This is a genomic window from Levilactobacillus andaensis, assembly GCF_016861695.1.
Lineage (GTDB): Bacteria > Bacillota > Bacilli > Lactobacillales > Lactobacillaceae > Levilactobacillus > Levilactobacillus andaensis.
This window is the reverse complement of record NZ_BOLP01000006.1, coordinates 57672-115342: the sequence shown is the minus strand read 5'-3', so window position 1 is coordinate 115342 and position 57671 is coordinate 57672. Positions and strand designations below refer to the sequence as shown.

Here is a 57671-nt window from a genome sequence, read left to right as displayed (position 1 = left end):
GTGAAGATTTTTAAGATCAACCAATTGGGGACATTCCTAGGCGTTAAGACGGTAGCGAAACCGATGACGGCTCAAGGATTTGGGTCCATCGTGAACATTTCTTCGCTAAATGGGTTGGTCGGGGGTGCCGTGGGGTACACCGACACCAAGTTTGCCGTGCGGGGGATGACTAAGGCGGCCTCGCTAGAATTAGCACCGGCCGGGGTTCGTGTGAACTCAGTCCATCCAGGGGTCATCGAAACGCCAATGATCTCACAACCAGGAACGGAAGCGGCCGTTAAGCAATTTGCCAAGACCATTCCGCTACGCCGGATTGCCAAGCCAGAGGAAGTTTCCAAGCTGGTCTTATATCTGGCTTCGGATGATTCTAGCTACTCAACGGGGTCTGAATTTGTCGTGGATGGTGGTATTTCGGCACAATAGGTGAGGATCGTTTATTTAGAAAAAGGGGCCGTCGCGGAATTTCTTCTGCGACGGCCCCTTTGCGTGGTGTCGGTTTAGTGGCGGAAATGACGATTGCCGGTGAAGACCAGGGCCACGCCATACTTTTCGGCCATGGCGATGGAATCTTTGTCGCGGATACTACCGCCGGGTTCGGCGATCACCTTGATGCCATGTTTGGCAGCAAATTCGACACAGTCGTCCATTGGGAAGAAGGCATCGGAAACTAAAACGCCTTGGTCGTAGTGGTCTTTGACCTCGGCCTTACCGACGGCAATCTTAACGGCGTCGATCCGGTTCATTTGACCGGGGCCAACGCCTAGCGTTTGGTCCGGTGTGTTGATGACGATGGCATTACTCTTGATGAACTTAATCGCCTTGAGGCCAAAGGTAATGGCCGATAGTTGTTCGGCGGTTGGTTGGGCGGTCGTCACCACCTGAAATTCTTCTGGGTCATCGGCGATGTTGTCGCGTTCTTGACGAAGTAGGCCGCCCCGGACACTGATCAATTCGTCGTCTTCTGGTGCCTTTGCGTTGGAGAAATCGACCGTTAGGAGGCGCAAGTTTTTCTTCTTGGCGAGTACCGCGTAGGCATCGTCATCGAAAGCGGGGGCAATAATAATCTCCAGGAAGAGTTGGTGCATCTTGGTTGCGGTTGCCAGGTCGACACGGCGGTTGAGGACAATAATGCCACCGAAGATGGACATGGAATCGGCCGCGTAACATTTGTCCCAAGCAGCTTCAAGTGTGGTTGCTGAACCGATACCGCAGGGATTCATGTGCTTTAAGGCCACCACGGTTGGGTCGTCAAATTCGCGAATTAGCCCCAGCGCGGCATCGGCATCTTTGATGTTGTTAAAGGAAAGCGGCTTGCCATGGAGTTGTTTAGCCGCCGCAATTGAGAAGGGGGCTGGCTGGCAGTCCTGGTAGAAGGTCGCGGTTTGTTGCGGATTCTCGCCGTAGCGCAGGGATTGCTTCCGTTTGTAGGTCAACGTTAACGTTTCCGGCTTGGCATCATCGGTCAGGTAGTTGGCGATGACGGCATCGTAGTGGGCCGTATGATGAAAGACCTTGGCGGCTAAATGCTTCCGCAGACGGGTGTCGTCGGTATGGTCGGCTAGGGCATGACTGACCTGGTCGTAGTCATCGGGATCACAGACCACGAGCACATCATCGTAGTTTTTCGCAGCCGCCCGAATCAAGGAGGGCCCGCCGATATCGATCTGCTCAACGGCCGCAGCGAGGGTGACGTTAGGCTCTTGAATCGTTTGCGCAAAGGGATAGAGGTTGACACAGACTAAGTCGATGGGTGTGATATTGTGTTCGATCAAGGTTTGACGATGAACGAGGTTCCCTCGTTTGGCAAGAATCCCGCCAAAAACCAATGGATTTAACGTTTTGACGCGGCCATCTAGCATTTCTGGAAAGTGCGTGACGTCTTCAATCGGAATGACGGGGACGTCGGCAGCGGCTAAAAAGGCTTGGGTCCCGCCAGTGGAGACAATTTCGAAGTTTTGAGCAATCAGATTTTGGGCAAATTCAACCAGACCAGTTTTATCAGAAACGCTAAGCAATGCACGGCGCATGAGAGAACCTCCTAAGTTAAGTCGTTCTAAGATATGTCTATCATACGTGTTCTAGTCCGAACAATCAACGGGAACAAAATATAAATATTCGTATAAATGGCAACTAATGCTCATGGATTGGTCACTTAACTATTTGAATGATTATGAGAACTGAACATTCTGGACAAAAATTATTATAGCCAGGCCTTTCCCAATTTAAAACAGCGGCAATGGCTGGCAAACTATAGCTTAGTCGGTTCAAACTGCCAACCATTTTCCAAACGGATTGTCACGACTATCGTTGGTTTAACGGCGTTTCTGTAATAAATATAATTGTAAAAGCCAGTAACTGAACTGCAATCCCGTTGACACGTAATCTACATTTTAGTGGCTTAAAGTAGAACGTGGTTGAGAGATGAGGTGGTGAAAGATTCCAAGACGACTTACAGAATGCAAACGAACTCACCAAATCTAAATAGGGAAGTGTCAAGCATGTCAACACATCTATGGGCCAAGCGGTTGGCGCAAGCAGCCGTCGCCGCTAGTGCCCTTGTCGGTATCGCGTGGGGCGGTCAAACCACTGCCAACGCAAGCACCTTAGCCATTCCGGATATTTCTGAGTGGCAGGGAAAGTTAACGGCTAGTCAGGTGTCTAATCTGAAGAGCCAAGTGTCCTTTGTGATCAACCGGCGGCAGTACGGATCGTCCTATCAAGACCTGTATGCGGCCAACAACACCGCGCTTTACGTGAAGTATGGGATTCCATTTGGCGAATACGACTACGCCCGGTTCACCAGCGCGGCCAGTGCCAAGCAAGAGGCTAAGGACTTTTACAATCGGTCGAACAAGAGCGCACAATTTTACGTGCTAGATTTTGAGGAAAATGACGTGACATCGGGGACGACCAACGCCGCCGTTAAGGCCTGGTACGATGAAATGAGTGCCTTGACCAACAAGAAATTAGTCTTCTACTCTTACCAGTCGTTTGCGACTAATTATGCCAATACGGCGCGTCAGAACTTCGATGCGCAGTGGATCGCCAACTATTCCTATACGCCAACGATTGCCCATGCGTTGTGGCAGTATACGGATCACAATTACTTAGCGGCGTTGGGTGAATACACCGACAACAGTAAGGCCGTCACGTCGGTTCACCCCGTTTCATGGTGGACGGATGGCGTGACGACGGCGTTAACCCACACCACGACCACCTATGCTTATAGTAGTTATAAAAAGGGTCAGCACGTCTATCTACATAAGGGTGCGGCGAAGGATGCGGACGGCAATACCATTGCAGCGGCTGACCGGCAGAAATTTTACAAGGTGACGCAGGTCAAGGCGGTGACGCAATCGAAGTCGCAACAAGCGCTCTATCTGGATGGCCTGAACAAGTGGGTCTTGTCTGAGGATGCGACCGGCTACTGGGTCGGTCAACACGGTTCCTTTAACCTGAAAAAGAAGTTGTACGTCTACTCGAATTCGAGCCTGAGCAAGAAGACGGGGAGCTACTATGTCGCTGGTGACACGGTCGCCGGAAAGGTCGTTAAGGCTCCCAGCGGTAAGTCTTACCGAATCAAGACGAAATTGGGCTACCTGTCAGCCAATACGAAATATTCCGACCATGCCTACTACGAATCACTAGGGACCAACCGGGTCATTACGACCAAAAAGCCGGTCTACGAATACACCAGCAGTTCCTTTAAGAAGGCTAACCGGACAACTAAGGTAGCCAAGGGGACGACACTTACGGTGACTGGCATTAAGAAACGGTCGACCGGGTCACGGTACTTCGTGTTAAGCAATGGTAAATATGTCACCGCTCAGATGGCATACGTCACTGAATAATTGTGAAAAGAGGTTGGATAAATATGCAACGAAAGACGAAAATTGTGACGGCGGTCACGGCCGCTTTAGCCGTGCTCACGTTAGGTTCGGGTACCGTGGTTCAGATGCATGCGGCTAATGATGTGAGCTCGGTCGGCCAGACAGTGGCCCCTAAATCGGCTAGTACGGATGGCGCCAAGCTAACGGCCACAAGTACCAGTGGCACTAAACAGAATTACACGGTCAAGTATGACGGTAATAGCGACCAGTCGGCGACCTTCCAGAAGAAGACATATGGCACTGATTCGACAGCGGAAAAACAAGTGGATTATGTCGGTAACAATACGGAAGGAGCAACGGTCAAATTGAATAAAAATACGACAGCGGTCGTCCAGGGAACCATGGGGCATACCTACGTTCATTGGAATAAAGGGGACTGGTCAGTCACGGCCGTTACCAGCAATGCTGATGCGGCTGGAACGCCGAAGCAGTTTGCTAAACAGGTCAACCAGCAGATTACCGAGGCAAGTCTGCCTAAGCGTGCCGATACCGGAGCCATCACCGTGTACAGTCAAACCGACGATGACGAAGCTAATTCGGTCACTTGGCAGAATGGAAAGCAGGTCTACAAGGTCAGCGGTACCACGGCCGATACGACGGTTAAGGTGGCGCAGGACGCTGAGTAGGAGTGAAGAAAAGGATCAAAAGGCGGTTATCCGGGTTAAGCGGATAACCGCCTTTTGGCGCACATTTAGGCAATGTAAGTTTAGAGACGCAAAAGGTCTGGGGATGTTTTGTTTGGAGAAATGTTGGGGCCAAACTGCTGTACCGCTGCCGGTGATTGTGGTCAACACATACCGATGCGAAACAGAATTTTATGTTCCTCCAAAGGCAGTGTTAATCCTAGTGGCACATGGTTTTAGTGAGTTTGATTGGTAGATTGGATTGCTAACTTAATTTCACCGACTGTCTTCATGATTTTATTTATAATTGGTGATACGATAGTGACTGCAACACTCATAGCCCATGTGCTATGAGTGCCATTCTCAGAGCGATAATTCCGCTAGTTGGGATGACAACATCGCGGACTGGTTTGATTGTTGCCTTTGAGATGAACTTAGTTGTCAAATTTTAATTGCCATCGTGCTGAGTTTAGCAGTACGATTGGGCTTATATTGGTTTGTGGGTCCTCAGAAATTTCAAGAGTCACACCGTCTCCGAAATTGGTGAGGGCGATGTGCTCGAAGGAGCCAAGATTGCCGAAACCTAATTAGCGATTATGGATTAACATTTGGAATGGGAGGACTTTAAAATGACCGTCAACTACAAGAGTGTTTTTGATATTATCGGCCCCATCATGATTGGGCCGTCTAGTTCACATACTGCTGGTGCCTGCGCCATTGGTCGGGCCGCAAACAGTATTTTTAAGGATAAGCCAACCGACATTGTTATTCACTACTATGAATCATTTGCCCAAACACATAAGGGCCACGGAACTGACTACGCTATCATTAGTGGAATATTAGGATTCGCCCCTGACGACAGTCGGTTACCTTATGCAATTGGCTTGGCACAAGAACAAGGTATCAACATTACCTTTATCGAAGAGCCTGAAAATAGTCCCATCAATCACCCAAATACGGCCATCGTTGATTTGAAGAACGACTCTAAGCAGATTACGGTTGCTGGTTGTTCCGTCGGTGGGGGGACTATCGAAATCCGTGAAATTAAAATGGATGGGTTTGACATCAAACCCAAAGGTCCCCTGCCTATTCTCCTAGTTCAGGGTGAGGAAGACGAACAGCAGAACGTAACCGCTCAGCTGGCTAACTTGACGAAAATAAATGCTCAACAAAAATATCAATCTAGTAAAGGGAATCTTTATGAATATGACCTGGACAGTCGTTTAAAGGCTCATGAGATTGACGAACTAGTCAGAAATAATGACAAAATAGTTTACTTATAGGGGGCAGCAATCGTGTATATGAGTGTAGCGGAATTGGTCGATGCAGCGAAAACTGCTAAGAAACCAATCTATGAATTAATGATTGAACAGGAAATCAAAATCTCCAAGACCAGTCGTGAGGAGATTGTCAAAACGATGAGCCGGAACCTAGATGTCATGGAAATTGCGGTTAAGAAAGGCGCTGAGGGAGACGGGGTCTTTTCTCCAACCGGCTTAACCGGTGGGGAAGCGGTCAAAATCAAAAAATACCGAGCAACTGGCAAGACGCTTTCCGGAGATATCATGATGCAAGCCGTTCAGAATGCCATTTCAACTAATGAAGTTAACTCTTCAATGGGAGTGGTATGTGCCACACCAACTGCTGGATCCGCCGGTACTTTACCAGGTGTGATTTTCACATTGCGTGACCGGTTGAACCTGACCCGCGAACAAATGGTTAACTGTCTGTTCACGGCGGGGGCATTCGGGATGATAATTGCTAATAACGCTGAAATTGCTGGAGCCACGGGTGGTTGTCAAGCCGAGGTTGGGAGTGCCTCAGCCATGGGCGCTGCCGCCGCGGTAGAGGTGGCTGGTGGGACCCCTGATCAATGTTCCGAGGCTTTGGCCATGGCAATTAGTAACTTGATGGGATTGGTTTGTGACCCCGTTGCTGGTTTGGTTGAGTTACCTTGTGTTAAACGGAACGCAATCGGTGTAGGGAACGCCATGATTGCCGCCGATATGGCCTTGGCGGGTCTAACCAACAAGATTCCGGCAGATGAAGTCATCGCCGCCATGCATAAAGTGGGTAAGGGCCTGCCTAAGGCCTTACGTGAGACCGGTTTAGGTGGCTTGGCCGCAACACCAACTGGCATCCGGATGAAGGAAAAAATTTTTGGTAAATCAAGAGATAGAGACTAATTGAAACGAAAACGGTCATGGTGTTTCGCTGTACCTATCTTTTAGATAGAATTGATTAAGATGGCTGGTCTCGATAGTGCAGCTTGTCATTGGGACGTTCACGGATTGAACGCCAAGTTCCGTACAAAGCAGGACGCTTCAGCTAGAAATAAGGCCAGCCGGTATGGTTGCTTTTTACATAAAGGGGAACTTTTATGATGAATTTTGTAAGTAAACATTTCGGCGTTAAACATATTTTGAAAATTTACTAATGTTTTTAAACGCTTGGGGGATGACAACGATGGATAAAAAGGATTTATCAGCCGAAGAGCTGCAAGTGGTGGCAGCTTTGGAAAAAGTAATCGACCCAGAACTTGACGTTGACCTGGTCGATCTTGGCTTAATCTATGATGTGACCGTCACGGATAAGCACTGCGATGTGACCATGACGTTGACCACGATGGGCTGTCCCATTGGCAACGTGCTGGCCAGTCAGATCAGTCAAGCCGTCATGTCCGTTCCCGTTGTCGAAACCTGTGATTTGAATCTCGTTTGGGAACCTGCTTGGAATATCGATATGATGAGTCGTTATGCTAAGGTTGCACTTGGCGTTCATGGTTAGAAATAGTGACAGATTAGTTAGCCCCTAAGGTGGGAGCACTGTGGAACGCTGTGGATGGTCGACTGACTGTAACTAATCATCAGATAAAGAATGAAACGGTCGACAGAAAGTGTATCGACCGTTTTTGTGTCCACCGCTGACTTCGAATGCACGTGGAACCAGTCAATCATCAAGTTAGTAAGTCACTTAGTCCCTGCGCATGAAAAGTCACCGTGATTTTCAAAAAAAGCTAGTCACAGGTGCTTAGCAGACTTACACTAAAGCTATGCTCAGATTAGAAGCGGCAGTGAAAAATAGCCAAATTGTTGCTATACCGGGTTATTGGCTCCTGATTCAAAAGAAATTAGCCTGCGTGATCGACCATTACAAACAAGGAGGGATCGTTGTGAAAAATTTGCGCCAACCGGATTCGGGTTTTTCCTGGTTCTACCAACGATTTTTAAATAATCACATTACGATTCTATTATTAAATATTTTTCTGCTATTATTGGTGCTCAACGAACTCATGCAAAACGCCTGGTTGTTGACGCCCATCTGGAAGTTCATCGGTATCGCCATGCCAGCCGTCGTGGTCGCGGGGATTCTGTTCTACGTCCTGGATCCATTCGTCCACTTAATGGAACGGCGACTACATATTCGGACTGGGTTAGCGATTGCCATTGCCATGATCGTTACAGTCACGGTTATCGTGTTAATTTTTCTCAATCTGATTCCATTTTTAGCGCGGCAAACGACCGGGGCCATTTCAGCGCTCCCGCAATTTTCTAACGACATGCTGCGGAATTTGAATCGCCTGAATCAGCAGCACCACTGGCTGTCGAGTGACAACTTAGACGACATCAACCAGCGCGTCACGACTTACTTCTCCAAGCGGGGGCTGAACCTCCTGACGGGAACACTGAGCTCATTGGGCAACGTCGTCACGACCGTGAGTGACTGGATCATCACGCTGATCACCGCGCCCCTGGTCCTGTTCTTCATGTTAAAGGACGGTTCACGGTTTCCCCATTACGTCAGTCAGGTCGTTCCCACGGCTTATCGCGACCGTTTTGTCATCATGCTTGACCAGATGAACGTGAAGGTCAGTTCCTACGTGCGTGGTCAGCTGACCGTGGCGCTGTGCGTCCTGATCATCTTCACCACCGGTTATTCGATCATCGGGTTGCGTTACGCCATTTTGATTGGACTGCTGGCCGGCCCACTAAACTTGATTCCATACTTCGGCTCGGCCATCGCGCTGGTCCCCGCACTGATTATCGGGGTCGTCACCAGTCCCTCCATGTTGCTGGGCGTGGTCATTGTCTACCTGATCGAATGGGTCTTGGAAACGCAAGTCCTGTCGCCACTGATCATGGGTAACAGCCTCGCCATGCATCCCATCACCATCGTCTTCGTGCTGCTGGCTGGGGGCAAAATGTTTGGCCTGGTCGGCGTCATCTTCGGCGTGCCAGGGTTCGCTGTCCTCAAGGTTCTGGCCACCACCGGTTTTCAATGGTACCAGGAATACTCGGCGCTCTACCCGGACGTTTTGCCGCCGGACGAGCTTGAACCTTAAGCGTTTATTAACACCATGATACAATTTAAATTCACACAGAAACGGCGGTGCCATAACGGTTACCGCCGTTTTTTAGTCGGCTCGTTTTGGACCAGTTAAGTCGGCTAAGCCACCAACTTTAAGTTTCCGACAAGTCCCGTTTGCCATAATCGTCCCATGTTATGAAATGGAGGCGACTCGAATGAATTTTTTCAAACGGGCCTGGTTAAACGTGTGGGCGAAGAAGGGCCGGTCAGTTCTGCTGATCCTGGTCTCATCCGCCATCCTCATGTTTGTTTTGGCTGGTTTATTGATTAGAAGTGCCGCGGTCAAGGCGACCGACCAAGCGAAAGCGGACGTCGGGGCAACGGTGACGTTGTCGGCGAACCGGCAGGCAGCATTTAAGAAGATGCAAAGTAGCAGTAGTTCCAGCAGCAAGTCCAGTCGGCCGAAGATGACGCTGACGCCGGTCAAGTTGAGTGATGCGACGAAGATTGCTAAATTGAGCAATATCAGCAGCTACAATGTGACCAGTTCAACATCGGTCAACGCCAAGTCCTACGATACGGTCTCGACCAGTTCGGGCCTGAGCGGTGGTAATAGCGGCGGCCCCGGTGGGATGAAATCATCGACGAGCACGGGTGATACCCAGATCGATGGGGTCACGAGCACCAGTCTCGCCACCGATTTCAGTAGCAAGCAGAGCAAGATTACCAAGGGTCGCGGCATCACCACGGCCGACAAGAACACGAACCACGTGGTGATTGAAAAGGACCTGGCGAGCCAAAACAACTTGACGGTCGGCGATACCATTACGGTCAAGGAAGCTACCGGTAGCAAGGATAAGGTCAAATTAAAGATCGTCGGTATCTACAAGGCCAGCTCAACGAGTTCTAGCTCGGCTGGTCCCATGAGTACCGACCCAGCCAACACCATGTATACCTCATATACACTGGCCAACACTTTTAAGGGTAGCAAGTATGCGGGCACGGCGGATTCTGTGACGTTTAACGTCAGCAATCCGGCCAAGGTCAGCAGCGTGAAGACGGCTGGTAAGAAATTGATCAACACCAGCAAGTACGCGCTGAGCACGGACGATTCCAGTTACCAAACGGTCAAGGCGTCCATGAGCAACGTGAAGAGCTTTGCCAACAAGATTGTTTGGCTGGTCGCGATTGCCGGGACGATTATCCTGGCGCTGATCGTCATCTTGATGATTCGCGAACGGCGGTTTGAAATCGGCGTGCTCCTTTCCCTAGGAGAAGCACGGTGGAAGATCGTCGCCCAGTTCTTTACGGAAATGTTGATGGTCATTGTGGTGGCCGTCGCGATTGCGGGTGCTGGCGGTAAATTTGTCGGTAATCAACTCGGATCGCAGCTGGTCTCTCAGAGCGCAACCACGACACAGACGACTAGTACGACCGGTCAACCCGGTGGTAGCGGGACGCCTGGTGGCAGTGGCATGAAGGGTGGCAATGGCGGTCCTGGTAACATGGGCCAGAGTACCAACACTAAGGCGGCCAAGACCGAACTAGACGTTTCCGTCAGCGCTGTTAATTTGGCGGAACTCGGTGGCTTCGGCTTAGCCATCACGTTCCTGTCGATCATGATTGCTTCCGGCGGGATTCTACGACTGGAGCCGAAGAAAGTACTGATTTCCTAAGGAGGGACGTCAATTGCTGAAAACACAAGGCCTGGGGTACTGGTACCAGGATAAAGATCAACCGTTGTTTCAAGACATCAATCTCGAATTTGAAGTGGGGCAATCCTGCGCGATTCTCGGCCATTCCGGGACGGGGAAAACGACGTTTCTGTCCCTGATTGCGGGGTTGGACAAGCCTAAAGAAGGCGACATTCTGTTGGATGACCGCTCGTTGAAGAAGATTGGTCTAACTAATTACCGGCGCCATGACGTGTCCATCGTCTTTCAGGCCTATAACCTGTTTACCTACATGTCACCACTGAATAATCTGTTAACGGCCATGGCCATTACAGGGGCGGAACATGCGGGTGACAAGGACTTTGCCCTGAAGACGCTAAATGACCTAGGAATCAGCGCCGACCTCGCTACGAGAAATGTTCAACACCTCTCCGGTGGCCAGCAACAGCGGGTCGCTATCGCCCGAACCATGGCATGTGATGCGCAACTAGTCGTGGCCGATGAGCCGACTGGAAATTTGGACGAGGACAACACTAAAGAGGTCATCGAACAGTTCCAGCGCATCGCGCACGATCGGCAGAAGTGCGTGATCATCGTGACGCATGAGCCAGACGTGGCCGATCAATGCGACCACCAATACCGCCTCGAAAACAAGCAGTTCACGAAGTTGGCTTAAATGGTTCGCCTGCGGCAGCCAGCCACGTCGTCCTGTGGGGACCGACCGAAGCCGCGAAACCCACGCGTCTTCAAGTACGTCTCGTGCTGTAAGCCAGCTGAAGGACGCTGACTAACACCACCGACACGGGACTCTGTGACTGGCTGCCTCCGGCTGTTTAAGCCAGTCTGATGAGTTGAACTGGTCTATCAGGTTTCGCGTCGCTAATGTGTCATGAACTTCAATTGTGTGGGCATGCTTATCTATCAATCAACTAAATAAATTGGTGCGTCACGTTTTGTCCATCAGGGACTAGAACGTGACGCACTTTTTATTGGTCTGGTCATTATCAGTGAGGTATCTGGGGATACTGAGCCGTTTAGAAGGGATTATCAGACCAAGCTACAGCACGGAATTGATCAGAAGATGTTATCAGCTGACAACTAAGCCTGTACTTTCAAAAAGTACGTGTTAAAATGATCAACGATAGACTTGGTATTAGCTTAGTCGTAGGATGACAGGTACGGAACCCTGTGTCGGTGTTCTTAGGCCGAGAGAACTTCTCGGTCTTAGAACACGGGTCGGGCTTGGAAACTCGCTGATTTTTGCGAGGTTTCAAGCCGCCCTGAAGACTCGGTCTTTGAGGCTTCAGGTCTACCCCACAGGGTGGAGTACCTGGCAGCCGGAGACGAACTGCGAATGCCAAGGAGCGTTTAAAAATAATTGAAGAGGGTCTTCAGTATGACAGTTTTTAGTGCCTATTCGGATGAAGATATTTTGACCTACCTGCAAGAACAGGTCAAAGATGGAACGGTAAAAACAGATGCAGCAACGTTAAAGAAACAGTCCTTCAACACCAACGCTTCCGGCGGTGAGTCCGGGTTAGCTCGGGCATTCGTCGAGGTGGCGAGCGTCGAAGACATTCAGGGTGTCCTGCGGGCCGCACGGAAGTTTCATATTGCCGTGGTGCCCCAAACGACCTTTAGCAGTACCGTGATCGGTTCCGATGGGATCGATGGCGCCATCATTATTTCGATGCGTAAAATGAATCAAATTTTGGAAATCAGCAAGGAAGATTCCGTGGCCGTCGTTCAGCCAGGCGTGGTCAACGGTAATTTGGACAAAGAAGCGCGCAAACAGGGCCTGTTCTACGCCCCAGATCCGGGTTCTAAGCCATTCTCGTCCATCGGGGGTAATGTATCGACCAACGCCGGCGGAATGAGCACCGTGCGCTTTGGGGCCACTAAGGACAATGTTTTAGGCCTGAAGGCAGTTTTAGCCGACGGACGCGTGGTCAAGTTGGGCGGCCGGACGCTGAAGCAGGCGTTTGGCTACGACCTGACGCAGCTCTTCGTGGGCTCCGAGGGCACACTGGGCATCATTTTCGAAATCACTGTGAAATTAATGCCAATTCCATTGGGCAAGTCCGTCATGGGGGTCGCTTTCTTCGAAGATATGGGCACCTTGGCCAAGGCCGTGACGGCTATTCGCATGTCGGGCGTTTACCCAACCATGCTGGAAGCCTTAGATGGCAACACGGTGGTCGCTTTGGATCGTTACGAAAAGACCCACTATGCCGATAACAGCGGCTCCATGCTGATTTTTCGGTTAGATGGCAGTAGCGATGAGACCGTGGGCGTGTTGAACGACCTGTTGGCGAAATACAACGGGCAAAACGTGCAGGTCACGACTGATCCGGACGAACAACAGGCGCTGGGGAAGTTGCGGCAGGACATGTTACCAGCCGTCTTTGCCGGCAACAATCATCTGATGGAAGACATGGCGATGCCCCTGTCACAACTGGCACCGATGATGGATTACCTGCAAGACCTCGGCAAGAAGCTAGGCATCAAGATCTACACGGCCGGTCACGCCGGTGATGGGAATGTTCACCCAACCTTCACCTGGTCCGAAGACGAGGATGAAGTGCCAGAGGTCATCATTGAAGCCCTCCGGCAGACGTTCTGGAAGACGCTGGAACTGGGCGGCACGATTTCTGGCGAGCACGCTGTGGGGATGTTAAAGAACCAGTGGAACAACCCCGAACTCGGCGAAAATGTCGACCAACTGCAACACCAAATCAAGACGTTATTCGATCCGATGAATCTGTTGAATCCTAAGCGAAAAATCGACTAGTAAAGCTACGTTAAAATAGTTTAGAAAAAGTTCCGGTGAGTCCGAACCTGCTTTTTGGTTACGGATTGACTGGAACTTTTTTGGTATCAGGTAACTTTAGCTGATGCGAGTATGCTTGAGATTATTCCTTAAGAACTCTTTCGAGAACATTACGCTCCGATAGTTGAGATGACAGTTATCGTATTATCATCCAAGGACACAGTTATTGTGGCAACACCCGATCAGAGCCGGAGGAGGCCAGGGATGCAGCCAGCCGTGGTAATCTTGGCAGCTAGCCATTGGCTAGCTGCCAAGATGGGCGACTTTTGAGACGCGTGATTTTCGCGGCTTAAAAGCGAGCGAGAAGCCTGATCTATAGGCTGAAGCGTCCCCACAGCAGGCGGAATCCCTGGAATCCGGAGTGCGACCAATTTAATCTACTTTCTAGTTAGTTCACCAAAGTAATCAAATTTAGGGACCATCTGGTTAAAAAAGGTAACTAGACATGCCCGTATACTAGGAGCGGGTGTTACCGCTACCCCGTTATCTTTCCACCCATCATTAGTCTGGCCGACAACATTTAACATGGGTCGAACTATTTCGTGAGCAATAAAGTTGCGAAATCAGCCGACAAACGCGATAATTATTGTTACAATTGGAAGCGAATGCAAGGCGGCGGTAAAGTAACCGCAACCGGTTGCAATTTTCAGTTGTGAAAGGAAGACCGTAATGGGCGACACACAGTGGTGGCGACACGCCGTGGGGTACCAAATTTACCCGCAGAGTTTTCTCGATAGTAATCATGATGGGGTCGGGGATTTAGCCGGCATAGAAACGAAGATCGACTATCTCCAATCCTTAGGGGTGGACTTTGTCTGGTTAGCGTCATTTTACCCGTCAGGCCAAGTGGATAACGGGTATGACGTCACCAACTACCGGGACGTTGATGGCCAGTACGGGTCTCTAAACGACTTTACTCGTTTGGTTGCCGCACTTCACGCAGCCAACATTAAAGTGGTGATCGACCTGGCCTTGAACCATACGTCGACGCAACACCCGTGGTTTCAAGCAGCACTTAACGACCCGACCAGTCCATACCGGGACTACTACATCTGGCGTCCGGCTCAACCAGATCAGCTCCCGAATAACTGGGAGTCTGTGTTTGGCGGCTCGGCTTGGACCTACGAGGCGACGTCCCATGCGGCCTACCTCCACTCTTTTGCGGAGGAACAACCCGATCTCAACTGGGAAAACCCGGCTGTTCGTGATGAAATGGCGGCCATCATTCAATGGTGGGCCGACCGCGGTGTAGATGGGTTTCGATTGGATGGCGTGACCCATTTAAAGAAGCGGCAGGACTTTGCGAACGTTGCGAACCCCAAGACGGATTATTACCAAGACGTTGCGGGGGTCGACACCTTTTTGGCGGCCTTGAAACCGGTCTTGCAACGCAACCAATTGCTCGCTATTGGCGAAGCTGGCGGTATCGATATGGCTACCGCCCAGCGCTGGTTAGCACCGACCACGGGATTCTTTGATCTACTGTTGGAATTTGACCACGTTCATTTCTGGGAGACCGCTGATTCGAAATTACCCGTGGCGGCTCTGCGAAAAACGTTGTCGAAATGGCAGTTTAACTTAGAAGGCCGGGGGTGGAACTCCCTGTTCATTGAAAATCACGACTTGCCACGTGCCGTTTCGTACTATGGCAATGACGTCGATTATCGGCGTCGTTCCGCGAAAGCTCTGGGCCTGTGGTACCTGTTGATGAAGGGCACGCCGTTCATCTACCAGGGACAAGAACTCGGTCTCCCCAATGCGGGCTTCGACAAAATTGCCGATTACAGAGACCTTGACAGTCGATTATATTACCAGCAACAACGTGCTGCGGGCATCCCAGAAAAGGTGGTCTTGCGGCAGTTGGCAGAAAAGAGTCGGGACAATGCGCGGACGCCGATGCCGTGGACCCATCAAGAGTTTGGCGGGTTCACTGATGGCCAACCTTGGATCAAGATGACGCCGGGGTTTGAACAGGTCAATGTGGAGCGTGAAAGCCATGACCCACACTCCGTCTTGACGTTTTATCAACAGCTCGTGCGGCTGAAAAAATCCGTTCCGGCCTTGGAACAGGGCCGCTATGAACTGATCGACACGCAAGACGACCAACTGTACGTCTACCGTCGGACGCTAAACGGGGATAACTGGCTGATTGTGGTCAATATGAGCAATCAGGTCGCAACGACACAAGAATTTGATTTAAATACGAGTGAAATGATCTTTACCAATCTGCCGGTGGATTCCGATTCGGATGATCCGCAGATTCAGCCGTGGGAAGCGCGGTTGTACCATTTACGGAAACTAGAATAGTCAATAGACGTTGAAGCCGGGAGTAAATAAAACGGCTTCTTTTTTTTCCATTCGGTAAACTTTTTCACAAAAAGAACGGTTACTATTGCTTTTTACTTAATTGTTCTTTATTATTAATTATATAGATATTTCTATGGGGTCAACCATTTTGCGTATTGCTAATCGTGTTAATTATCTAAGCGGTTAGTGAGTGAAGATAAGGATATGATGAATACTATGGCAAAAAGTAAGGTCGTTCATGCGGAGAGCTTCTTTGAAGCCTACATGGAGTTGAAGCGCGAGCTAGAGAAGTCGGCTACCCGTTTCCAACGAACAATGGGGATTTCAGTGGATCAATATGCGATTTTACACCATATTTTAGAGAACCCGGGGAAGCTGACATCCGCTACAGTCGGGGCATCTCACGGGCTGCGGTTTCGCGGGGGATTTCGCAATTGATTCGGCGGGGTTACGTTGTGCAGAGCTACCAAAGTTCTGACCGGCGTGTCCGGCCATTATCGCTAACGGCAACTGGTGAGCAGCTAGAAACTGCTTGCTACGAGGCGTTACAGACTGCTGCTAAGACCATGAGTAAGGTGGACTTAGATGATAGTGGTAGTCAGGTGACTATCGGGCAATTAACCAAGATGTTGTCTGCGGTGACCAGCAAGGATGAAACTGAAACAACAGATAAATAGTAAAACGATTTTATACATTGTAGACGAAATTAGTCGTAGGCGACTAATTTCGTCTTTTTGAATTATTTCGCCACATAATAGTAAAAGTGTGAGATTGGCTTTTTTCGTCTTTTTGATGAACCGAGCCATTATTATTTTAAACGGAGTTAACCAATCGTTAACTTTTGGTTGAAATTAAACTGTGAAAATCAAGTGGCTTCTTGATGAGCCGGCGTTGGCCAATCTAATTGGTGACTACCGAAATAATTGGTGGGCGTTAATTGCCAGGTGATAACCAGCCCCGTTTGCCGTTTCTAAACTGAAATATTAAGGGGTACGTGTGAAACGCACGTAAATTTCGGCCAAACTGGGTGGAAAATCAGGAGAATTTTGCGCGGGTGCGGCCATCGCTTCGGGGGACGTGGTACACTTAGAACAGCATTTTCAAGAGAAGAGGGAAGCCCATGATTGTCGAGAGAAAGATCGGGAGTGGGGAGCAAAACCTGGTGTGGGTGATGACCATGGTCGAGACTGACGCCGATAAGCAGGACCTGCAAGTCACGTACGGATTGACCGATGAAATCTTAACCTACGTGACCGATGAAAATGAACGGTCACATTATGACCGCGATGAGTATTTGAATACGCAGTTGTTTGTGTTCCACGTGCCGGTCGTCATTGATCAGATCTCGCAACGCTACGTGACGCGGCCCGTGACCTTTTTGTTGAAGGGTAATCAGATTTTTTCAATAACCACCAAGCGAACACAGTGGGTCAACCAGTTGCTTGCCGAACGGATGAAACTGGAACAGATTTCGGATACCAATGAGTTTATGCTAATTGGGCTATTCATTCTGTTCGACCAGTTCATTCCACCGATTCGCAAAATCAATGCGGAACAAAATCGGTTGGACAAGCAACTCAATCAGGCGCCGGACAACAAGGACCTCATTGCGTTGTCCAACCTGCAACAGAGTCTCGCCTACTTCGTCAGTGCGACGCGCAACAACGCGATGATGGTCGTTGGCCTGAGCAGTACGCCGTTTGGCAAACAACTCTCGGATAAGAACAACGAACACTTGGCCGATGCCGTCATCGAAGCCCGGCAGACGTCTGAAATGACGGCGATTGAGGCCGATGTCGTCGACCGCATCTCGAATACGTTTAATAACGTGCTGAATAATAACCTAAACGGCACGATGAAATTTTTGACCATTTGGTCGCTGGTTCTGACGATTCCAACGATTGTGACCGGGTTCTACGGCATGAACGTCAAGCTACCATTTGCCAATGACACCATCTCGTGGGTCTTCACGGTGGCCCTGATGGTGGGGGTCATGGGGCTGGTGGCATTGATGCTGCGGCATCGGCATTTTTGGTAACCTAAAATTGAAACACCTAGAGGGCCTGAGACAAAAGTCTCAGACCCTTTGTGCGCTCCGAACGTATATTGCGGAAACGTGCGCCAAAAGGCAGTCAACTCCGCTTAACCCCGATAGACAAATAATCCAAAACCGGGATTATTCGTCTATCGACGTTAATGCTCATTGACTAGCCGCCTTTTGTCCCACTCTCGTTTTTATAGCCGGCCGAAACCGAGACCTATCAAGTAACCGCTAACATGTTCATTTAATCACTTACAAAAAATAAGTAGAATTACTGGCTTTCTTATTGAATGGGGACTATTATGTGACTAATCAATGATTTCGGGGTGCACAACCAAGGAATTTGGCCGACATCCTAACCAAAAAGGAGCGCGATTTTCATGACAAAGATGATTGCTGGACAAGCGTTAGTAAAGGTTCTGGAAGCTTGGGGTGTGGACCACATTTACGGGATTCCCGGTGGCTCGATTAATCATACGGTAGAAGGGTTGTACCTTGAAAAAGACAAGATCGACTATATCCAGGTTCGCCACGAAGAAGTGGGGGCTTTAGCTGCCGCTGCCGATGCGAAGTTTACTGGTAAGGTCGGTGTCGCTTTTGGATCCGCTGGCCCTGGTGCAACGCACTTATTTAACGGCCTCTATGATGCCAAAATGGATCACGTTCCTGTGTTAGCCTTGGTTGGCCAAGTTCCACAGGCCACGATGAACACCAACTATTTCCAAGAGATGGATGAAACACCGATGTTCGGTGACGTTGCCGTCTATAACCGGACCGCAACGACCGCAGAACAACTGCCCTACGTGGTCAATCAGGCCATTCGGGAAGCTTACCGGCAAAAGGGCCCAGCCGTGGTCATTATCCCTGAGGACTTATCCGCAACGGAAATTGACTACGAGCCCGTTAAGACGCCGAACACGGTATCTAACACCTTCACACAGACCATCGATCCAGCGGCTGTTTCAGCTACCTTGGATCTCTTGAAGAACGCGAAACATCCACTGGTTTACGCTGGCCGTGGTTTGCTGGGTGCCCGGGATGAGCTGGTTAAATTCAGCGAACAATTTAACGTGCCGGTCCTCAACACCGTTCCGGCAACTGGTGTGATTCCAACGAACCATCCGAATGCGATTGGAACGTTTGGCCGTTTGGGGTCGAAATCCGGTTTTGAAGCCTTACAACACACCGACTTAATTCTGTTCTTGGGTTCTGAATTCCCATTCGCTCAGTACTGGCCAAAGGATATTAAGATCATTCAGGTCAACGACAATGCGTTTGATATCGGTAAAATGGTCCCAATCGACTATGCCGTCATCAGCGATGCCAAGAGCTACTTACAAGCTATGATTGCGACCGGTGAAACATTACCTGAAACAGCCTGGCTCAAAGCCAACCGGCAGAACAAGCAAAACTGGAACGCTTGGCTAGACCAATTAGCTAGCGACGACAGTCATGGCTTGGCGCCAGAAGCCGTGACCAAGAAGATTGCGGCCATGGTTGGCCCTAAGGATACGTATGGGGTCGATACCGGGAACGTTTCGGAATGGGCCGTTCGGGGCTTACCAATGGACCAGCAACAGCGTTTCGCACTGTCTGGGTTATTTGCCACGATGGGCTATGGGCTACCAGCTGGGATGGCCGGTGCGTTGAGTGTTCCAGATGCGCAGGCCTGGTCACTGTCCGGTGACGGTGGGTTTGCGATGGTCGCACCTGACCTGATCACTGAAGTTCGCTATGGGCTCCCTGTAATCAACGTCATCTTCAGCAACCAACGTTTCGGCTTCATCTACCGCGAACAGGTCGACACGAAACAACACTTGTACGGGGTCGACTTGACCGATGCCGACTGGGCCAAGGTTGCCGAAGGGTTCGGTGCCATTGGCTTTACGGTATCGAATAACGCCGAAGTCAACCAGGTCTTTGACCAGATCAAGGACTTACAAGCGGCCGGCAACAAGAAGCCAATTGTGGTCAACGCCGTCATCAAGAACGACGACCCAATTGGCACGGCCTTCATGCCACTCGACCCACAATTGTACGGCCAAGATGCCGTGGACGCTTACGCCAAGGAGAACAACATTGACGTCAAGCAGCAACCAGCCTTAGGCGAATTGCTCCGCGCTCAGGGCGACAATCTGTAAGGTATAAGTGCCGCTTGACTTCTGAACTAGGCAGGATTCAAGCAGATTAACAGGTAAATTTTAAATGAACCGTCGTCACAGCTAGGGCTAACTCATAGCTGTGACGGCGGTTTTTGTGTGTTTCCTAAAATTAACCCTTGAATTTCACGATGAATCCGGCTAAAATTGTTAGCTGACTAACAAAAAGGAGTGACTTGACTTGGTACAACGACGTTTGGGTGCTTGGATACGCGATGCGGAACATCAAATGAATATAGAAATGAACGATTTCGCTCGACCTTACGGCTTAACCGGGATGCAGCTATCGGTGATTGACTTCTTGTCCCGGAGCGGAGAAAAAGATGTGTTCCAGGTTGATTTGGAACACGAATTTCACGTCCAGCGTTCCACGGCGTCCTTGCTGGTGAAACGGATGGTGGAACGCGACCTAGTCACGCGAATCGTGGCGGCGAGTGATAGTCGCAAGCGACAACTTCGGCTAACGGCGAAGGGGCGGGGATTAGTGCCCATCGTTCAACAGCACTTGGTGGAACAAGATGCCAAGATGGTGGCGGGATTATCCCCACAAGAAGTAGCGGCATTTCGCCGCGCCTTAGTCAACGTTAGTCATTGGAACAGTGAAAAGGAGTAAAGATATGAGTAAAGAAAAAATTGACCCGCGAGTCGTCGGCGCGGTGCTGGCAACGGGGTTGATGTCACTTAGCGGGGTCATCGTTGAAACGGCCATGAACATTACGTTCCCGACCCTGATGAAACAGTTTCACGTCACGACGGGGACGGTACAGTGGATGACAACGCTGTACCTGCTGATTGTCGCCTGTATCGTGCCCATTTCGTCCTACTTGAAACGGCGTTTTAAAATGAAACAACTCTTCGTGGTCGCTAACCTGCTCTTTATTGCCGGGTTGCTGACGGATGCCTGTGCGACCACGTTCCCACTACTATTGTTAGGCCGAGCGATTCAAGGTGTTGGTACGGGAATTGCCTTGCCGCTGATGTTCAATATTATCCTGGAACAGGTGCCACTGAGTCGGATTGGGATGATGACCGGGGTGGGGACCCTGATCACCGCCGTGGGGCCAGCGATTGGACCGACCTACGGGGGCGTGCTAGTGACTCACTTGAACTGGCGGTACATCTTCTGGATTTTACTGCCATTTCTGATTGTTTCATTTTTCGTGGGTCTCAAAACGATTCGCCAGGTCAGTGAAACGGCTCCGGAACGTTTCGATTTTCTTAGTATGCTCGGGGTCATCGTGACCTTTAGTGGTCTGATCTTTGGGTTTAGCTCGCTCAGTACCCAGTCGTTTCTCAGTTGGTCGGTTGCGGGAAGCCTGCTTGTGGGAATCTTGGGCTTAGTCTTTTTCGTCCAGCGTTCCCGGCACAGTGCGCACCCGTTGATTCAATTGAAAACCGTGGCCAATCCGGCGTTTGCCTGGCATTTGTTGGCATTCTTCATGGTCCAGATCACGGCGCTAGGGCTGTCGTTTGTGCTGCCTAACTACCTTCAGTTAGTCGATCAGCAGTCGGCCTTTACCGCCGGATTAGTCGTTCTGCCGGGGGCCTTGATTGGTGCGGCATTTTCACCGATTGGCGGGCAGATTTTGGACCGGTTTGGTGCGAAACGGCCAATTCTATTCGGCCTCGGTCTGGTCGTGGTTATGCTGCTATTGATGACGGTATTTGCCCGGCAGCTCAACCTGTGGGCCATTCTTGGACTCTACGTGGGCTACATGATTGGGATCGGTTCCGCGTTCGGAAACATCATGACGGATGGTCTGAAACAGCTGTCGGCTGACCTGAAGGCCGATGGAAACGCCCTGATGAACGCCATGCAACAATTTGCGGGTGCCATGGGAACGGCCATCTGTGCGGCTATTATTGCGGCCAGTCAGGCTGGAACAGTCGGTAGCGCTGCCAGCAGAACAGCAGCCGGTTCACAATGGGCACTCCTGGTTCTGGTAACCGTAGCCGTCATTTCCTGGTTGGGGATGGCCGTGGCCTTTCGGTTGAACCGGGTAAAGTCGTAGTTGGCAAAAACTTAATTTTTCATTGGAAACGATGGGGCCTGAAATGGCTACCATCGTTTTTTCTATCCACAAGGAACCGCTTGCACAAAATGGTCGTTGGTAGCGCTACTATCTTAACCATGGGAGCACCCGTTATGTTCTTTTAAGGTGGGCCGTGCTAAAATTCATCTTCAATAAAGCCGAAATGGCTGATGAAAGTGAGGCGACTTGCATGAAATTTGACTGGCGATATGCGTTTCATTCTTTCTGGTTTTTCATGATGTTAATGGTCCTGTTGAGCTTAACAACGGCCGTTGACAACTTCCACGGCGTCCGGATCGCGTTGGGCGTTATCTTTGGTTTCTTAGTTGTCGATGGCTTGTGGACGTGGCAATACCCTTACTTTAATCGGTTGGGGCGGCAGGGAATCACGGCCCTGATCAATTTGGGGCTGTTCGTGATCATCGCGGCGTTTTGCTTGGCTTTCAAACAAGAATGGTCGGCAAGCGTTTGGGGATTCATGAGTTTCTGGCTCGCTAGCATTGGTGGTACGATGGACGGCTACTTAGCACGGCCAACCACGATTCTAGTTTGGCAGACCCGCGGTGACCTCCGGAAAAAGGCTGAGATCCTGCAGAACTCTTCGCGGCTGTAAAAATAAGCGTGAGATACGAGGCGGCTAACTGTCTTGTGGTACACGTTTCACTACATGGTAAGAGAAATGAATTTCACACAGAAGATGATTCTTTTTCACGGGAGGCGGCCGCTGGCTGTCTCCCTTTTTTGGTCGTACAAGGAAAAATCTCACCGCCAAGAATAGACGGTGAGACCAGCAAGTTTATAGTTAGATTTAGTAGGCGGCGTTATAGGTCCAGTCGTACGATAGGAGTTGGTGGAATCGTTCTCCAATCGGCACCCACAGCTTGGCCTTCGCGATACTGGCGATGGATTCCCAGAACAACGGGTCCTTTCGTTCTTGTTCGCTAAGGTTAATGTTGACGTAACTCCCGGCTTCCGTTTTCGCAATCACATAAGGGTAGAACACCTTGGTAATTTGGGCGGGAGTAATCGTATGAATTTTTGGGTTGTCATCAATCAGCATATCGAACGCTTCCTTTCAATTTATAAACCTAGTATACCGAGAAAGGGTAAAGGAAACTATCACCTTTGATTAAGGATTTACTGAGAATTTCTTAGTTTTCGAATGCTGACTAAAGGTTGAAAGATGAACTGCCTGTTTTAGTCCAGGAGTGGCATGAATCGATACCACTAAATTTAGTGTAAATTGGTTGCACTCCGGCTGCCAGGGATTCCGCCTGCTGTGGAGATGCTTCAGACTGGAAGAACACCAGTCTTCTCGCTCGCTTTTAAGCCGCGAAAACCACGCGTCTTAAAAGGCGCCCATGGTCTAGGCTAGCAAAGGACGCCAGCCAACACCATTACCACGGCCGGCTACATCCCTGTCCTCCTCCGGCTCGGGTTGTGTTCTATTCACAACAACTGCTAAAAGTTTTGTGGATTTAACATTTTTGGCTCGATTGATAACGATTTTACGCGCATCTACCTTGTGGACAGAAAGTCACTGTGTAAGCCGAGAGGTCGGCAGATATGGGCTCAGGCGCGTCGTTCTGCTTGGCCGGCGTTCTTGGCCGACTTAGCAGAACGACCAACCTTGTAGACTCGCGGTTTTCGAGACTTCAAGTTGTGTCCGCACCGTTCCAGCCCATATCTGCCGGCCGGTAAGGCGAAGGGCTTCACTATGTTGCCAGGCGTTAGCTGTTAGTTGCCCGTTTCAAAGTCACCGTGAAGCGGCTACCGTGCGGTTTGTTGTCCGTGACCGCGATGGCTCCCTGGTTGAGCTGTACCAGTTGCGCCACGATGGCTAGGCCGAGTCCGCTACCCTCGATCTTGCTGGAACGTGAGGCGTCGACCCGGTAGAAACGTTCAAAGATGTGTTCCCGGTCGGCAGGGGCGATACCGGAACCGAAGTCGGCAACGGTTAAAGTGACTGCCGTGGTCGTTGTGGCAACCGTTACGTCGATCTGCTGGTCTTCCGGTGAGTATTTGTGAGCGTTGTCCAGCAAGGCCACTAGGATTTGGTGGAGCATGTCCGGGTCACCGAGGGCCATGGCAGGTTGGTCGGTTCCCTGAAACGTCACGTGCTGCGCGACCAGTGGCTGGTAATGGTCGACGACCCCGCGCACCAGGGCAGAAAGGTCTAGGGGCTGCAACGCCACCTCGGCTCGGTCTGCCCGCGATAAATGGAGCAGGTTTTCAATCAAATGTTGCATGCGCAAAGATTCCTGGTCGATGAACCCTAGGGATTCGGGGATGACCTCAGGGTGCTTGTCACCGCGACGTTCGATCAGTTTGACGTTACCGCGAATGGTCGCAATGGGTGTTCGTAATTCGTGGGAGGCGTCTGAGATGAACTGCCGCTCGCGTTCCAAACGCCCATTTTGTGCCGCCAGGAGTTGGTTAAAGTCCTTGGCCAGCTGGGAAACTTCAACGGGTTCCGTGGGCTGTGGCAGTTTCGGCTGGGTGGTTTCGGGATTAGCAGCGGCGGCTTGAGCGGCTTGGGCCAACTCAATGGTTGGCGCGCTGATCCGGTTGGCTAACCGGCGCACGAAGAGTAGACCAATCAAGAGGCTCAGACCGATGGCAATGATGATCACGGAGATCAAGACGTGCAGGTTGCCAATGAGGACGTGCATGCCGATGAAGAGCGAGTACGTGCGGCCGCCCGTTTTCAACGTTTCCGAGAAGTACAGGCCCCAATTTTTGATGTAGACCAGATGGGTGAAGGGAATCGACCAGGTGTTGGCCTTGGCCAGGCTGGTGGTCCGGGGCAGAAGGGAGGTCGTGCTTCCATCGGCGTTCTTGATTAGGACAAACGTATTGTGGGAGTTGAGGCCGCTGGTCTGGTTGACCGTCAACCAGTCTTTGAAATTGCTGACCTGCGTCGTTTGGAGGCTAACGCTTAACTTGGCGGCTTGGTCCTGGGCGCGGAACAGCTGATCGACGCTCAACGTGACGGTCACGGTGAGAACGATGACTATACCGATGACCAGTAGGAGCCGGGTAAACGAGTGGCGAATAATATCCGCGTAGGTCCGCGGTGGGTGGTTAGTGCGCATCAGCATCATCTTCCTTTAGGGTGTAGCCCACGCCACGAATCGTATGGAACAGGTGGGGGGCATCAGTAGTATCAATCTTGTTGCGAAGGTAGCCAATGTAGACATCGACCACGTTTTGTTGGCCGAGGAAGTCCACCCCCCAGACGTTGTCGAGCAGTTCGTCGCGGGTGAAGACCTGACCGGGATGCTGCATGAGAAAGAGGAGCAGGTCGTATTCACGTTGGGTCAGCTGGAGCGCCTCACCGCCGCGGTCGACTTGCCGGGTCTTGGTGATGAGCGTGAGGTCGGCGAGGTGGTAGGTCTGGTCCAAGCCACTCTGATGGGCGGTTCGCCGCTGGATGACGCGGATGCGGGCAAGCAGCTCTTCGATTTCAAACGGCTTGGTGATGTAGTCGTCGGCACCGTTGTCGAGGCCGGTTACTTTATCCCCCAAGTAGTCGCGGGCCGTCATCATGATCACGGGAATCTCATCGTGCTTACGGATGCGGCGGAGGACTTCCATGCCGTCCATCTTAGGCAGCATCCAGTCGAGCAGAACTAATAGGAGATTATCTTTTTCGCGCTGGTAAGTTTCCCAGGCGGCTTCCCCATCGGCGGCGGTCAAAACGTCAAAGTCCTCAAAGGTGAGTTCCTTGGCAACGTAACTGGCAAGACCTTCCTCGTCTTCAACCAGCAGAATTGTATTTTTCATTAGTGGCGACACTCCTTTTACAGCGGCTAATTATAGATAGAACTATTAGGTTTAACGGTTAAATGGAAAAATCCAAGTGTCCACGGTTAAAATCGTGGGGCGGGTAAAGACCCATTTGACGGGCTTAACGGCATGATACCATAGAATCATAACCCTTGATTAAGAAATTCATATATTAACCTTAATCTAGATTCAGGATAGAAGGGGCTTGGGGATGGTATAACTAATACATCGAAAGCGATAAGCCAAAACAACTAACTGAGGAGTGGTTAAAATGACTAAAATTAAATCAATGCTAACTAAAGTAATGCTGGGTGCCATGACCGTAACAACCTTGATGGCAACATCCGCTGGGGCTTCCGCCGCAACGCGACCAACGACTGGGGCAGCTGCGCCAGAAATTGAGCGGACCACGATTACGTTCAACGCCCAACCAGCAACGGAACTGCACGTGACGAAGGTTAAACTCAATAAGCGGGTCACCACCAAGCAGATCTCCAGCCAGGTTCAAACGGCCGTGGACGCCAGTGCGCTCAACCTGGACCAAAAACACCAAGATAACCAATTGAAGTAGACTAGCTGTCAGGTTCCGTCCGGTGAGGCGGACCTGACACTGAGTGAGACGAAAATCCCCCTTAAAATTTCCAACCCCCAATGACTTGAGCAAACTTCCTCCAAACAGAATGGTCTCAAGCAAAATACCTTCCCTCAAGTGTTACTAGTGTCGCCTTCCCCCCTTAAGGCTGACGCACGTTACCTAAACGAATCGTCCCCTTAACAACGATTCGACCAACAGAATAGAAGCTGATAAAGACAGTGTCGGTGAGACCGTTGCTGCCTTTTTTGAGGTGCAGGTGATAGGGGCGAAGAAAAAGCCAGTATCACAACTAACTCCGTTGAGTAGTTGTAGGTACTGGCTTGTAACTAATAAATTAGTGTAAATTGGTCGCACGCCGGCTGCCAGGGATTCCGCCGGCTGTGGGGACGCTTCAGACTGGAAAACCACCAGTCTTCTCGCTCGCTTTGAAGCCACGAAGATCACGTGTCTCCAAAGTCGCCCGTGCTGTAAGCTGGCTGATGAATCGCCAACTAACACCACCTCCACGGCTGGCTGCATCCTGTCCTCCTCCGGCTCAGGTTGTGTTCTATCACGACAATGGTCGGAAAACGTAGAGACTTAGCACTTTCGGTCCAATCGATAACGGATGTTACAGCCATTATCTCCATCGTCTAAGAACACTGTGTAAGCCGAGAGGTCGGCAGATATGGGCTCAGGCGCGTCGTTCTACTTAGCTGGCGTTTCTAGCCGGCTTAGCAGAAAACCAAGCTTGTAGACTCGGTTCTTTCGAGGCTTCAAGTTGCGTTCGCACCGTTCCAGCCCATATCTGCCGGCCGGTAAGGCGAAGGGCCTACCATGTTGCCTAGTTTTAGTCCCACTGTTGTTGCTAGAACAGGTATGACCGGCATTTTAGAAAGGTTCAACCTTTAGACTTATAACTGGACAAAATAATGTCTTCAGTGCGGTCACATTCAATTTAAGCTTTACCGAATCGCGTCAGCCACGGGCACATCGCCGTTAACAATCGTGATGATCTGCTTGGGGAGGGGATGCTTGACGACCGCCACAACGGCCGCAGCCACATCCGCGCGAGCAATTTTAGTCGTATCGGCGGTGGCTGGGTCCAAGGTGATCTTGCCGGTTGGGTCATCGTTGGTCAGGATGCCGGGACGAACAATTGTGTAGTCTAGGTCCGTGCGGTGTTGGAGCCATTGGTCGGCGTAATATTTAGCAACGTAGTAGGGCCGAATGCCGGATTTTTCCCAGAAGGACCGGTCGTCGGTCCCCATGGCACTAACGATAATGAAGCGCTTGATGCCGGCCTTTTCCGTGGCAATCATGGATTTAACGGCGCCATCGAGGTCGATATTGAGCGTCATGTCGTCGCCGGTACTACCACCGGAACCGGCGGAGAAGACGACCGTGTCCACGTCGTTCATGGCGGGGACTAAGCCATCCGCGGCTCCCATGAGGTTGACCATGCGGGGATGACCACCGAGTTTTTCAATGACGGCGGCCTGTTCGGCGTTGCGAATCCCACCGTAAACCGTTTCGCCAGTTGTGGCGAGTTGTGCCACAATGTGTTGGCCAACTTGGCCGTGTGCACCGATAATTAATGTTGTCATAAGAAAACCTCCATTTGTAAGTAAGCTTACTATCTTTAACCATAAGGGTTTTCCCATAAAAATTCAGCTAAAGTGACTCGCCAATTGGCTTGAAATCGTTGTAAGACCTAAGCTTGCGGGGATTAAGTTGTCCAAAACCGATTTGTGAAATAGATTACGATTCCTTTCAACTGGTTTTTCGGGCGATAAGCCGTATAATAGAGTTAAATCATCCTTAACAGTTTGTTGGACAGTGAAAATGTAACCGTTTTAACTAATGACTTACTGATTAGCTTGCTGTGTGGGGGGAGAACATTACAGAAAAGGGGTCGTTTAACAATGTCAACGATTTTAGTTCTAGGTGGCGGATATGGCGGCATGCGGGCCGTTAAATTTTTACAGCGGGAAGTTCCCAGTGAGGACCAGATTATTTTAGTCGACAAGTCCGGGACCCACGTTGAAAAGACGAACTTACACGAAGTTGCGGCCGGGACCATTGCACCGGATCGCATTACGTACGAGATCAACGATGTTATTGGAAGCCGGGTTAAATTCATCCGGGATACCGTGACCAATATCGACATCGACCAAAAGCAGGTCACCCTGGAGAATCATGACCCACTGACCTACGACTACGTGCTCATTGCGTTGGGCTTCCAATCTGAAACGTTTGGTCTGAAGGGTGCGGCGGAAAATGCCTTACCACTGGAAGACTTGGAGACGGCTGAGGCCATTTACCAACACATCGAAAATAACGTCAAGGACTACGCAAAGACCCAGGATCCGAACGACTTACGAATCGCCGTTTGTGGGGCTGGTTTTACCGGGATCGAACTGTTAGGTGAGTTGACCCAGTCGATGCCAAAACTCCAGACGCGTTACAACACGCCAGAGATCAAGATTGCCTGCTTTGAAATGGGGAAGTCGATTCTGCCAATGTTTGACAAATCACTCGGGGACTACGCGTTGAACTTCCTGGCGAAGCACGACGTTGAAATGAACTTGGGCGCTGCGATTACCGAAATTAAATCGGGTGCGGTCGTCTACAAGGACAGCGACGAACAGGAACACGAATTTGCATCCAACAACATCGTTTGGACCGTTGGGGTCAGTGGGTCACACGTCATTGCGGACTCCGGCTTCAGCCAACGCCGGAACAGAGTTGTGGTGCAAGACGACCTGACGCTGGAAGACCATCCTGAAGTTTATATCATTGGGGACGTGTCCGCTGTGATGGACCCAGAAAGCAAGCGGCCATACCCAACGACGGCGCAGATTGCCTTGGCATGTGCTTCCCACGCGGCTAAGAACATTGGGTTAGCGCTACGGGGCCACGACACACGGCCATTTACTTACAAGTCTGTCGGGACCGTTGCTTCGCTGAGTGATCGCGATGGGGTCGGCGAAATCTTTAGCAGTAACAAGAAGATTCACGGCTACATGGCTTCCGCATTGAAGAAGATCATCACGGACCGTTCTTTGATGGAAAGTGCCCACCTGAGCACGACACTAAGTAAGGGCCGGTTCGACCTCTATCATTAAAATAAAATGTGACTGAAAAGTCGTGGCGAAATTGCCGCGACTTTTTTCTATAGCTACGTCCGGGTACGTGGTGGATGTCGCCGAAAAAATAATGGCAAAGAACCGCACACCGCTCCGAAGATTCTGCCCGGACATTGCTGGCAGGGTGGTTAGAATGGTCGTGGTCGATCAGGCGGATTTTTTTAAGGGTGGAAAGACGTTGAAATGGCGTCACAAAGGTGTTTCTGCCAGCTAATTGCTTTGCTTTTCCAGTGGCATAATCGACTATCTAAAATATAGTGACTAGCTAACCTAGTCATGAATTAATACTTTTTGGTTACAGAACGGAAAAAGCGGGTGACAGATTAGCTCACTTGCTTTTTTAATGGTAAAATAAGGCAAAAAGGGTGATGAGGATGCTCCAGAAGAAGTTGGCAACCCCACTAGGGACGGTCACCGTCATGTCGGATGGCTTGAACCTGACTGGGTTGTGGTTTACAGACCAAAAGTACTATGGGAGTACTTTGCCCAAGTTAAGTTTAGTGGGGGACACCCCCGTGTTTGGCCGGGTAGCGGATTGGTTGACGGCGTACTTTGCGGGTGAACAACCGGCCGTTGACTTGCCGGTCCGGCCAAGCGGAACGTCATTTCGCCAGACCGTCTGGACGGCCCTGCAACAGATTCCGTATGGTGAAGTTCGGACGTATGGTGAAATTGCGGCGGTGGTTAGTCAACAGGTCGGTCACGACGTCGGCGCCAGAGCAATTGGCGGCGCCGTCGGTCACAATCCGATTAGTCTGGTGATTCCGTGTCACCGAGTCGTCAGTGGAACTGGAGAATTAACGGGTTACGCTGGGGGCTTAAAACGGAAAAAGTCGTTATTACAACTAGAAGGCTGCTTGCAAGGGAACCAAGAACGGGTAGTTCTCGAAAAAAATTGAGGGTAATCCCTTAAATTTACGTGTTTATTACTAATTGTGTACAAAACAATAGCACAATCAGCTAAAACCTATGCTATAATCAATAATGTTCAAAAAACGAACCATGTTATTGTTAATATAGATAACTAGTTAGAATCTGTCTAATATTTTTTGCGAAAAGGGTTTCTTCTTACTAGAAGACGCGTATAATTTTAGACAGCTTAGAGCGGACATGAAAGTTGTCGGTCTCTGGGGGGATACTGGCAATGATTAATACGTAAATCAAAATGGTGTGTGAATGATTGGAGGTATCACGATGGCTGCATCAGAAACTAAGGAGCGAATTGCGGAGGCCTTGGCTTCGTTGTTGAACCACAATACGTTTGATAAGATTACCGTCCGGGAGATTGCGGATGAAGCGGAAGTTCACCGTAAGACTTTCTACTACTATTTCGCGGACAAGTACGAGTTGTTAGCGTTTGTCTATGAGCACTTCATTGTTGAAGCGCCACGTCGCGAGCAACCGTTGACTTTGACCTTAGAGAACTGGCGTCCGGCCGTAATTCAATTACTGGAACGGATCGCTGACAATTCAAAAATTTTCCTGAACGCTTACCCCTATGACGATGGGGTTTGGCGACAATCTGCGAATGAATTTGTGGCCTCACGACTGTCAATTCTGCTTCACGCAATGCCCGAGTACCGTTACTTAAAAGAAGACGTGATCGATACGTCGGCTGAGTTTATTGCCGCCGGTGCTTTAGGCATCATTAACAAATGGGCGGATGACGACTTCACGGCAAGTCCGCGAACCGTCTTAGATCAAATTACGACGGCTAACCGGCTATTCAACGGGGTTTTGGACCGTTGGAAGTTGAGTTAGTCAAATTAAAAGTTGTTGGCCACCTGCCAGCAGCTTTTTTTTGTGGGGCGACATCAGTTGATGCCGAAGTGGTGTCACCCGCAGATAATGGGGAACGTTAAGAACTGTAGTCGTGAAAGTGACAATTAGCAAATGAAAGCGCTTGATTTAGTCGATAAACTAGTATACCAATTATTAACTTGCAACCGGTTGAAAGTGGGTACTACCGGTAATTTCACTAACAAATTGATTATTTAATCACAAACGGAGTATTGGCATTATGGGGTTGTAGGGGGTATAGTACAGAGCGTAAGGGGTTACATTGTGAATCTGGACGAACCCCACAAGGAGGATATTACCATGGCATACCAAACTACAAATCCCTATACCAATGAAGTCGTCAAGACCTACGAAAACGCAACACCCGAATACGTTGAAGAAAGTTTAGCAAAGGGTCAGGCCCTCTACAAGAAGTGGCGTAACGACCCAGTTGCGAGCCGAGTTCCGGTTCTCCGCAAACTAGCCAAAATTTTCCGCGACGAAACTGACAGTTTAGCTGAAGTTTTGACCACGGACATGGGGAAACTGTTCACCGAAGCTCAGGGGGAAGTCATTCTCTGTGCGGAAATCGCCGAATATTACGCCGATCACGCTGAAGAGTTCTTGGCACCACGGGCCATCGACAGCATTGCCGGTGACGCACAACTGGAGAACCATCCACTGGGCGTTCTGATGGCGGTTGAACCCTGGAACTTCCCATATTACCAAATGATGCGGATCTTCGCGCCAAACTATGCGGTAGGAAACCCAATCGTGTTTAAGCACGCCGCAATCACGCCAACTTCAGCGGTCGTCTTTGAAGACGCCGTTCGCCGGGCCGGGGCACCAGATGGCGCCTTGACCAACCTGTTCGTTTCTTACGACCAGGTCTCTGATATCATTGCCGACAAACGAATCCAAGGGGTTGCTTTGACCGGTTCTGAACGGGGCGGGGTCGCAGTTAACGAAGTCGCTGGTAAGTACTTAAAGAAGACTACCATGGAATTAGGTGGGACGGATGCCTTTATCGTGGCCGAGGATGCTAACATGGCTGATGTCAACGCCATCGCACCACGGGCACGGTTATACAATGCCGGGCAGGTCTGCACGTCATCCAAGCGATTCATTGTGACGGCAAACCACTACGATGAGTTCCTGGAATCGCTGAAGGCGGCCTTTGCATCAGTCAAGCTGGGCGATCCCATGGACCCAGAAACGACGGTGGCACCGATGAATTCCAAGAAGGCTAAGGAAAAATTGCAGAAGCAAGTGGACGCTGCGTTGGATGGCGGTGCGACGGCTTACTTCGTCCATGACCCAGTCGACAGCGATGGTCAATTCTTCCTGCCAACGATTTTGACGGACATCACCAAGGACAATCCGGCATACGGTAAGGAAATGTTTGGCCCCGTTGCGCAAGTCTACAAGGTTGCGAACGATGAGGAAGCCATCGCATTGGCTAACGATTCCGACTACGGTCTGGGTGGCATCGTCTTTGCGGGCAGTGCCGAATCCGGTGCGGCTATTGCCTCACGGATTGAAACGGGCATGGTCTTCGTCAACACCTTCTTCAGTTCCTTACCAGAACTTGAATTTGGTGGCGTCAAGAAGTCCGGCTTCGGTCGTGAACTCGGCCAAAGCGGTATCTTCAGCTTCGTTAACCAAGAACTGGTCGTTAAGCGGGATCACCCGAACGACGATGAAAACGGTGGGCTAGTTCTGCCGCATAAATTCTAAATTTTAGTCACACAAAAGGCCATCGCCCCCAATCATTAACCGAAAAATGATTGGGGGCGATGGCCTTTTTGATAGGTTAAAGAGTTTCTAGAATTTTATCCTTGGCAACGTTAGCAAATTTGATAAATGTTTCCTGCCGGTCGATGGACATTCTGTATTTAGGTGTCGTAATGGAGAAAGCCCCATAGAGGTGATTGGACTTGATCAGGGCAAAGCCAATGCAATATACGTCAGGTTCATTCTCCTCGTTATCGATGGAGTAGCCGCGTTGCCGAATTAAGGCGAGATCATCGCGAAGAGCTTGTGGATCGGTAATTGTGTTGGGAGCGACGTGTTGTAGCGGACTAACCGTTTCTAAGTATTGGTCGAGTTCTTCGTCGCTAAAAGTTGAGAGCATGGCTTTACCCATGGAGGAAGAGTAAAGATGCATGCTACCACCGATGTGAGACTTCAGATTGACACTGCGCTGACTTTCATACTTTTCGACTAAGGTGACCTCATCATGAGCGATGATACCGAGGTTGATGGTCTCGGAAGTTTCATCACGCAGCTTTTCTAGAGCCGTATGGGTAATGTCGCGGATGTCAAAGTCCTCGGCGACCCGTTGCCCATAGCGAAATAATTCCATCCCTAACTGATAACTCTTCCCGTCAGTGGTGCGCGTTACTAAGCCTAAGACATCAAGTGTCGTTAGAATCTTAAGCACAGTCGAGCGGGTCATATCAATACCATCGCTGATTTCCTTTAATGTTGGCGCCGCTTCTTGCTGGGCGATGTAATCCATGATTTGCTTCGCCCGTACCAAGACGGTTCCATATAATTTAGCTTCTGCCATATTGTTCACTCCATTGTTTATTTCCGAATAAGAAATTTACCGTTGTACTAATCTTACTCAACTTTCCGTTAAAAGTAAATGGAGGGTGTTTACTAATCCAATAACTGTTAATTAACGGCACAACAAAAAGGCCAAAAACGGTTGTCTTTTTGGCCTTTTTGAGAATTATCACAATTTAGCTATTATTAATAATTAACTAGTTGTTGTTTACCAGTAAATCAATGCCGTGACGAATTTCGTCATCAGTAGCAGGGTATTCCAAAGCAACTGGCAAGCCCTTTGGCAAAATCTTCAAGGCTGCCTTCCAGTCAATGACCCCTTTGTCGAGAGCAACAACGTTAGGCTTTGCGCCGCCTAAAACATCGTTCTTGACGTGGATGTAACGGGTGAAGTCACTGAGCTTCTTAGCGACGTCCAATTCGTTTTCGTTAACGAAGCGCCAGTTACCTAAGTCAAAGACGAACTTGATGTCAACGTTAACAGCCTTAACTGCTTCCAAGAACTTCAGGATGTTAGCAGAGCTACCATTGGCAGTTGATTGGTCATTTTCAACGTTGAATTCAATGCCAGAATCAGCATAGAGGGAAAGGGCAGAAACCAGGTCACCGTTGAAGGCAGCGAAGTTCCCGATGTTCATCTTCAGTGAAGTAACGCCCATAGCCTTTGCTTCGGCGAAGTATGTAGGGAGTTCAGGGTTCAATGCACCATCGTCGGTAAAGATCTTTTCTGGAACACTGTAGAATAGCTTCAATTGGTGCTTCTCAATGAAGTCCTTGATGTCGGCAGCTTCCGCAGCGGGGTCAGTAAAGAATTCCCGCCGAACTTCAGCTTGCTTGATGCCAAAGTCAACGACGCGTTGCAACATGCTAAGTTGAGCTTCACCATCGTTGTGTTGTTGGTCAAAAACTAACGTGTTGAGTACGATGTCTTGTTTATCCATGATTGAGCCTCCAAATTTATTATTAAAAGCACGCTTATAGTAATCGCTTACAAATAACTCTGTCAAATAAAAAAATACCGATTAATAATCAAAATTCATCAAGAATCGTGATTACATCGGTATTTTTTGTGGGTTGAAAATTTATTTTTGAACAGCGCTGAAATCGGACTTTTGCGAAACTAATCGTAAAAATTCAGGCATGGATAAATCTTCGATCTTCTTTGTTGTGTCTTCCAAGAATTCGCTGGCCTCGGAAGAGTTAAATTGTTCAATCAAAACGTATGCGGTTAAGTAGGCGAAGAGCTGTTCCTTGGCCTTATCCTGCATATTTGCTTTGGCAACGTCAGTTTTAGAAATGGAATCGACGAAGTGATAGGCGAATTCCTTGGGATCAATATGAATTTGTTTTGTGCTCATGTGATAGCCTCCTAATCAGTTAACACGACTCATATTACAGCTTTAAAATGTCAGGTCAACATTGACAGTTTATGCACAATTCAGATATTGCTGGGGTTACCGGTCTATCGCGATTTATTTTTACATAAACACTGAAACTTTTTTTGATTGAAAGTGGCTGAGCTTTCAGAAAAAACGTTTCCAATTTGGAAATTCAGTCAGAACAATATAGGAGAAAAAGGAATCCACAAAAAAAGTTTAAAAAAATTCGACCAGCGCCTAAACCCGTCATGTTAAGGTTCTTGAAAGCGTTTTCGTCTTTATCACACCTGCATGCTCAAAATAACACTTGCTTTTTATCTGAATCGGCGATATGCTGTGTTTGTCAAAAAGGAAATGCAATTTCCAAATAAGAAAATTGGAGGAAACAAAAATGGCATTTAGCATGGTAACGAAGTACGCACATAGTCCTAAGGATATTGACCACTACAACACGGATGAATTACGTGACCAATTCTTAATGGAAAAGATTTTTAACCCAGGCGATGTTTTGTTGACTTATACATACAACGACCGGATGATCTTCGGTGGTGTTACACCAGTTGACAAGCCTCTTTCAATTGCCTTGAGCAAGGAATTGGGTGTTGAATACTTCTTACAACGTCGTGAACTCGGCTTCATCAACATTGGTGGTGAAGGTAAAGTTACGATCGATGGCAAGGAAGACACGATTGCACCTCATGATGGCTACTACATCAGCATGGGTACTAAGGATGTTCAATTCGAATCTGTTGACCCTAAGAAGCCAGCTAAGTTCTACGTTGTTTCTACGCCAGCACACCGTGCATACCCAACTAAGAAGTTGTCTTACAAGGATGCTATCGCAATGCCTATGGGTGACCAAGAACATATGAACAAGCGGACTATCCACAAGTACATTGATGCTTCTATTATGGATACTTGTCAATTACAAATGGGTTACACCGTTCTTGAACCAGGCAACTCATGGAACACGATGCCAGCTCACACTCACGCACGTCGGATGGAAACTTACCTTTACACTGAATTCGGTTCAAAGGATACTCGTGTTGCTCACTTCATGGGAACTCCAGAAAACACGAAGCACATCTGGTTGGAACCTGACCAAGCTGTTGTAAACCCTAGTTACTCAATCCACTGTGGTGTTGGGACTACCAACTACTCATTCATCTGGGCTATGTGTGGTGAAAACCAAACTTACGATGACATGGACGCAGTTGAAATGCATCAATTACGGTAATCACTTAATTTTTCGGAGGTAATTTTAATATGGCACAATCCAGAGAAGAGATTGAACACAACCAAGACTCATTGAATCAATTCAAAATGAACTGGTTCAGTCTGGCTGGCAAAGTTGCAATCATTTCCGGTGGGAACACTGGACTTGGCCAAGGCTACGCTGTAGCCATGGCAGAAGCTGGCGCCGACATCTTCATCCCAACGTTTGGGACTGAAGGCTGGGACGACACCCGCGCATTGATTGAAAAGCGTGGCCGTAAGGTTGAATTCATGGACGTGGATTTGACTGAACAAGGCATCGCTGACAAAGTTGTTGCTAAGGCAATGGAAACCTTTGGGCACATTGACATCGTGGTTAACAACGCCGGGATGATCAAGCGGAACCCTATCCTTGAATCTAAGGATAAGGACTGGGATCAAGTTATTGCGATTAACTTATCCGCCGTTTACCACATGTCCTTAGCTGCTTCTAAGGAATTTGCTAAGCAAAAGTCAGGGAAGATCATCAACATTGGTTCAATGTTGTCCTTCCAAGGTGGGAAGTTTATCCCATCATACACCGCTGCTAAGCATGGTGTTGCCGGCTTAACTAAGGCCTTTGCTAGTGAAATGGCTGCTTACAATGTTCAGGTTAACGCGATTGCACCAGGTTACATCAAGACGGCTAACACGGCACCTATTCGTGCTGACAAGTCACGGAATGATGAAATCCTCGGCCGGATTGCTGCTGGACACTGGGGTGAACCTTATGAACTGATGGGTATCTCAGTTTACTTGGCAAGTAATGCCGCTAACTATATTAACGGTGCAATCATCCCAGTTGATGGTGGCTACTTAGTTCGTTAATCATACAAAAAATGGATACAGAGTTTATTCTCTGTATTTATTTTTTGGAAAAATTGTGAAAATATTTCAAAAAAACGAAATGCGCAGGTAGATATTATGAAAATCAAAAAAAATATTGAGAAAATACCTGGTGGCATGATGGTTGTACCCTTAGTCTTGGGTGCGATTATTCATACGATCTGGCCGAAGCTTGACGTTGCGTTGACGGGGGTTACTGGGTCTTACATGGTTGGGACTTCAGTTATCTTGTTCATCTTCTTCTTTGCCGTTGGGACCAACATCAACCTGAAGTCTTCAGGTAAGATTGCTGCTAAAGGGTTAAGTCTATTATTAGGTAAAGTTATTCTTGCGGCTATTATTGCCGTCATCTTGAACATGTTCCTTCCTAAAGAAGGGGTGACGACCGGGGTCTTCACTGGGTTGTCTGTCTTAGCTGTTTTGGCCGCATTCAACGCATCTAACGGTGGGTTGTATGTTGCCTTGATGACGACGATTCCTAATCGTGACGTCGATGTCGCTGCTTATCCATTCTTCAGTATTCAATCTGGACCATTCTTTACGATGATTACTTTGGGTCTTGCCGGTATTGGTGCCTTCCCATGGCCAGCACTGGTTTCAACCTTAGTACCATTCATCTTAGGGATGATCGTTGGTGGATTGGACCACGAAATGCGTGATATGTTCAGCCCATTACAAGGTGGTTTAGTTCCATTCTTCGCCTTTACTATTGGTTACAGCTTGAACCTGGATATGATTTTACAATCCGGTTTAGTTGGTATCTTAGTTGGTGTCTTGGTTGTCTTTGTATCTGGTTACTTCTTATACTTACTCGACCGTTACTTGGTTCGTTCCGATGGTTTAGCCGGCTGGGCTGCTTCATCAACTGCCGGTGCTGCCGTTTCTGTGCCAATCGTTATTGCACAGATGAACCCAGCATTTAAGTCAACTGCCGGTTCAGCAACTGCTATTGTTGCTACCAGTGTTCTGGTTTCCGCTATCTTAACGCCAATTGTTACGATGTGGTACTACCGTCGTTTGGTTAAAAAGGGCAAGATTGCGCCAGTTGAAGATGCTGACAAGAGCGTTGAAACAAAAGCAACAACGAAACAAGCTTAATAGTATAGAAGAAAAAGATTTTTTGTACGAGAATTTCTTGAGTGGTTAGGAAAGTGATGAACAGTGGCTGAATTTTTAACAATCGGTGAACCTATGGCGGTATTCGCAGCGGAAAACGTTGATGCTACCTTAGTTGATGCCGCAAATTTCCAGAAGTATCTGGCCGGAGCAGAATTAAATGTCGCGATTGGGATTTCACGATTAGGACATTCAACGGAGTACGTTTCATCCGTTGGGACAGATCCCTTTGGCAAGTACATCATTAAGGCTGTTTCTGACGCTGGTGTTGGGACCCAATACATGGACAGTAATCCTGACTTTTGGACGGGATTCTATCTGAAGCAACGCGTGAGCCATGGCGATCCGCAGACTTACTATTTCCGTAAGAATTCAGCGGCTGCTAACTTTGACAGTAGTAGTCTTGATAAGATCGACTTTGATGGCTTAAAGATTGCCCATTTATCAGGAATCTTTGCAGCGTTGTCTGACAATGATTTAGCAGTCTTAAAGGACTTAAATCAACGGCTGATTCAGCACAACGTCACGGTAACTTTTGATCCGAACTTACGGCCAGCACTCTGGTCCAGTCAGGAACGAATGGTTGCCGTAACCAATGAACTGGCTAAACAAGCGAACGTTGTGATGCCTGGTATTAATGAGGGTGAAATCTTAATGGGGTCACGCGATCCAGAAAAGATTGCTGATTTCTACTTGCAGCAGAGCGAGTTAACCCAGACGGTCATCGTTAAATTAGGACCGGATGGTGCGCTGATTAAGCAAAAGGATGGTTCCCAAGAGGTTGTTTCAGGCTTTAGAGTCGATCAAGTTGTAGATACTGTGGGTGCTGGTGATGGCTTTGCTGTCGGCTTCATCTCTGGATTACTTGAAGGAAAAACGTTGCGTGAATCCGTTAAACGGGGTTGTGCAATTGGGGCTTTGGCCGTGATGTCACCTGGTGACAACGATGGCTACCCAACGCCAACTCAATTAGCAGATTTTTACAAACAACAAGCAGCATTAAGCTAGATTAAATAAGGGGTCAATTGACTATGAAGAGAGCAGAATTATTAACCAAAATGATCAACACTGGGGTTATTGCCGTTATCCGTGCAGAAACTCCAGAAAAAGCGGTTAAAGTCGCCGATGCCGTTATCGCCGGTGGCGTTACTGGTTTGGAATTAACTTACAGTGTACCGCATGCTGATACGGTTATTAGTGAATTAGTTGGTAAGTATGCCGATACCGATGTTGTTGTTGGTGCTGGTACTGTCTTGGACGCAACCTCCGCACGGTTAGCCATTATCGCTGGTGCCCAATTCGTTGTTAGCCCAACTTTCGACAAAGATGTTGCCTTAATGTGCAACTTGTATCAAGTACCTTACGTTCCTGGTACCTTTACCGTTACTGAAGCCCAAACCGCTTTGAAGTACGGTTCTGAAGTTGTTAAATTGTTCCCAGGCGCTATGGCCGGAACCGTTGCCATCAAGGAATACCATGGACCATTCCCTTACTTGAACGTGATGCCATCAGGTGGTGTTAACGTTCAAAACATGAGCGACTGGTTTGCAGCAGGTGCCGTTGTCGTTGGTGCTGGTGGTGGCTTAACTGCCCCAGCAGCTGATGACGATTTCGCTGGTGTTACTCGTAACGCTAAGGAATACATGGACGAATACAACCGTATCAAGGATGCTGAACTCGTTTAAATTTAACTTGAGAAAGTCCGCCGATCAATCCCGGCGGACTTTTTTGATGGTTGATAAGTTTTGCTCAAATATACGCGCGTAAAATAATTTCATTTCTCAGCGCCATTGTGATACGCTGAACAGTAGAAAAAGTGAAAGGGTGATCTATAATGTCAGATCGTTTAAAGGGAAAAGTTGCCATCATTACCGGGGGAGTTGCTGGTATCGGGCTTGGTATCGCTGAATGCTACGTGCGTGAAGGGGCTAAGGTCGTTGTGACCGCTAACCATAACGTGGATGGTGGGCATGCCGCTGTTGCCAAATTTGGTGATGATGTGAGCTTGTTCGTTCAACAAGACGTTGCGAGTGAAGCTGACTGGAAAAAAGTTATCGATGCCACGATTGAAAAATTTGGTAAGTTAGATATCTTGGTTAACAACGCCGGTGTCGGTGGCATGGGCGCCGCAATTGAAGATCTCGACTTAGCCGACTGGCAATCCGTGATCGACGTTAACCTCACCGCGAACTTCTTGGGTGAAAAAGCGGCCATCAACGCTATGAAGAAGACCAATGATGCTAAAGGATCCATCATCAACGTCTCCTCCGTTGCCGGACTGGTCGGTCTGCCAATGGCCCCAGCCTACTCCGCTAGCAAGGGTGGGAGTCGCCTGTTATCGCACGCCACGGCCTTAAACCTCGCACAACGGGGCATCGACATCCGGGTCAACTCCGTTCATCCAGGCTGGATCGACACGGCCATCATTCCTGACGCTGCACGGGAACAAATCATCAAGACGATTCCAGTGGGCCATTTGGGCAAGCCAAAGGACATTGGTGAAGTTTGCGTTTACCTTGGGAGCGATGAATCTGAATTCGCTAACGGGGCCGAGTTCACTGTTGATGGTGGGCAACGCGCTTAATCACAATTAAATTAAATGGAATCAAAAACGGTGTCGTCCCAAAGTGGGATGACACCGTTTTCAATACCCCTGTAGGTATCTACCGTTCAGTCTTTAACTTTGAGTAAACGGCGGCATCGTGATAAGCGGTGCCTGTCGTCGGAATGTGTTGTCGCAGAATGCCGTCGAGGTGGTAGTGGTTCCGCTCAGCCACGTGGCGACTTGCGTTATTTTCGGTGGCCGCCAGAATACTCAATTTGTTGAGATGGAGGGTGTCAAAGCCAGCCTGTTCAGTCAACACCAGACTTTGGCTGATAATACCGTGTCCTCTGAAATCGCGGCCCAGCCAGTAGCCAATCTCGCCGTGACCGTCCTTCATCTCGTGGATGTCGATCATGCCAGCAGGTTGGTCAGCGACCCAAATGATGCGCAGCCACAATTGGTGGTCGGCGTTACGTTGCTGGCTGTACTGGAGAAAAGCCGCTTCGTCAGCTACCGACTGCATGCTATCAGCCCAGGGCAGCCATTTTTCGAGGGGAGGCCGGTCCTGTTCAATTAAGGCATATAGCGCTGGGGCATCGGTCACTGCTGGTTCTTTTAGTTGGAAAAATTCTGGCATCACATCCACCTCGTTGCTGTTTTCTCCAGTTATACAGCAAACGACGATTATCGTCAAAAAAACGCCCGGTCAATTTGACCAGACGTTTTTTGAACTATTCAACGATGTGTAACGTGTTTAAAATCAAGTAAACGTTCAGGATAATCAAGATAACCGCGATGACCCACCCCAACACGCGACTCCAGGTCCGGTTGGCGAATTCACCCATCAGCTTCTTACTACTTGTGAAGATGACCAGGGGAATCATGGCAAATGGTAACGCGATACTCAGGAACACTTGGGAGAATGTCAGGAGGTTTTCAATCTTCGCTTCATTACCATGATAGATAATGGCAAAAATGATCACTGGCGTCACGGAGAGTAAACGGGTGATCAACCGTTGTGCCCAGAGTGGCATCTTCAAGTTGATGAACCCTTCCATGATGATCTGTCCAGCCAGCGTCCCGGTAATAGTTGAGCTTTGCCCGGATGACAAGAGGGCTAAGGCAAACAGCATACTCAGAATTGGACTGGCAATGGCCCCAACGATTTGGCTATCGCTCAAAGCGTTGAACAGGTCAACGAACCGACCCAGATCACTATTAGTCCCAAAGAAGAGGGCGGCTCCTAAGATCAAGAGGAGACTGTTGACGACGAACGCCAACGTTAACTGAATGTTAGAATCAATGGTTGTAAATTTAATGGCTTGGGCCACACTCTTGCGGTCCTTGCGGTCAAAGCTTCGCGTCTGCGAAATTGATGACCCCAAGTACAAGTCATGGGGCATCACGGTCGCCCCAACGATCCCTAAGGATAAGTAGAGCATGCCGTGATTCGTGATGACCGTACTGGAAGGCAAATAACCTTCAAGGACTTCAGTCATGTGTGGTTGGGCCAGGATAACTTCATATAGGAAGACGAATAAGATTACGGCCACCAACGTTGCAACGATGGCTTCGATCTTTCTGAACCCTAGCTTCATCAAGACCAACAGGACTAAGACGTCCATGGCGGTAATGATGATCCCCACGAGTAGCGGGAAGCCGAATAACAGCTTCAGGGCAATCGCAGACCCAATAATTTCGGCGATATCGGTCGCCATAATGGCTAATTCCGTAATGATCCACAGGGCAAATCCGGTTCGTTTACCGGTATGCTCTCTGGTCAACTGCGCTAAATCTTTTCCCGTGACGATCCCGAGTCGCGCCGACATGGCTTGAAGCAGCATGGCGACTAAACTGGAAAGCAAGACCACGGTTAGCAACGTGTACTTGTACTGGGCACCACCGGCGATCGACGTGATCCAGTTCCCGGGGTCCATATACCCCACGGCAATCAACGCCCCAGGACCGGTATAGGCCATCAGTGTGCGCCAGAAGCCCGCATTTTGCGGCACTTCCACCGTTCCGTTGACTTCATCCAGGCTCTTCTGGTTACTCCCGGTTGACTGAATCATATGGTGCTTCTTCTCGTCGGTTTCATGATTATTCATAAAATCCCTCTTTTCTATTGGCTTAGAAATTCAGGTAGTCGATTGACTTCTGCCTTTCCTGGTAAACGCGAGTCAGCGTCAGCGAATGGTGCGAATAATGGCAAAACTTATCAAACTAACTCTAATGACGCGCTTCAATTCCACACGTAAGTATAAGCCATTTTGCCGTAATGTCAACCGTGTTACGGCTAATTTTTGGTGGGCCAAAAAAGTTTTTATATAGTGGAAGCGACAATTTTTAATTTACCACCGGAGAGGGCAGGTCAACCGTTTCACTTGGTGGTGCCGTTTTCATTCCGGGTGGGCCTACACGTGTGAATCTTCATACAAAATGAACGGCCGGTTAGGGCAACTAACTTACTGATGTTGTTACCTAATATCTAGATTAGTTTAGCCTTAATCTGGGAGTGACCAAAATATTTTTTCAATTGTATTTACGAGGCGTGACCCAGTTCAGTCAGAAAAAGCCGGTTGCTAGTTTGGGAGCGGGAACGTCGGCGTACCGGACATCATCACCTTTAGCTTTTACCAGCTGAAGCGGTTCGTTATCGCCAAAATTGTTTGAAGGATTAGTTATTAGCCATGACAAGCAGCAGATAACCTAGTTTTCAAAACTAGATGATTGCGTTATAATGATTCTTATCGTCAATTACAGATACTAGGAGAAACGAGGTAACTGTCATGCAATCAGAAAAAATTGCCATCTTGGTGGACTCCTGTTCGGATGTCCCGGCGGCCGTGCTTGAAGCGGCTGACATGGCTTTAATGCCAATGAATGTCATCTTTCGTGATCGGGTCTACGAAGACCGAATCACGATTACCCCTACCGAATTTTATCGTCGTCAAGCCACTGAAAAGGCCACCACGGCCAGTCCAACGGGTAAACGAATCGTTGAAGCCTTAGAACGCATTCAAGCCTCCGGGTACACGCACGTCATTGCTGTCTGCATTTCGGCAGCGCTTTCGGGGACCTACCAGGAAACCCAGTTGTTAGCCGCCGACACGCCGTTGACGGTCCATGTGGTCAACACTTGCAGTGTGGGGATTGGTAGCGGCTTTGCGGCCATTTATGCCGCCTCACTGCGCGCTGCCGGGCGTTCTTTCGCGGATATCGTTAGCGAGGTCGAACGAGTAACGGCCCAAACCAAGGTCTTTTTCTACGTGCCATCGTTAAAGTATCTGCAAGCGGGGGGACGAATCGGCAAGGTGGCCGGAATGGCCGGAACTCTGCTGAACGTTAAGCCAATTATTTCGTGTGATCCCGAGGGTATTTACTATCCGATCGCGAAGGTCCGTGGTGAAAAGCGAACGATTCATAAGTTGCTAGCACTCGTCAATGACGCCATTGGGGATGCCCAGCACGTTAACGTAGCGGTTTGTGACGGGGTGGCACCGGAACTACGTGCAAGCGTACTCGAGCAGCTAAAGGCGGCCCATCCCCAGGTGGAAAACTGGTACGCTGGGGATGTTTCGCCAGCCTTGGGTGTTCACACAGGACCAGGGCTGATCGGTGTTGGGGTACAGGTGCTGGACTAAAGGCCATCTGAAAGTTGAGATATCTTGAAATTGCAACTTTTCCTTATTATAAGAAGAAATCAATCTGGGCCGGAGTACACCCAATCGTTAAAATCTTCCCCAAACACAAAAAAAGCCACGATTCACATCGCGGCTTGAGGGGGGATACGAGCAGGAATAGATACTTTGGGGGAGTGCTAAGTTCTGCTCGTAGAAAGAGTAATAAGAATTTGGTACAACCAGGTTAGCAACGTCTCTTGTTACTAACTTGATTGTAGTGTAACCCCTGATGCGATTAGGTGCAATTGATTGGTTTCATAAATTTACTAATAACGGCGAAACCCCTTGATAGTCTACTAAATTAACTCATTTTACGAACTAAAAGTAACCAGTCATGTGCAGAGACTTTTAAAAATTTAGCCGACCCTATAATTAATTAAAAGCGTGATAGAACGCGATTTGACGTTGCTGTGGGAAACCCAGGGCGTCTTTTTATTTGGTCGAAATGACTGACAATGCAATTTTAAATCGTATAATGAGGAGAGAAATATTGTAAGGACGGCCATTGGCGACACTTTCAGGATACTGACGGGGGGTGCGCGCAGGGGCTACAAATTCTGGCTAACGGCTGAGCGTTTTCCGAATCGGCTATCTCACGCAAGCATGCTTTGGTGGTGAGTTAATACCGGGCGAGAAATGGCTGAGTAATCTGAAATGCTGGTTGGCAGGGACAAAAAACAGGCTTAAAGGCTACTTGTGAACCGTCAAAAACTAGTATGAGTACCTGTTAATTATTTATACTGATTTTGTTGTGAAAGCGAGTTGCCACAGGTGGTTTGCGAGTGCCACTGTACTGAAGCAAGAAGTGTAATCATCAAATTCTCATCAGATTTCGGCAGGAATGGCGACTCTGTTTTTTGGAAAAATACCGTGGAGGAATAATTATAGTGAATTTATTCGTAATAATTTGGAATATTATTTGGCACCCATTAGCTGTCTTGGTACCGCTGACGAATCAGTTGGGAACGGGGATCTACCCGATTCTCTTTGCCCTGATTTTTCTGGAGTCGGGCATGCTGATCTTCTCGTTCATTCCCGGACAATCGTTGTTATTCATGGTGGGGTCCATTGCGGCAAGCCCGCATTCACAGCTAAATATCTGGTTACTCATCTTGATGTTTACGCTGGCAGCCACCGTGGGTTCAGCGGTCAAGTATCTGACCACACTGCGGTGGGGGAAACATCAAGAACGGTTGATTCGTAAGCTTCCGGACGATAAGGTTGCCAAAGCTACGGCAGTCTTCAACCGGAATCAAGACCAGACGCTGCTGATTGGCCGGTTTATTCCGTTTGTTGGGTTGTTCTTACCAATTATTGCCGGAACGACTGATATGAACTGGCGGCAGTTTCGCTACTATAACTTCCTGGGTAGTCTAATCTGGGTTGGCAGCTGTTGTGCCGTGGGCTATTTCTTCGGGAATACGCCGTTTATTCGCAGCAATTTCACCTGGTTATTCTTAGTCCTCTTAGCCGTGCCGTTTCTTTTCGGCCAGGCGCGCCACGCTCTCCAGCGCCGACGTTAAGCAAAAAAGTGCCGCTGATCTTTCCATAAAATGGAGGATTAGCGGCTTTTTATATAAAGAAAGGGCCTCGAGTAACATGCGGATTACTCGAGGCCTTATTTAGGAATCTGTAAATAAATCACTTGTTTTGGGGGGAGTGCATCTATAGACAGTGATTCCTATCATCTATCACAGTGCTTAAGGTCAGAACGTATCACGAACTAACTATGGTTATCATAGCGACTCGGTAGGCTGTTCGCAAGCAAACTGTGACTCTTTAAAAATATTGGGTAGAAAAAGGAAAACACCCCCTGAACGGTTGGGTTCAAACCTTATAAACGGGACCGGAGAACCTGTGAACTACCAAGCTATTTCGTCAATTTATCCTCTGAATTTTAATGAAAGCGGTATAAAAATGACCGAATTACAAGCGGGGTATACAGGTTACGGTATGATACTAGGGTGATAATTAAATGCCGTCAATCTGCTGATGTCCCGGATTGAGACCGGTTTATCTGCCAGAATAGCGCTACTTATGACACGATAAATAAAATTAAATATTAGTTATTGAAATTATTATAAAACGTGCAGTTTGCACATTAACCCGTCATTTTCTTTAAAGTGTGAGGAATCGTCCTGCTTTTCCCCCTTTTTCGAGACGAAGTCATTTATCTTTCGCTAACTTTCTAGTAGACTACGTTTAGAATCGTTTTTCATGTAGGAGGGTAAACATGAAAGTCATCATTGTTGGTAGTACACATGCTGGAACAAATGCAGCTATTCAAGTTTTACGGGATCATCCGGATACAGATGTGACTATTTACGAACGCCACACCAATGTTTCTTTCTTGTCCTGTGGAATTTCCTTGTTCCTGGACGGTCAAGTCAAGCATCTCGAGGACATGTTCTATTCTTCTCCTGAACAACTGACCGATATGGGAGCCAAGATCAAGACACGGCACAACGTTTTGAAGATCGACTCAGAAAACAAGACGGTCGACATCGTGGACATGGATACAGGTAAGATGACCACGGACTCGACCGTGACGGTACCACCTATTTTTGGTATCGATGAAGACAAAGTGATGTTATGCAAGTACGACCAAGCCAAGGCCATCGATAAAGCAGCCAAAGGAAACAAGCGGATTGCTATCGTAGGGGCAGGGTATATTGGAACGGAATTGGCTGAAAGCTATGCTCGGACCGGTCACGACGTTCAACTGTTCCAATCACGCGAAATCATTTTGAACCACTACGTCGACAAGGGCTTATCTGATCGAATCGTGAAGTTACTGAGCGACAATGGGGTCGACGTTCAATTGAAGCGGCGGGTAACGTCCTTTACTGGGAACGAAGACGGTGAATTGGTCATCGAAACGACGGAAGGCGACTTTACGGCCGACTTAGCCATCGTTTGTACCGGATTTGTTCCTAACACGGAGCTCTTACGGGGCCAAGTTGAAATGGACCGGCACGGCGCGATCATCATCAACGATTACGTTCAGACGTCTAATCCAGACATCTATGCCTGTGGGGACGCTAGTGTAGTCAACTTCAACCCAACTGGTAAGCCTGCTTACACGCCATTGGCCACGAACGCTGTGCGTCAAGGGATGTTAGCCGGGATCAATATCTTTGGGAACATTCAACGTTACATGGGCACACAAGCCACCTCTGCCATGCAGATCTTCGGTCACACGTTGGCTTCAACGGGGCTGACAATCGAACATGCCTTGCATTCAGGAATGGACGCTGACATGGTCACCTTTGAAGGGACTTGGCGGCCAGAATACATGCCGACCACCGATCACTTGGTCATCAATCTGGTCTATGACCGGAGCGACCGGCGTATCTTAGGGGCCCAATTATTAAGTAAGCACGAGATTGCCCAATCTGCTAACGCCATCTCAATTGCGATTCAAAACCGCAACACTATTGATGACTTAGCCTTTGTGGACATGCTCTTCAACCCTAACTTTGATGACCCATTTAACTACCTGAACTTGGTAGCCCAAATGGCCGTTGAAAAAGAAGTTAAGCGGGGCAATGATAAGCCACGGTTAACTGCTGGGATGAATCCAGAGCAGAAAGCCAACTAAATTTAGCTGTAGTCATGGCGGTCGTTCACCCGAATAGGGGAGCGACCGTTTTTTTATGGGGAGCTGGCATAAAATAGAACTGGAAACGGCAAAAAGGAGCAAAACACTAGCCAAATGATGCCCCTGGGGGTATACTGATAAGTGCATTAAGGATGACAGCCGGAGTTAACGGTGATCCTTAATGGATTTGTAGGCATTATCAGAATTAAGACGAGGGGGATTTGAATCAGCCCCGTTAAGCTAAAACGAGCAGGAGGACTTTCAACATGCAGGCAATTACGAGTAAGGAATTTGAACACATTGGCGATGATACCGCCGTCACAGTCGTTGATTTTTGGGCGGATTGGTGTGGTCCTTGTAAGATGCAAACGCCGGTGCTAGAGGCTTTAGACGAAGAGTATGGCGATCAAGTGAAATTTGCCTCCCTCGACGTTGATCAGAATCAAGAGTTGGCACAATCCCTTGGTATCATGAGCATTCCGTCAATGGTCGTGTTTAAAAACGGCATGCCAACGGAAAAGGTCGTTGGCTTCCATCCTAAGGCCGCGCTCAAGAAGTACCTCGATGAGAAGCTGGGTGAGGTGACCGCCTAATGGTACAAACGACAGCCAGCCAATTAAAGAACCGGCTGCGACGGGCTGACGGGCAACTGCAAGGCATCTTAAAAATGGTCGACGATGGCCGTGAGTGTAAGGATATCTTGACTCAATTGGCCGCCGTTCGTTCCGGTGTCGACCGAATGATGGGGGTCGTAGTTGCTGAGAACGTCAAGCAATGTGTGGCACAAGACCAACTGACTGATGACCAACAAGCCGAATTGCAGGAAGCTTTGGATCTCGTTGTGAAAACACATTAACTAGTGAAGGGACTGTCCTGGTGGCAGTCCTTTTTTTGCTATAATGAAAGAATGTTTTTTCGAGGAGGACTTAGCTGTGGCAAATTATCTGTCTATTCTGATTTTTGCATTTATTGGTGGCAGTGGCCGCTATTTGATGGGGCAAGTACTGCCGGCATCAACGGGATTTCCTTGGGCCACGGTGGTCGTAAATCTGCTGGGATGCTTGATACTAGCCTGGTTGTCGCATGCCAAGCGCGTGACGGCTCACTGGCCTGGTGCAGTGACTGTGGGACTGGGCATCGGTGGGATTGGGGCATTCACAACGTTTTCGACCTTTAGCGTGGACACGGTACGACTGATAACGCAACACCAGTGGGGGCTGGTCGGTGCTTACCTGACCGTGACCTTAGTCGGTGGTGTGCTCTGTAGTGCCTTAGGTGTCTGGAGCGCGCGGAAATGGGCAACCTTCCCGGTGTTTGAGAAATGATGGCCGGATTGGCAGGTATTGGTGCCGCAATCGGCGCTCTGGGCCGGTATGGGAGCAGTCAGTTGGGGGCAAAATTGATGGGCACGCGCTGGCCAATGGCAACGTTGCTGATCAACTGGTTAGGGTCCCTATTGTTGGGGCTGTTGACCGGTTGGCAAGCGACACACGTGATGACGGTTTTATTTGGTACAGGCGTTCTAGGCGGCTTTACCACGTACTCGACCTTTAGCCACGAGGTCGTGATGTTGGTCGACCAGCGGCGGTGGGGGGCCGCATTGGGCTACCTGCTATTGAGTGTGGTTGGTGGGCTAGCACTGGCTGGTCTAGGCGTTTATTTAGGGATGATATTCGGCGGCGGTCGATAAATCAGTGGTGTTTTGCCGCTAAGTTCCCTATCATGGAAATAATGAGGAAATGCGAAAGGAGTGGCGGTCTTGGCGGAACGCACAACGATTACGGAACAAAATGCAGCGCTACGGGAACAACTATCGCCGCAGAATCAGGAATACTGGGACGAGTTGGTCAGTAACTTGCGCCAACAGCCTAAATTCGCTGATGAGGCGGTGCTACAAAAGTACTTACGGGAGTTACTTCCCAGCTTGCTGGTCGCACAGGAGGCGCAACAAACTGCGCAACATTTCTATGGTGCGGATCCAGCAACAGTTGCTGCGAAGATGGGCCGGGTCTCGCGGCCGAAACCTAAGTGGTTGACGTGGGATCTACTCGTTCCATTTTTAATTTTTACGTTGGGCACGATTATCCCGAGTGCCATCTTGCCCGCGGTACCGTTTCAACTCCTGCTGGTCGGGCTAGAATACGTCTTCTTCGTTATTGCGATGGCGTTGGGGATTGGCGTGACACAGCGGGTGCATACACAACGTGGTCAGGTTGCAAGCTGGTTAGTCATTATCATTGCGTTGCTATTGGCGATGCGGGTAGCGGCACAGACGGTTCCAGCACAGGGATTGGTCTACCTGACCCGAGTCGGCGGTAGTATCACGCTGCTGGTCTTTGCGGTCATCGTGACGGGATTGACCTGGTGGCATCACCGGCGCCACACGAATTCCTGGTTCCCAGCGATTCTAGGAAGTCTATGGATTACCACGCTACTAGCTTTGCTGGCCCGGATTCCAGCAACATCCGGTCTAATGGTGACCTCGGCCGGCAACCTATTGATTGCGATTGGGACGATCTTAGGCGACCTGAGTATCCTGATCATTGGCTGGCACATTTGGCAAGCACGCCAAAATCAAACAAAATAGTTAAGGGACGCGTTCATTGCTACGATGGATGCGTCTTTTTTTACGCTTTCAATGGGGATGAATCGTATCTGGCTCAAGGGATGCGACAAGATATGAAATTAAAAATGATTGATTATAACAATATAAATAGTCAATACGATGGACTAGTCGTGTGCGAGTAGCGTATGGTTAGAGAACTAAGAAAATACGGGTATTGGGGGGATAACGAATGCGGTGGTCTAGCGTTGCTTTAGTTTTGAGCGTGGCTATTTTGAGTAGTCTTTGGGGGACCGAGCAGGTTGGTCTAGCAAGTAGTCAATATTCAGCGCAGCGGGCAAATTCGATTAAGTTGGTCTGGCGCCGCCGAATGGGAAAACATGTCTTTCACACGGTCAAAGGAGCCCGCTACTCGCAACACTTAGGGGTTCGGTATAGCGAAAATTCAGATCTGCCGGACGTGACGTGGGTGACGGACGCCCATGAGAAACTCTACCGGAAGGCCAAAGGGTCGGCGGCCATTTACTATCACGTGAAGTCGGTTGATGGCCAACACGGCGGCTGGATTTGGCGTGGTTATTTAACTGCGGGAGCTGTCCCCGTGCAGACGGGTCCGGACCCAGAGCGACCGCGGACACCGAAGATGCCACCGGTAACGCTCTACACGGCCAAAAATTCAGCGGCATATGCACGGGCGATTCAAACGGAGCCAGCCTATCAGCTCTCAAAGTCGGTATGGCAACTTTTCCCGGGAACAAAGCTGAATTTGGGCTTGTCCCGCTTGGCGGTTGATTTCCCGTCAGATAACGGTTTACGGGATAAGGGAATCTTGGATAAACAGCACATTAGTCACTTTGATCTAGGGAATGAGTGGACGGCCTTTCAAAATACCCGGAATCAGCCGCTGACCAAGCGATTGGCTTGGTTAGAGAAGCGGTTGGCGCAACATGGATTGACGACGGCCAAGCGGCAAAATCTTCAGGGATGGTCGATTGGCCTCGACTTTGTGGACGATTTTCCTGAAGCAGCGACGACGGACGAGGATGAGTTACATAACATTAATCAGGAGCCACACAGAGATCATGACGAACACCCCTTGCACTATGCTGTCGTCCTGATTTCACCGGAGCGTTTGCATAGCTTTCAGGCGGCGTATGGTGATCAGCAATGAGGGGCCTTTATCGGGGAATTTTACTTGCACTATTGGCACTAATCGTTGGCAGTAGTGAGAGCGTCATGGGACAAGCAAACAGTCAATACTCGGCACGGCGGTCACAGTCGGTTCGTTTGATTTGGCGACAGCGAATGGGACGACATACCCTGAAAGCAACGCAGGGCGCACGATACTCACGTCATTTGGGCATTCGGTATAGTAATAATGACGTGACGCCCACGGTGACGTGGGTAACGGACGCCCATGAAAAATTGTACGAAAAAGATCGCGGGAAGGCGGCCATTTACTATCACGTTAGAAGTGAAGATGGCACGCTCAGTGGTTGGATCTGGCGGGGGTATCTGAGGCCGGCACAACGGACAACTAAGGCGATTCCGCAATCCGAGCCATTGCAGTCGATTCAAACGGCGATTCATCAGGAGACACGTCAAGGCTACGTGAGTCCAGTGAACGCTTTGGCTATTCCGGTGATGACCTTGTTTCCGGGAACCCATTTTGATCAGCAACTGTATCGCGCGGCGGATACTTACCTGTCAATTGACGATGGGCCAGACGCAATGGGGTACGACCCACGAACGGCAGATGGTCGCGAACAATTAGCTTATCTGTTACGGCAGAGTGGTGCGACGCCGAGGACGTTTATTTGTATTGTTTTTAAGGCTAAAACGCCGACCAGCCCAGAATCTCTCAATGCGGCTTTGACCAAGGTTGGATACGGTATCAGCAAGCGGGCCAGTTTTAAAGGCTGGTCAATTGGAGGTAGCGTGTTGTCGGCGGACAGTGATCTGGAAGGTTCTGGACCGGGAACGGGGATGATTTTCTTGGTGCCTAAAACGTAGTGGTTTTGTAGACTCAAAAGGGCCTGGGATTTTTCCCCAGACCCGCAAGCACTTTTAAAATGGGTATTACTGTAATGAGTAACAACGGACAATGGATTTTACTCAGAGCTAACAACCAATGTTAGTCCCAATCTGCTAGAATCCAGCCGGTTGAATGGCGTCCGTTTGAAACGTAGTTGTTGTCGACAAGTTTAGCGCGTTACGTAAGCTCTTAGAAACTTGTTCAATCTCGTTTTGCGGCGCAATCTGGTAGTCGATGCCATTAATGGTCGCATTTTCACCCTGCAAGGTCTGAGACTCGATGTGTCGACTGGTATGGCCGTCCTTGGTCCGCAGCCACATGAGATCGTTAAAGGTCAGATTAGTCTGCAGATTGTTAGTCAGGGAATCTAAGACGGATTGGTAGCGGGCCAATGACCCAATGCCGGCTTCCTTAAGGACTAGAGCTTTAATAATTTGTCGTTGCCGAGCTTGGCGTCCATAGTCACCACGGGGATCGTCATCGCGCATCCGCGAATAGGCGAGGGCACTGGCGCCATTCAAGTGAATCTTGACACCTTTGGTCACGTTGGCCTGCTCATAGTGGAAAGTCAGCAGTGGATCGACGGTCACGCCGCCAACCGCATTGATCATTTTTTTAAGGCCGCCCATGTTGAGCAGAACATAGTAACGAATGGGAATATTGACGAGATGTTCAACCGTTTTAATGGTTGCTTTGGCGCCATACAAGGGATAGGCCGCATTGATCTTCTCTTCATCTTGCTGGCTCCCCCAGATATTGACCAAGGTGTCTCGGGGAATACTTGTGAGCTTAGCCGTTTGTTTGGACGGGTTGATGGTGGCCACAATCATAGTATCCGTGCGCCCGATATCGTGGCGACCCAAGGCCCCTGTGTCGGTACCTAAGAGCAGAATGGCAAAGGGCTTCCCACTGGTCAATGCGGTATCGTTTGGTTTGACTCCTGCAGCGTGGTAAGTCCTGGAAAATGTATTTTTGGCGGCATGCCAAGCGCGGAAGCCGTAAACGCCGCCCCCGATGAGCAGCAACCCAAAAATAACGAGCACCCAACGAAGCCAAGGGCGATGGGACTTCTCGGTGAAATGGTGCTGACGTGGTGGTAATGGTGTATTTTGCATAGTGACTCCTCCCCCTCTAATTCGCAACCCAGTATACCCACGTTCGACTGACATGGCGGCAGGGAAAACTTAGCTTTTACCATTTCTTAGAGGTCAGTTTGCAAATTCACTAAGCAATCGTGAAAGCACGCTAAATTAATAGCAGTCGACCGGACTTTTGGTGTAAAGTAAAGACGTACACTTACTTTACATACAATTGAAAAAGGGAGTTGGCAATAATGGCAAAAGTTGAAAGTTTTACTTTGGACCACACAGCTGTTAAGGCACCATACGTGCGGTTGATCACCCGGGAAACGGGCGCTAAGGGCGACGTTATCTCAAATTTTGATTTACGGTTGGTTCAACCTAACACGAACGCAATTCCAACGGCCGGGTTACATACCATCGAGCATTTACTGGCAGGCTACTTACGTGATGAAATGAGTGGCGTTATTGACTGCTCACCATTTGGCTGCCGGACCGGTTTCCATTTGATCACTTGGGGCGAACAATCCACCGAAGAAGTTGCCAAGGCGTTGAAGGCTGCCCTTCACCGGATCGCTTTTGATACGGAATGGAAAGATGTTCAAGGCACTGACAAGTACAGTTGTGGGAACTACCGAGACCACAGCCTCTTCTCCGCTAAGGAATGGAGCAAGGATATTCTGGACAAGGGTATCTCTAAAGATCCATTCACTCGCGAAGTCATCTAGAGGACGTTTAGTTATTAAACAAACCTAGCGCGCCGGCCAATAGGCTAGCGCGCTATTTGTTGTGGTACGCTTAATATGGTAAGTAACTGCCAATTACAGGAAAATTGAGTTAAGGGGGATGCATTAGTGATGAAGCGGGTTAGCGGATGGCTAATCGTCATCGCATGTTTTATGGGCCTTGTTGGGGGCGTGCCGGCCCATGCCATGGTGAAACAAAAAGCGCCAGCATTACAGCCAGTGGGGCGCTTGCGGATGCTAAACGATACGCGGGTTCATTTTGTCCACGCACCGAAGCATTATGCGCACACCAAGCACGTGGTGACCCACACCATCAAGTCGTCACAGGGAACTGCCGTGACGTTTAAGACTAAATATTTATTGCCACAACCCGGCTATCACCACCAGGCCTGGGGGAATCCCCAGAGCTTGGCGCTGACCGGCCGGTATTTATACGTTGTTTACTGCCCAACGGCTTGGCATAACCGGGGCCGAATCGTGCGTTACGATGTCAAAAAAATAGCGGCGCTAAAGGCCACGGCGACTGAGCTTCAGCACACGTACGCCAAGCATGCAACGGCCAAGGAAAAACAGTTGCGCCGTGCCATCAAGGTGGGCCCCGTCTTTACCACGGGTCACGGCCAATCCTTGGCGTACAATTGGCACAACCATCACCTGTACATGTGGTGTGACCGGGAGAAAAAGCCACGGGTACCCATCAATCAATATGGGTATATTCAACAGATTAGTGCACGCACTCTAAAACCAGCCTATCAGATTCGTTTCCGCTTGCGGCGCGGCCACTACGCCGTTCCTGGCGGCCACGTATTAGCTTTTGATAAAGCTGGTCGTGCCTACTTCTGGTCGAATCCGTCCGGGTACCGCGCCAATATTTATCAGGGGCGAATCTCACGACACAAGGTCTCCTTTCGTTTGACCCATCAGGTCTTGCGGCGGGGACCTGGGACCCACGTGCAGGGGATCGCAGTAAATCCACACAATAATCGCCTGTATCTGGTTGCCGATGGGTCGATTGCCAGCTTGCCAATTCAGAAATTAGTTGGCCGGGGCCACCTGACCGCTAAGCAGGTTCGTTGGACGCGTTTCGCTTCACGGCGGGAGTTTGAAGGGTTAGCGTTTACGACTAGTGGTCATGGCTATTTACTGACCAATCATGACCCAGAAATCTTGCGGGGCAATCGCGTCAGTTGGTAAGTTCAAAACGTAAAAAGATGAGCTTTACTCCTCAATTGATGGGGCTAGTGATAGACTAGCTGAAAAGATTGGGGGGTAGGGATTATGCGAAAGTTAGCAGTTATGGGGGCGTTACTTCTCAGTGTGGGGCTGGGGATGACGTCGTTGGTACCGGCACATGCCATTACGATGGTCGATCAGACTAAGACGGCATTGACCACGTCAAGCCGGCGACCGTTAAATGACAGTCAGGTTCACTTTGTGCCAGTGCCAAGCAGTTATGCATCGGCGGCCAATCCAAGTGGAATCAATACCATTACCAGTGATCAGGGGAGCCCAGTCACGTTCACCACGAAATACTTATTGCCCATTCCTGGCTATCAACACCAGGCTTGGGGCGACCCGCAGAGTATGGCGGTCGTGGGTCAGTACCTCTATGTGGTCTACTGCCCAACAGCTTGGTATAATCGCGGGCGACTGGTTCGGTTCGACATGGCGAAATTGACCGGTTTAAAGGTAACCCCGCAGCAGATTCAAAGTATCTACCGGGCAAAAACGCCTATTACAGCTAGAACCAAGGCGATTCGGGCTGCGATTAAGGTTGGTCCGGCATTTACTACCGGTCATGGGCAATCGTTAGCTTATAACTGGAAGGACCATCAGCTGTACATGTGGCAGGACCGCGAGTCCGCACCACGAGTTCCCGTCAGTCAAGCCGGGGTCATCCAACAGCTAAACCCTAGCAGTTTGCAGCCGGTTCGCTTGATTCATTTTCGCTTGAAGTCCAAGAGCTTAGCCGTTCCTGGGGGCCATGTATTGGCCTTTGACCGCCAAGGCAATGCCTATTTCTGGACGCGGCCTAATGCAACTGAGGTCTACCTGTATCGTGGGCATATTGGGCGCCGGCATGTGCACTTCCATCTGACCAGTCAGGTCCTGCAGCACGGCCCGGGCACCTGTGTTCAAAGTATGGCGTACAACCCTAACAACGACTGTCTTTACTTGGTTGCCGATGGGTCGATCGCCAGTCTTCCTGCTAGCAAGTTGGCCGGCAACGGCAGCCTGACCAGTGGGGATGTGAAGTGGACGCACTTTGCCTCCAAGCGTGAGTTTGAGGGGCTGTCATTTGGGACCGATGGCAAGGCGTACTTGTTGAGCAATCACCAGCCAGAGGTGTTAGTTGGAAATACATTAGGTTGGTAAATTACGAATTAAATTGGAGGTCGCTTCTTTTAATGAAGGCGGCCTTTTTTGTTGTTGATAGACAGGCGAGTCTCTTGGGGATTCTACGTTCGTTGGAGTTGACAGCCAAACTACTTTGTAATACTATATAGTAGTACTCGTTATTACAGAGTAGTGAGGAGCAACCACATGAAAATTGCAACGGAACTGTTAAAAGGCGTGCTCGAAGGCATCGTCCTTCAACGAATTAGCACGGGCGAAACGTACGGCTACGAGATTACTCAGTACCTAAACGACCACGGTTTTGAGGATGTTGTCGAGGGTACAGTCTACACGATTTTGATGCGACTGGAGAAACAACAGCTGGTCGCTATCGAAAAGAAAAAGTCTGACCGTGGCCCGGCGCGTAAGTTTTATCAACTAAACGAGGCCGGTGAAGAACGACTCGCCCAATTTTGGCAGCAATGGGCTTACGTCAGCAGTCAAATGACTCAGCTAAAGGAGACTAACCATGATTAATTACCTTAAAAAAATGCGACAGGATAAACGCGATTATCGCGAATTTAAGCAACGGGTGGCGGCCTTACCAGCACCCTATGAGCAAGCCATGACATCGTTGGAGAAATACTTGTGGAATCTGGCGGGTGGCGACGGCGCGGCCATGTATACGGTCTTGAAGAATATCCTGGACATGTTCGAATCGGCAGCTGCCGATGGCGTGAACGTGACTCAGATCGTTGGGG

The 57671-nt window shown here is 49.3% G+C and carries 55 protein-coding genes (2 of these 55 cut by a window edge); 44 read left to right on the top strand and 11 right to left on the bottom strand.

Annotation, left to right across the window (positions count from 1 at the left end; genetic code table 11):
* Positions 1-423: the 3' portion of a glucose 1-dehydrogenase gene (locus JUF10_RS06665; RefSeq protein ID WP_203641446.1), read on the top strand. The gene continues 312 nt to the left of window position 1, outside the view; the window shows 423 of its 735 coding nt (coding positions 313-735); the start codon falls outside the window, past its left edge; the stop codon is at positions 421-423.
* A gap of 74 nt (positions 424-497) precedes the next feature.
* Here JUF10_RS06665 and purH read toward each other — a convergent pair whose 3' ends face one another.
* On the bottom strand, positions 498-2027 hold the full coding sequence (gene purH / locus JUF10_RS06660; protein WP_203641445.1) for a bifunctional phosphoribosylaminoimidazolecarboxamide formyltransferase/IMP cyclohydrolase: 1530 nt from the start codon (positions 2025-2027) through the stop codon (positions 498-500).
* Between the two features lie 471 nt (positions 2028-2498).
* Between purH and JUF10_RS06655 the strand changes: the two genes are divergently transcribed.
* From JUF10_RS06655 to JUF10_RS06580, 17 genes are all read left to right on the top strand, one after another.
* The gene (locus JUF10_RS06655; RefSeq protein WP_203641444.1) at positions 2499-3851 is read left to right on the top strand and encodes a GH25 family lysozyme; all 1353 of its coding nucleotides are present in this window, start codon (positions 2499-2501) and stop codon (positions 3849-3851) included.
* Positions 3852-3874: 23 nt separating this feature from the next.
* On the top strand, positions 3875-4516 hold the full coding sequence (locus JUF10_RS06650; protein WP_203641443.1) for a hypothetical protein: 642 nt from the start codon (positions 3875-3877) through the stop codon (positions 4514-4516).
* Between the two features lie 626 nt (positions 4517-5142).
* Positions 5143-5796 (top strand): L-serine ammonia-lyase, iron-sulfur-dependent subunit beta, encoded by a 654-nt coding sequence (sdaAB, locus tag JUF10_RS06645; RefSeq protein WP_203641442.1) that lies wholly within the window; start codon positions 5143-5145, stop codon positions 5794-5796.
* A gap of 12 nt (positions 5797-5808) precedes the next feature.
* The gene (gene sdaAA, locus JUF10_RS06640) at positions 5809-6699 is read left to right on the top strand and encodes an L-serine ammonia-lyase, iron-sulfur-dependent, subunit alpha (RefSeq protein WP_203641441.1); all 891 of its coding nucleotides are present in this window, start codon (positions 5809-5811) and stop codon (positions 6697-6699) included.
* 280 nt (positions 6700-6979) lie between these two features.
* Positions 6980-7300 (top strand): metal-sulfur cluster assembly factor, encoded by a 321-nt coding sequence (locus JUF10_RS06635; protein ID WP_373301295.1) that lies wholly within the window; start codon positions 6980-6982, stop codon positions 7298-7300.
* A gap of 385 nt (positions 7301-7685) precedes the next feature.
* Entirely contained in the window at positions 7686-8855 is a 1170-nt protein-coding gene (locus tag JUF10_RS06630) for an AI-2E family transporter (RefSeq protein ID WP_203641439.1), read from the top strand.
* 181 nt (positions 8856-9036) lie between these two features.
* Positions 9037-10497, top strand: coding sequence for an ABC transporter permease (locus JUF10_RS06625; RefSeq protein ID WP_203641438.1), 1461 nt, complete (start codon positions 9037-9039; stop codon positions 10495-10497).
* 13 nt (positions 10498-10510) lie between these two features.
* A complete protein-coding gene (locus JUF10_RS06620; protein WP_203641437.1) occupies positions 10511-11170 on the top strand; it encodes an ABC transporter ATP-binding protein in 660 nt (219 codons plus the stop codon).
* Between the two features lie 720 nt (positions 11171-11890).
* Positions 11891-13285, top strand: coding sequence for an FAD-binding oxidoreductase (locus JUF10_RS06615; RefSeq protein WP_203641436.1), 1395 nt, complete (start codon positions 11891-11893; stop codon positions 13283-13285).
* 708 nt (positions 13286-13993) lie between these two features.
* A complete protein-coding gene (locus tag JUF10_RS06610; protein ID WP_203641435.1) occupies positions 13994-15631 on the top strand; it encodes a glycoside hydrolase family 13 protein in 1638 nt (545 codons plus the stop codon).
* Between the two features lie 216 nt (positions 15632-15847).
* Positions 15848-16069 (top strand): hypothetical protein, encoded by a 222-nt coding sequence (locus JUF10_RS14100; RefSeq protein ID WP_236008176.1) that lies wholly within the window; start codon positions 15848-15850, stop codon positions 16067-16069.
* Entirely contained in the window at positions 16066-16308 is a 243-nt protein-coding gene (locus JUF10_RS14095) for a winged helix DNA-binding protein (protein ID WP_236008175.1), read from the top strand. Before JUF10_RS14100 ends, JUF10_RS14095 begins: the two co-directional genes overlap by 4 nt.
* A gap of 443 nt (positions 16309-16751) precedes the next feature.
* Positions 16752-17669, top strand: a complete 918-nt coding sequence (locus tag JUF10_RS06600) for a magnesium transporter CorA family protein (protein ID WP_048734548.1) — start codon at positions 16752-16754, stop codon at positions 17667-17669.
* Between the two features lie 383 nt (positions 17670-18052).
* Entirely contained in the window at positions 18053-19813 is a 1761-nt protein-coding gene (gene spxB / locus JUF10_RS06595; protein WP_203641434.1) for a pyruvate oxidase, read from the top strand.
* 199 nt (positions 19814-20012) lie between these two features.
* Positions 20013-20444, top strand: a complete 432-nt coding sequence (locus tag JUF10_RS06590; RefSeq protein WP_203641433.1) for a MarR family winged helix-turn-helix transcriptional regulator — start codon at positions 20013-20015, stop codon at positions 20442-20444.
* Positions 20445-20448: 4 nt separating this feature from the next.
* On the top strand, positions 20449-21843 hold the full coding sequence (locus JUF10_RS06585; RefSeq protein WP_203641432.1) for an MFS transporter: 1395 nt from the start codon (positions 20449-20451) through the stop codon (positions 21841-21843).
* A gap of 211 nt (positions 21844-22054) precedes the next feature.
* A complete protein-coding gene (locus JUF10_RS06580; RefSeq protein ID WP_143462572.1) occupies positions 22055-22477 on the top strand; it encodes a hypothetical protein in 423 nt (140 codons plus the stop codon).
* Between the two features lie 195 nt (positions 22478-22672).
* On the opposite strand, the gene JUF10_RS06575 is transcribed toward JUF10_RS06580, so the two are convergent.
* From JUF10_RS06575 to JUF10_RS06565, 3 genes are all read right to left on the bottom strand, one after another.
* Positions 22673-22924 carry a hypothetical protein gene (locus JUF10_RS06575; RefSeq protein WP_203641431.1) on the bottom strand — a complete coding sequence of 84 codons (252 nt, stop codon included), beginning with the start codon at positions 22922-22924 and terminating at the stop codon, positions 22673-22675.
* Positions 22925-23594: 670 nt separating this feature from the next.
* Complete coding sequence (locus tag JUF10_RS06570; RefSeq protein WP_203641430.1) at positions 23595-24959, bottom strand: sensor histidine kinase; 1365 nt, start codon at positions 24957-24959, stop codon at positions 23595-23597.
* The gene (locus tag JUF10_RS06565) at positions 24949-25650 is read right to left on the bottom strand and encodes a response regulator transcription factor (protein WP_203641429.1); all 702 of its coding nucleotides are present in this window, start codon (positions 25648-25650) and stop codon (positions 24949-24951) included. Before JUF10_RS06565 ends, JUF10_RS06570 begins: the two co-directional genes overlap by 11 nt.
* Before the next feature lie 274 nt (positions 25651-25924).
* Here JUF10_RS06565 and JUF10_RS06560 point away from each other — a divergent pair, with 274 nt between their 5' ends.
* Entirely contained in the window at positions 25925-26224 is a 300-nt protein-coding gene (locus tag JUF10_RS06560; protein WP_203641428.1) for a hypothetical protein, read from the top strand.
* 968 nt (positions 26225-27192) lie between these two features.
* Here JUF10_RS06560 and JUF10_RS06555 read toward each other — a convergent pair.
* The gene (locus tag JUF10_RS06555; protein WP_203641427.1) at positions 27193-27834 is read right to left on the bottom strand and encodes an SDR family oxidoreductase; all 642 of its coding nucleotides are present in this window, start codon (positions 27832-27834) and stop codon (positions 27193-27195) included.
* A 318-nt stretch (positions 27835-28152) separates the two neighbouring features.
* On the opposite strand from JUF10_RS06555, the gene JUF10_RS06550 reads away from it, so the two are divergent.
* The 4 genes from JUF10_RS06550 (at position 28153) to JUF10_RS06535 (ending at position 32892) form a co-directional block, all read left to right on the top strand.
* Positions 28153-29355: an NAD(P)/FAD-dependent oxidoreductase gene (locus tag JUF10_RS06550; protein WP_203641426.1), complete on the top strand. Its 1203-nt coding sequence runs from the start codon at positions 28153-28155 to the stop codon at positions 29353-29355.
* Positions 29356-29750: 395 nt separating this feature from the next.
* The gene (locus JUF10_RS06545) at positions 29751-30275 is read left to right on the top strand and encodes a methylated-DNA--[protein]-cysteine S-methyltransferase (protein WP_203641425.1); all 525 of its coding nucleotides are present in this window, start codon (positions 29751-29753) and stop codon (positions 30273-30275) included.
* A 295-nt stretch (positions 30276-30570) separates the two neighbouring features.
* Positions 30571-31137, top strand: coding sequence for a TetR/AcrR family transcriptional regulator (locus JUF10_RS06540; protein ID WP_143462446.1), 567 nt, complete (start codon positions 30571-30573; stop codon positions 31135-31137).
* A 339-nt stretch (positions 31138-31476) separates the two neighbouring features.
* Positions 31477-32892 carry an NAD-dependent succinate-semialdehyde dehydrogenase gene (locus tag JUF10_RS06535; protein ID WP_203641424.1) on the top strand — a complete coding sequence of 472 codons (1416 nt, stop codon included), beginning with the start codon at positions 31477-31479 and terminating at the stop codon, positions 32890-32892.
* Between the two features lie 76 nt (positions 32893-32968).
* On the opposite strand, the gene JUF10_RS06530 is transcribed toward JUF10_RS06535, so the two are convergent.
* The 3 genes from JUF10_RS06530 to JUF10_RS06520 all read right to left on the bottom strand — a co-directional run bounded on the left by JUF10_RS06530 (position 32969) and on the right by JUF10_RS06520 (position 35084).
* On the bottom strand, positions 32969-33727 hold the full coding sequence (locus JUF10_RS06530; protein ID WP_203641423.1) for an IclR family transcriptional regulator: 759 nt from the start codon (positions 33725-33727) through the stop codon (positions 32969-32971).
* Positions 33728-33923: 196 nt separating this feature from the next.
* The gene (locus JUF10_RS06525) at positions 33924-34667 is read right to left on the bottom strand and encodes a sugar phosphate isomerase/epimerase family protein (protein WP_203641422.1); all 744 of its coding nucleotides are present in this window, start codon (positions 34665-34667) and stop codon (positions 33924-33926) included.
* A 141-nt stretch (positions 34668-34808) separates the two neighbouring features.
* A complete protein-coding gene (locus JUF10_RS06520; RefSeq protein WP_203641421.1) occupies positions 34809-35084 on the bottom strand; it encodes a hypothetical protein in 276 nt (91 codons plus the stop codon).
* 412 nt (positions 35085-35496) lie between these two features.
* Here JUF10_RS06520 and kduI point away from each other — a divergent pair, with 412 nt between their 5' ends.
* From kduI to JUF10_RS06490, 6 genes are all read left to right on the top strand, one after another.
* Positions 35497-36342, top strand: a complete 846-nt coding sequence (gene kduI / locus JUF10_RS06515) for a 5-dehydro-4-deoxy-D-glucuronate isomerase (protein WP_203641420.1) — start codon at positions 35497-35499, stop codon at positions 36340-36342.
* A 29-nt stretch (positions 36343-36371) separates the two neighbouring features.
* Positions 36372-37187 carry a 2-dehydro-3-deoxy-D-gluconate 5-dehydrogenase KduD gene (kduD, locus tag JUF10_RS06510; protein ID WP_203641419.1) on the top strand — a complete coding sequence of 272 codons (816 nt, stop codon included), beginning with the start codon at positions 36372-36374 and terminating at the stop codon, positions 37185-37187.
* 96 nt (positions 37188-37283) lie between these two features.
* The gene (locus JUF10_RS06505) at positions 37284-38303 is read left to right on the top strand and encodes a 2-keto-3-deoxygluconate permease (protein ID WP_203641418.1); all 1020 of its coding nucleotides are present in this window, start codon (positions 37284-37286) and stop codon (positions 38301-38303) included.
* 63 nt (positions 38304-38366) lie between these two features.
* Positions 38367-39329 (top strand): sugar kinase, encoded by a 963-nt coding sequence (locus tag JUF10_RS06500; protein ID WP_203641417.1) that lies wholly within the window; start codon positions 38367-38369, stop codon positions 39327-39329.
* A gap of 23 nt (positions 39330-39352) precedes the next feature.
* Positions 39353-40006 (top strand): bifunctional 2-keto-4-hydroxyglutarate aldolase/2-keto-3-deoxy-6-phosphogluconate aldolase, encoded by a 654-nt coding sequence (locus tag JUF10_RS06495; RefSeq protein WP_203641416.1) that lies wholly within the window; start codon positions 39353-39355, stop codon positions 40004-40006.
* Positions 40007-40155: 149 nt separating this feature from the next.
* A complete protein-coding gene (locus JUF10_RS06490; protein ID WP_203641415.1) occupies positions 40156-40905 on the top strand; it encodes a glucose 1-dehydrogenase in 750 nt (249 codons plus the stop codon).
* Positions 40906-40984: 79 nt separating this feature from the next.
* Here the strand turns inward: JUF10_RS06490 and JUF10_RS06485 are convergent, their stop codons facing one another.
* Together JUF10_RS06485 and JUF10_RS06480 are read right to left on the bottom strand one after the other, a co-directional pair.
* Positions 40985-41503 carry a GNAT family N-acetyltransferase gene (locus JUF10_RS06485; RefSeq protein ID WP_203641414.1) on the bottom strand — a complete coding sequence of 173 codons (519 nt, stop codon included), beginning with the start codon at positions 41501-41503 and terminating at the stop codon, positions 40985-40987.
* Between the two features lie 94 nt (positions 41504-41597).
* Positions 41598-42974, bottom strand: coding sequence for an Nramp family divalent metal transporter (locus JUF10_RS06480; RefSeq protein ID WP_203641413.1), 1377 nt, complete (start codon positions 42972-42974; stop codon positions 41598-41600).
* 681 nt (positions 42975-43655) lie between these two features.
* Between JUF10_RS06480 and JUF10_RS06475 the strand changes: the two genes are divergently transcribed.
* From JUF10_RS06475 to JUF10_RS06430, 10 genes are all read left to right on the top strand, one after another.
* Positions 43656-44510 (top strand): DegV family protein, encoded by an 855-nt coding sequence (locus JUF10_RS06475; RefSeq protein WP_203641412.1) that lies wholly within the window; start codon positions 43656-43658, stop codon positions 44508-44510.
* Positions 44511-45436: 926 nt separating this feature from the next.
* Complete coding sequence (locus JUF10_RS06470; RefSeq protein WP_203641411.1) at positions 45437-46072, top strand: VTT domain-containing protein; 636 nt, start codon at positions 45437-45439, stop codon at positions 46070-46072.
* 710 nt (positions 46073-46782) lie between these two features.
* Positions 46783-48150 carry an FAD-dependent oxidoreductase gene (locus JUF10_RS06465; RefSeq protein ID WP_203641410.1) on the top strand — a complete coding sequence of 456 codons (1368 nt, stop codon included), beginning with the start codon at positions 46783-46785 and terminating at the stop codon, positions 48148-48150.
* Positions 48151-48416: 266 nt separating this feature from the next.
* Positions 48417-48743: a thioredoxin gene (gene trxA / locus JUF10_RS06460; RefSeq protein WP_203641409.1), complete on the top strand. Its 327-nt coding sequence runs from the start codon at positions 48417-48419 to the stop codon at positions 48741-48743.
* On the top strand, positions 48743-49006 hold the full coding sequence (locus JUF10_RS06455) for a metal-sensitive transcriptional regulator (protein ID WP_203641408.1): 264 nt from the start codon (positions 48743-48745) through the stop codon (positions 49004-49006). Before trxA ends, JUF10_RS06455 begins: the two co-directional genes overlap by 1 nt.
* 76 nt (positions 49007-49082) lie before the next feature.
* A complete protein-coding gene (locus JUF10_RS06450; protein WP_203641407.1) occupies positions 49083-49475 on the top strand; it encodes a fluoride efflux transporter FluC in 393 nt (130 codons plus the stop codon).
* Complete coding sequence (locus JUF10_RS06445; RefSeq protein ID WP_236008174.1) at positions 49472-49840, top strand: fluoride efflux transporter FluC; 369 nt, start codon at positions 49472-49474, stop codon at positions 49838-49840. Before JUF10_RS06450 ends, JUF10_RS06445 begins: the two co-directional genes overlap by 4 nt.
* A gap of 60 nt (positions 49841-49900) precedes the next feature.
* Positions 49901-50737 carry a DUF1129 domain-containing protein gene (locus JUF10_RS06440; protein ID WP_373301293.1) on the top strand — a complete coding sequence of 279 codons (837 nt, stop codon included), beginning with the start codon at positions 49901-49903 and terminating at the stop codon, positions 50735-50737.
* 208 nt (positions 50738-50945) lie between these two features.
* Positions 50946-51884, top strand: a complete 939-nt coding sequence (locus JUF10_RS14090; RefSeq protein ID WP_236008173.1) for a hypothetical protein — start codon at positions 50946-50948, stop codon at positions 51882-51884.
* A gap of 65 nt (positions 51885-51949) precedes the next feature.
* Positions 51950-52726 (top strand): hypothetical protein, encoded by a 777-nt coding sequence (locus JUF10_RS06430; RefSeq protein ID WP_203641405.1) that lies wholly within the window; start codon positions 51950-51952, stop codon positions 52724-52726.
* A gap of 135 nt (positions 52727-52861) precedes the next feature.
* On the opposite strand, the gene JUF10_RS06425 is transcribed toward JUF10_RS06430, so the two are convergent.
* Positions 52862-53863, bottom strand: a complete 1002-nt coding sequence (locus JUF10_RS06425; RefSeq protein ID WP_203641404.1) for an LCP family glycopolymer transferase — start codon at positions 53861-53863, stop codon at positions 52862-52864.
* A gap of 218 nt (positions 53864-54081) precedes the next feature.
* Between JUF10_RS06425 and JUF10_RS06420 the strand changes: the two genes are divergently transcribed.
* The 5 genes from JUF10_RS06420 to JUF10_RS06400 all read left to right on the top strand — a co-directional run.
* The gene (locus JUF10_RS06420; protein ID WP_048734637.1) at positions 54082-54555 is read left to right on the top strand and encodes an S-ribosylhomocysteine lyase; all 474 of its coding nucleotides are present in this window, start codon (positions 54082-54084) and stop codon (positions 54553-54555) included.
* Between the two features lie 129 nt (positions 54556-54684).
* On the top strand, positions 54685-55767 hold the full coding sequence (locus tag JUF10_RS06415; protein WP_203641483.1) for a hypothetical protein: 1083 nt from the start codon (positions 54685-54687) through the stop codon (positions 55765-55767).
* A gap of 84 nt (positions 55768-55851) precedes the next feature.
* Positions 55852-56949 carry a hypothetical protein gene (locus JUF10_RS06410; RefSeq protein WP_203641403.1) on the top strand — a complete coding sequence of 366 codons (1098 nt, stop codon included), beginning with the start codon at positions 55852-55854 and terminating at the stop codon, positions 56947-56949.
* Between the two features lie 168 nt (positions 56950-57117).
* Positions 57118-57447 (top strand): PadR family transcriptional regulator, encoded by a 330-nt coding sequence (locus tag JUF10_RS06405; protein WP_203641402.1) that lies wholly within the window; start codon positions 57118-57120, stop codon positions 57445-57447.
* Positions 57440-57671, top strand: partial view of a DUF1048 domain-containing protein gene (locus tag JUF10_RS06400; RefSeq protein WP_203641401.1) — the 5' portion only. The gene runs 104 nt beyond the window's last position; 232 of the gene's 336 nt are visible here — the first part of the coding sequence; it begins with the start codon at positions 57440-57442; its stop codon lies beyond the right edge, outside the window. The genes JUF10_RS06405 and JUF10_RS06400 overlap by 8 nt, the downstream gene beginning before the upstream one ends.

Bases quoted from the DNA above. Each gene is read 5' to 3' on its own strand.
- JUF10_RS06425 (WP_203641404.1), bottom strand. From the start codon at position 53,863: ATGCAAAATACACCATTACCACCACGTCAGCACCATTTCACCGAGAAG.
- JUF10_RS06575 (WP_203641431.1), bottom strand. From the start codon at position 22,924: ATGCTGATTGATGACAACCCAAAAATTCATACGATTACTCCCGCCCAA.
- JUF10_RS06635 (WP_373301295.1), top strand. From the start codon at position 6,980: ATGGATAAAAAGGATTTATCAGCCGAAGAGCTGCAAGTGGTGGCAGCT.
- JUF10_RS06520 (WP_203641421.1), bottom strand. From the start codon at position 35,084: ATGAGCACAAAACAAATTCATATTGATCCCAAGGAATTCGCCTATCAC.
- JUF10_RS06550 (WP_203641426.1), top strand. From the start codon at position 28,153: ATGTCAACGATTTTAGTTCTAGGTGGCGGATATGGCGGCATGCGGGCC.
- JUF10_RS06625 (WP_203641438.1), top strand. From the start codon at position 9,037: ATGAATTTTTTCAAACGGGCCTGGTTAAACGTGTGGGCGAAGAAGGGC.
- JUF10_RS06565 (WP_203641429.1), bottom strand. From the start codon at position 25,650: ATGAAAAATACAATTCTGCTGGTTGAAGACGAGGAAGGTCTTGCCAGT.
- JUF10_RS06615 (WP_203641436.1), top strand. From the start codon at position 11,891: ATGACAGTTTTTAGTGCCTATTCGGATGAAGATATTTTGACCTACCTG.
- JUF10_RS06540 (WP_143462446.1), top strand. From the start codon at position 30,571: ATGGCTGCATCAGAAACTAAGGAGCGAATTGCGGAGGCCTTGGCTTCG.
- JUF10_RS06650 (WP_203641443.1), top strand. From the start codon at position 3,875: ATGCAACGAAAGACGAAAATTGTGACGGCGGTCACGGCCGCTTTAGCC.
- JUF10_RS06555 (WP_203641427.1), bottom strand. From the start codon at position 27,834: ATGACAACATTAATTATCGGTGCACACGGCCAAGTTGGCCAACACATT.
- JUF10_RS06560 (WP_203641428.1), top strand. From the start codon at position 25,925: ATGACTAAAATTAAATCAATGCTAACTAAAGTAATGCTGGGTGCCATG.
- JUF10_RS06585 (WP_203641432.1), top strand. From the start codon at position 20,449: ATGAGTAAAGAAAAAATTGACCCGCGAGTCGTCGGCGCGGTGCTGGCA.
- JUF10_RS06600 (WP_048734548.1), top strand. From the start codon at position 16,752: ATGATTGTCGAGAGAAAGATCGGGAGTGGGGAGCAAAACCTGGTGTGG.
- sdaAB (WP_203641442.1), top strand. From the start codon at position 5,143: ATGACCGTCAACTACAAGAGTGTTTTTGATATTATCGGCCCCATCATG.
- JUF10_RS06445 (WP_236008174.1), top strand. From the start codon at position 49,472: ATGATGGCCGGATTGGCAGGTATTGGTGCCGCAATCGGCGCTCTGGGC.
- JUF10_RS06465 (WP_203641410.1), top strand. From the start codon at position 46,783: ATGAAAGTCATCATTGTTGGTAGTACACATGCTGGAACAAATGCAGCT.
- JUF10_RS06415 (WP_203641483.1), top strand. From the start codon at position 54,685: ATGAAGCGGGTTAGCGGATGGCTAATCGTCATCGCATGTTTTATGGGC.
- JUF10_RS06420 (WP_048734637.1), top strand. From the start codon at position 54,082: ATGGCAAAAGTTGAAAGTTTTACTTTGGACCACACAGCTGTTAAGGCA.
- purH (WP_203641445.1), bottom strand. From the start codon at position 2,027: ATGCGCCGTGCATTGCTTAGCGTTTCTGATAAAACTGGTCTGGTTGAA.
- JUF10_RS06410 (WP_203641403.1), top strand. From the start codon at position 55,852: ATGCGAAAGTTAGCAGTTATGGGGGCGTTACTTCTCAGTGTGGGGCTG.
- spxB (WP_203641434.1), top strand. From the start codon at position 18,053: ATGACAAAGATGATTGCTGGACAAGCGTTAGTAAAGGTTCTGGAAGCT.
- JUF10_RS06505 (WP_203641418.1), top strand. From the start codon at position 37,284: ATGAAAATCAAAAAAAATATTGAGAAAATACCTGGTGGCATGATGGTT.
- JUF10_RS06485 (WP_203641414.1), bottom strand. From the start codon at position 41,503: ATGCCAGAATTTTTCCAACTAAAAGAACCAGCAGTGACCGATGCCCCA.
- JUF10_RS06545 (WP_203641425.1), top strand. From the start codon at position 29,751: ATGCTCCAGAAGAAGTTGGCAACCCCACTAGGGACGGTCACCGTCATG.
- JUF10_RS06475 (WP_203641412.1), top strand. From the start codon at position 43,656: ATGCAATCAGAAAAAATTGCCATCTTGGTGGACTCCTGTTCGGATGTC.
- JUF10_RS06610 (WP_203641435.1), top strand. From the start codon at position 13,994: ATGGGCGACACACAGTGGTGGCGACACGCCGTGGGGTACCAAATTTAC.
- JUF10_RS06655 (WP_203641444.1), top strand. From the start codon at position 2,499: ATGTCAACACATCTATGGGCCAAGCGGTTGGCGCAAGCAGCCGTCGCC.
- JUF10_RS14090 (WP_236008173.1), top strand. From the start codon at position 50,946: ATGCGGTGGTCTAGCGTTGCTTTAGTTTTGAGCGTGGCTATTTTGAGT.
- JUF10_RS06580 (WP_143462572.1), top strand. From the start codon at position 22,055: ATGAAATTTGACTGGCGATATGCGTTTCATTCTTTCTGGTTTTTCATG.
- trxA (WP_203641409.1), top strand. From the start codon at position 48,417: ATGCAGGCAATTACGAGTAAGGAATTTGAACACATTGGCGATGATACC.
- JUF10_RS06495 (WP_203641416.1), top strand. From the start codon at position 39,353: ATGAAGAGAGCAGAATTATTAACCAAAATGATCAACACTGGGGTTATT.
- JUF10_RS06530 (WP_203641423.1), bottom strand. From the start codon at position 33,727: ATGGCAGAAGCTAAATTATATGGAACCGTCTTGGTACGGGCGAAGCAA.
- kduI (WP_203641420.1), top strand. From the start codon at position 35,497: ATGGCATTTAGCATGGTAACGAAGTACGCACATAGTCCTAAGGATATT.
- JUF10_RS06480 (WP_203641413.1), bottom strand. From the start codon at position 42,974: ATGAATAATCATGAAACCGACGAGAAGAAGCACCATATGATTCAGTCA.
- JUF10_RS06405 (WP_203641402.1), top strand. From the start codon at position 57,118: ATGAAAATTGCAACGGAACTGTTAAAAGGCGTGCTCGAAGGCATCGTC.
- JUF10_RS06535 (WP_203641424.1), top strand. From the start codon at position 31,477: ATGGCATACCAAACTACAAATCCCTATACCAATGAAGTCGTCAAGACC.
- kduD (WP_203641419.1), top strand. From the start codon at position 36,372: ATGGCACAATCCAGAGAAGAGATTGAACACAACCAAGACTCATTGAAT.
- JUF10_RS06455 (WP_203641408.1), top strand. From the start codon at position 48,743: ATGGTACAAACGACAGCCAGCCAATTAAAGAACCGGCTGCGACGGGCT.
- JUF10_RS06570 (WP_203641430.1), bottom strand. From the start codon at position 24,959: ATGCGCACTAACCACCCACCGCGGACCTACGCGGATATTATTCGCCAC.
- JUF10_RS06525 (WP_203641422.1), bottom strand. From the start codon at position 34,667: ATGGATAAACAAGACATCGTACTCAACACGTTAGTTTTTGACCAACAA.
- JUF10_RS06430 (WP_203641405.1), top strand. From the start codon at position 51,950: ATGGGACAAGCAAACAGTCAATACTCGGCACGGCGGTCACAGTCGGTT.
- JUF10_RS06490 (WP_203641415.1), top strand. From the start codon at position 40,156: ATGTCAGATCGTTTAAAGGGAAAAGTTGCCATCATTACCGGGGGAGTT.
- JUF10_RS14100 (WP_236008176.1), top strand. From the start codon at position 15,848: ATGGCAAAAAGTAAGGTCGTTCATGCGGAGAGCTTCTTTGAAGCCTAC.